We start from the raw sequence: 45,941 nt of genomic DNA, 5'->3' as shown, positions 1-45,941 counted from the left end.
CGATCATCGAGGGCGCGGGCGGTATCGTCACCCCCTGGAACGGCGGCTCAGCCGCCAATGGCGGGCGCATCGTCGCGGCGGGCGACCGCCGGGTCCACACCGCCGCCGTCGAGCTGCTCAGCCGATAAACCTCGAGCATCGGCCCCAAACGTAGATTCCACTTTTGGGATCGATCCAATGCTCTCCTTTTCAAGCGGCGCATCGCTGGGCGCGGCAAACCGGGGCCACTTTTCGCTGGCGCGGCCCCTCGGGTCCGCACGATGCGCCAGCGCGACCAAGCCGGCCTGCTGCTCAAATACCGGATCGGGCGTTCCCGGAATGAAGGCATCGAACGCGGCCCAGAACTGCTCGCGGATCTCGTCGCGCTCCATCAGGATCTCATGTCGCGCGCCGGGGATGACGATGGCGTGTCCGGCCTTGAGGCGGGCGGCGAAGCGCTCCGTCGCAGGCGTCGCGCAGACCGGATCTTCGCCTGCTGCAATGATGAGCGTGGGCAGGCGGATCTTCAGCGCATAATTCGGCGCGGTGAAGCACCTCATGAAGCGGAAAGCGGAATCGAGCCAGGCCACCGTCGGCGCGCCGATGGCACCGGGCCCGATAGCCGTGGCGGCATCGGCATTGCGAGAGTAGCGCGCCGGATCGCTCGTGAGGCGATTACCCTTGAACGGCATGGTGGAGATTGATGTTTCACCACCACCGGGAACGAACATCTTGCCGAGCCCGAGGCACCGCAAGACCGCTGCAAGGAAGGCCACCGAGCGCGTATTCTTGATGATGGAAAGCGCGATCATCGGTGTCGTGGTCACGAGCCGGCGGAAGGGGAGCCAGCCCTCATGGGCCTCGTTGAGCGCAATGGCCCCTCCCATGGAATGGGCGAGCGCGAAATGGGGCTGCGGCATATGCGGGATCAGGATCTGGTCGCGCACGGCCTCGAGGTCGAGCCGGTAATCGGCAAAGCGCCGCACGTGGCCCTTGCGGGGGTTCTTCACCTGACGGCCCGAGAGCCCCTGCCCGCGCCAGTCGAACGTCACCACCGCAAAGCCGCGCTTCAGAAGATCGCTCACCGTCTCGAAATACTTCTCGATGAACTCCGCCCGGCCGTGCAGCACGCAGACCGTGCCCTTGGGCTGGTCTGTTTCGGCCATCCAATAGGCAACACGGAGGGAAACGCCGTCGGCGGTGGTGATGCTGGTGAGCACCGGCGCGCCGGGAACAGGATTATCGGGGGTGGGGAAGAATTCCACGGCAGGTCTCATGGCAAGGCTGTCATCTTCTTTATAGGGCGCTTTCCCCTCAGAGGGCGAGCCTCTTGAAAGCAGCCGCATCTATTCCCACATGGAGGTCGTGGCGGCCAGTTGGCGTCACGAACCCTGGATCCAGCCTCATGAAGGTGGATCTTCAACAAATGCATGTTGCTTCTGATGGAGGATATGCCATGCGACAGTTCGATCTTGCTCCCCTGTACCGCAATACGGTCGGTTTCGACCGCCTGTTCTCGATGCTCGATCAGATGGTTGGCGTCGACGCGGCTCCGAGCTACCCGCCCTACAACATTGAGCGCACCGGCGAGAATGCCTATCGCATCTCGATCGCGGTTGCCGGCTTTACCGACAAGGACCTCACCATCGAGGTGAAGGAAAACACCCTCTCCGTGCGCGGCGATCGCAAGCCCAACGAGGAGCGCAAGGCCGCCGTGCTCCATCAGGGCATCGCGGCGCGCAGCTTCGACCGGCGCTTCCAGCTGGCCGACGGCGTCCAGGTGACGGGTGCTGCCCTCGAGAACGGTCTTCTCCACATCGATCTCGTGCGCGAGACGCCCGAGGCCAAGAAGCCGAAGCTCATTCCGATTTCTTCCAATGGCGCCCAGGCCGTTCAGACCAAGCAGGCCGCCTAAGCCCTTCTTGAGACCCTGAAATGAAAGAGCGCCCCGGTTGGCCCGGGGCGCTTTTCTTGTTTTTGAAACCTGGTCCTGGTTGTCCCGCCGGGGCTGGAGGTGCACCCCGTTGGCGAGGTCTCGTGGGGCGAGACATCGCGGGTGAATGCGGCAGGGTTAGGGCAATCTCACTCCGCCGCCTGCCGGGACGCCACCGAGCGGGCGATATCGAGCACCTTGTGCACATCCTCCTCCCTTGTCGCGAAGGACACCACAAGGCGGATCAATGCCTCATCCGGGCCGACCTTCTCAGCCTCAGGCAGGCTCAGCTCCGTCCAGGGATGGTAGAGAACGCCAGCATTCCTCAAGGCCTTGTCCATGGCAGCCGGAATGATGGGAAAGACCTCGTTGGCTTGCGTCTCCCAGGCGAGGCGCACGCCGGGAAGCTGGGTGAGCCCGTCCGAGAGGAGCTTTGCCAGCCTGTTGGCGTGGCGGGCATTGGCGCACCAGTGATCGTCCGCGAAATAGCCTTCGAACTGCGCGGAGATCAGGCGGCCCTTGGAGATGATCTGGCCCGCGCGCTTAGCCCGATAGTCGAGCGCCTCGGCAAGTTCCGGCTTGAACACCACGATAGCCTCGGCCATGAGGCAGCCGTTCTTCGTGCCGCCGAAGGAGAGGATGTCCACGCCCTGCTTCCAGGTCATCTCGGCGGGGGTGCAGCCGAGCGACACAAGGGCATTGGCAAAGCGCGCTCCGTCCATGTGGAAGGCCAAGCCATGCTCGCGGCACATCTGGCCGAGCGCTTTGAGTTCGTCGAGACCGTAGACCAAGCCGCATTCGGACACTTGCGAGATCGACAGGGCCTTGGGCGGCATCTGCTTCACGGCCTTCGGCAGGCTCTCGAGATAAGCCGAGACGCCCTCGGCCGTGAGTTTGGCCCCGACACCCGGGAGACCTGCCAGCTTTGCCCCATGCATGAAGAATTCCGGCGCGCCGCATTCATCGTCGATGATATGCGCCTCCCGATGACAGACGCACAGGCCGTAGGGCGGCACGGCGGACGAGAGCGCCAAAGCATTGGCGGCGGTGCCCGTGGTGACGAAGAACACCGAGACCTCCCGCTCGAAGATCTCGGTGAAGCGCGCTTTCACCCGCTTGGTGATCTCGTCGCCCCCATAGGCCGCCATGGCCCCGGCATTGGCACTGCTAAGGGCTTGGAGCACCGGAGCACTGGCGCCCACGATGTTGTCGCTTGCGAAATTCATAAACATCTCCTCGAAGGGGCCCAGCCTCCCTACAGGAGCAGACATGTCAAGATGGTTGACCCATCGGAGAAGACTTTCGTTTCGGGCTTGGGAAGAATTGCTTTTGTTACATTCCGAGTCGGCGACTTGTAACTTTTGTCTAAAATTTTTCTAAACCCTCTTGTGCGGTGCCATGAACTCTGGCACTTTGCCCACATTAGGACAGTGATGCTGTCCCTTTTAGGGTGCCTGCACCCTTTCTTCGCCCTGAGGTTTTCTTGATGCTTCGCCAGACGCGAACGAAACGAGATACCACGAAAGCCGCCCGCAAAACGTGGGCGGAACGGGCGACTCTGGGCTGAAGACAGCCCAAAGGTGCCCGCGAGGTGCGGGCTCCCCTGCCGGACCCAACCCTCGACAACCCTGAAGCGGCGGGCACTCCGGACGATCCCCTCATCCGGCGGCCCGAAAACCGCCTCGAAAAGTCTTAGACGTGTTCGGATGTGAGGATCTGATATGAGCGACGTGCCGATGAAGAGCCCTGGAGTGAAAGTCTCGAGCCGCACGGCCGCCAAAACGGATGTGAGGTCTGTGCGCGATCCGGGCCTGCCCCCGGCTCAAGGCCTCTACGATCCCTCCAACGAGCAGGATTCCTGCGGCGTTGGCTTCATCGCCGACATGAAGAACCGCAAGTCGCACGACATCGTCGAGCAGGGCCTGTCGATCCTGCACAACCTCGACCATCGCGGCGCAGTGGGCGCGGACCCGAAGATGGGCGACGGCTGCGGCATCCTGGTTCAGATCCCGCACAAGTTCTTTGCGGCCGAATGCGCCAAGGTCGGCATCTGGCTGCCTGAGGAAGGCCAGTACGGCGTCGGCCATCTGTTCATGCCGCGCAACCCCGAAGGCTTCAAGCTCGTCGAAGAGATCGTCTCCAAGGCGATCGCCGATGAGGGTCTGCAGGTGCTGGGCTGGCGCGAGGTGCCGGTCGACTCGAGCGATCTCGGCGAGAGCGTGAAGGCCACCGAGCCCCTGCACCGCCAGATATTCATCGGCAAGGGCAAGGGCATGGACGACCAGGAGACCTTCGAGCGTCGCCTGTTCCTCGCCCGCAAGGTGATCTCCAACGCCGTCTACGACATGAAGGACGAGCGCACCGCCGGCTACTACCCGGTGAGCCTGTCCTCGCGCACCATCGTCTACAAGGGCATGGTGCTCGTCACGCAGCTGCGCGACTACTACCTCGACCTACAGGATCCGCGCTTCGAGAGCGCCATCGCTCTTGTGCACCAGCGCTTCGCCACCAACACCTTCCCCACCTGGCAGCTCGCGCACCCCTATCGCATGGTCGCGCATAACGGCGAGATCAACACGCTGCGCGGCAATGTGAACTGGATGGCGGCGCGTCAGGCGTCCGTCGATTCCGAGCTCTTCGGCAACGACATCTCGAAGCTCTGGCCCATCTCCTACGAAGGCCAGTCCGACACCGCCTGCTTCGACAACGCGCTCGAGTTCCTGGTGCGCGGCGGCTACTCGCTGTCGCACGCCATGATGATGCTGATCCCGGAAGCATGGGCCGGCAACCCGCTCATGAACGACGATCGCCGCGCGTTCTATGAATATCACGCTGCCCTCATGGAGCCGTGGGACGGCCCCGCCGCCGTATGCTTCACCGACGGCAAGCAGATCGGCGCGACGCTCGACCGCAACGGCCTTCGCCCCGCGCGCTATCTCGTGACCGATGACGGCCTCGTGGTGCTCGCCTCCGAGATGGGCGTGCTGCCGATTCCGGAAGAGAAGATCGTCGAGAAGTGGCGTCTGCAGCCAGGCAAGATGCTCCTCATCGATCTCGAGGAAGGCCGCATCATCTCCGACGACGAGATCAAGCGGCAGCTCTCCAATGCACATCCCTACAAGGAGTGGCTGAAGCGCACGCAGATCGTGCTGGAAGATCTGAAGCCCGTGCAGGCTCGTGAATCGCGCACCGACGTGTCGCTGCTCGATCGCCAGCAGGCCTTCGGCTACACCGCCGAAGACCTGAAGCTTCTCATGCAGCCGATGGCCGTGACGGGCCAGGAAGCGGTCGGCTCCATGGGCACCGACACGCCGATCTCCGCGCTCTCCGACAAGCCGAAGCTGCTCTACACTTACTTCAAGCAGAACTTTGCGCAGGTGACGAACCCGCCGATCGATCCGATCCGCGAGGAGCTCGTCATGAGCCTTGTGTCGTTCATCGGTCCGCGTCCGAACATCCTCGACCTCGAAGGCACCTCGCGCCGCAAGCGATTGGAAGTTCGCCAGCCGATCCTCACCAACGAGGATCTGGAGAAGATCCGCTGCATCGGCCATTTCGAGGATCGCTTCGACACGAAGACGCTCGACATCACCTATCCGTCGGAGCTCGGCGCTTCCGCTCTCGACGGTGCGCTCGACCGTCTCTGCGACCGTGCGGAAGCAGCGGTCCATGGCGGCTACAACATCATCATCCTGTCCGACCGCATGGTGGGTCCGGACCGCATTCCGATTCCGACGCTCCTCGCGACGGCTGCGGTGCACAACTACCTGATCCGCAAGGGCCTGCGGACTTCGGTCGGCCTCGTGGTCGAGTCCGGCGAGCCGCGCGAGATCCATCACTTCGCTTGCTTGGCCGGCTATGGTGCGGAGGCGATCAATCCTTATCTTGCCTTCGACACCATCGCCGACATGCTTGCCAAGGGCGAACTGCCGGAAGAGGTGGACGCGGACGAGGCGATCAAGCGCTATATCAAGTCCATCGGCAAGGGCCTTCTGAAGGTGATGTCCAAGATGGGCATCTCCACTTATCAATCCTATTGCGGCGCGCAGATCTTCGACGCGGTTGGCCTGCGCTCCGACTTCGTGGCGCGCGACTTCTTCGGCACCGCGACCTCCATCGAGGGCGTCGGGATGAACGAGATCGCGGAAGAGAACGTGCGTCGTCACCGCGACGCCTTCGGCGATGCGCCGATCTACCGCAACGCGCTCGATGTCGGCGGCGAATACGCCTTCCGTCAGCGTGGCGAAGTGCATGCCTGGAACCCGGACACGGTGGCCACGCTCCAGCACGCCGTTCGCCTCAACGCGCAGGAGCGTTATCGCGAATTTGCGCGCCTCGTGAACGAGCAGGACAACGAGTTCAAGACCATCCGTGGTCTCTTCCGCATCAAGAAAGCAGAGGAGACGGGCCGCGCGCCGGTGCCGCTGAGCGACGTCGAGCCTGCACAGGAGATCGTGAAGCGCTTCTCCACGGGCGCCATGTCCTTCGGTTCAATCTCGAAGGAAGCGCACGAGACTCTCGCGCTTGCCATGAATGCCATCGGCGGCAAGTCCAACACTGGTGAAGGTGGCGAGGAGCCGGAACGCTTCAAGCTGCTGCCCGATGGACGTTCCAAGCGTTCCGCGATCAAGCAGGTGGCGTCCGGCCGCTTCGGCGTAACGACGGAATATCTCGTCAACGCGGACATGATGCAGATCAAGGTCGCGCAGGGCGCGAAGCCCGGCGAAGGCGGTCAGCTCCCCGGTCACAAGGTCGACGTGAAGATCGCCCGCGTGCGTCACTCGACTCCGGGCGTGGGCCTCATCTCCCCGCCGCCGCACCATGACATCTACTCGATCGAGGATCTCGCTCAGCTGATCTTCGACCTGAAGAACGTGAACCCGGCAGCGGATGTCTCCGTGAAGCTCGTCGCGGAAGTCGGCGTCGGTACCGTGGCAGCGGGCGTTGCCAAGGCTCGCGCCGATCACATCACGATCTCGGGCTTCGAGGGCGGCACGGGTGCGTCCCCGCTCACCTCGCTCAAGCATGCGGGCTCGCCGTGGGAAATCGGCTTGGCCGAGACGCAGCAGACCCTCGTGCTCAACCGTCTGCGCGGCCGCGTGGCCCTGCAGGCCGATGGCGGCCTGCGCACCGGCCGTGACGTGGTGATCGCGGCGCTGCTTGGTGCCGACGAGTACGGCTTCTCGACCGCGCCGCTGATCGCTGCTGGCTGCATCATGATGCGCAAGTGCCACCTGAACACCTGCCCGGTCGGCGTCGCCACGCAGGATCCGGTGCTGCGCAAGCGCTTCAAGGGTCTCCCCGAGCACGTCATCAACTATTTCTTCTTCGTTGCCGAGGAAGTGCGCGAGCTGATGGCGGAGATGGGCTTCACCACGCTTGACGAGATGATCGGCCAGTCCGACCTGCTCGACAAGAACGCGGCCATCAACCACTGGAAGGCGAAGGGCCTCGACTTCACGAAGCTCTTCCACAAGCCGGAGGTGCCAGCATCCGTCGCAATCCGTCACCAGGAGCGTCAGGTTCATCCCATCGCGAACGTGCTCGACCGCGAGTTCATCGCGCAGGCTGGTCCTGCTCTCGAAAAGGGCGAGGCCGTCGCGATCGAGGCGATTATCCGCAGCTCCGACCGTTCGGCGGGCGCGATGCTCTCCGGCGAAGTCGCCAAGCGCTACGGCCACGAGGGCCTTCCCGACGACACGATCACCGTGAACCTGAAGGGCACGGCAGGCCAGAGCTTCGGTGCATGGCTGGCGGCCGGCGTGACGCTGAACCTGGAAGGCGTTGCAAACGACTATGTCGGCAAGGGCCTGTCCGGCGGCAAGCTGATCATCAAGCCGTCGCCCGACACCAAGGCCGTGCCTGAGCGCTCGATCATCGTCGGCAACACCGTGATGTATGGTGCGATCGCCGGCGAGGCCTACTTCCGCGGCGTGGCAGGCGAGCGTTTCGCCGTGCGCAACTCCGGCGCCATCGCGGTGGTGGAGGGCACGGGCGATCATGGCTGCGAATACATGACCGGCGGCCTCGTGGTCGTGCTCGGTCAGACGGGCCGCAACTTCGCCGCGGGCATGTCGGGCGGTATCGCCTATGTGCTCGATGAGGACGGCACGTTCTCCAAGCGCTGCAATCTCTCCATGGTCGATCTCGAACCCGTCGAGGAGGAGGAGGACCTGATGCGTCGTCTCCACCATCACGGCGGCGACCTGGAGACGAAGGGCCGCATCGACATCATGGCCAACATGTCCGGCCCTGACGAAGAGCGTCTGATGCAGCTGATTACCAATCACCACACCTATACGGGCTCGGCCCGTGCGAAGGAGATCCTCGACAACTGGACGACCTTCCGCACCAGGTTCGTGAAGGTGATGCCGGTTGAATACCGTCGCGCGCTCCAGGAGATGGATCGTCTCCGGAACCTGCAGGCAGCGGAATAAGGATTAAGGGGCAAACCGATGGGTAAGGTCACAGGCTTTCTCGAATACGATCGGCAGGAGCAGAAGTATCAGCTCGCCGGTGAGCGCGTGCGACACTTTCGCGAGTTCACGCTGCCGCTCGACGACAACGATCTGAAGAAGCAGGCGGGGCGCTGCATGGATTGCGGCATTCCCTTCTGCCACGGTCCGACGGGCTGTCCGGTGCACAACCAGATTCCCGATTGGAACGATCTGGTCTGGCAGAACGATTGGGAGGAGGCTGCGCGCAACCTCCACACCACCAACAACTTTCCCGAGTTCACGGGCCGCATCTGCCCTGCTCCCTGCGAGGAGGCATGCACGCTCAACCTCGAAAACCAGCCGGTCGCCATCAAGACGATCGAGCAGGCCATCGCCGACAAGGCATGGGAGATGGGCTTCATCAAGCCCGAGCCTGCCGAGATCTCGACGGGCAAGCGTGTTGCCATCATCGGCTCCGGCCCTGCGGGTCTCGCGGCTGCACAGCAGCTCGCGCGCGCAGGCCATGAGGTGCATGTATTCGAGCGCCAAGCAAAGCCCGGCGGACTGTTGCGCTACGGCATTCCGGACTTCAAGATGGAGAAGTACCACATCGACCGTCGCGTGAAGCAGATGGAGGCCGAAGGCGTCATCTTCCATTGCGGCGTCAACATCGGCGTGGATCGCAGCTTCGCCTCGCTCCACAATGAGTATGATGCGGTGCTTTTCGCCGGTGGCGCGGAAGATCCGCGCAATCCGAAACTGCCGGGCCAGGACCTGAGGGGCGTGCATTATGCGATGCCGTATCTCACTCAGTCGAACCAGCGCGTCGGCGGTGAAGAGGTGACGGCAGAACCGGTCCTTGCGAATGGCAAGCACGTCGTCGTCATCGGCGGCGGCGACACGGCGTCCGACTGCGTCGGCACCGCGTTCCGTCAGGGCGCGCTCTCCGTGACGCAGCTCGACATTCGCCCCAAGCCTCCGGAGCGTGAGGACAAGCTGACTGTGTGGCCCTATTGGCCGACGAAGATGCGCACCTCCTCTAGCCAAGCCGAAGGCGCCGAGCGCGAGTTCCAGGCAGCAACCCTCGGCATCCAAGGCAAGAAGGGTCAGGTGACCGGCGTGCAATGCGCGCGCGTCGACGAGAAGCGCCAGCCCATTCCGGGCACCGAGTTCGTGCTCAAGGCCGATCTCGTCTTCATCGCCATTGGCTTTGCAGGCTCCGTGAAGGAAGGCCTGCTCGAGCAGTCCGGCGTCACGATCGATCGGCGCGGCAACGTGGTCGCCGACGACAAGAGCTACAGGACCTCGAACGACAAGGTCTTTGTGGCTGGCGACATGCGCCGCGGTCAGTCCCTCGTAGTGTGGGCGATCCGCGAAGGCCGCCAAGCAGCGCGTGCGATCGACACCTACCTGACGGGCGAGAGCAACCTGCCGGTCTGATCGCCCGGCTTTGGCAAATAGAAAGGCGGCCGATCCACCGGATCAGGCTGCCTTCTTCATTCTGATGACGAGTAACTTCGCGGCCAGCGGAAATCGTCCGCGCGTCCGGGGCGGGAGCTTGGCGCGATACCGGTGCGCAGGGCGCGCTGCACGGGATAAGCGTTGTCACCGTTGAGCTTCGGTGCGCCGGAGACCAACTTTCCGCCAGGCGCCACATCCTGACGCGTCAGCGGCAGCACGGGACCGACGAGCGGCTTGGCGGGAAGCGCAACTGGAACGGCAGGATCAGGCGGTGCGGGAATGGCCGCTTCGATGTTCGTGACAGGTTGGCCATCCGCGGGGGCTGCCGCAACCGGCGCGCCGATGCGGATCGATTCCAGGATCTTTTTGATCTCCACATCGGCGAAGTGGGCGACCTTGCGCGCGCCTGTCTTGGTGAAGGATACGCCGTCATCGGTGCGAAGCCGCGCGGGCTCGCCATCGACGTCGGGGCCGAAGGAGGTGTAGCGGTTCTCGTCGTCCACGAAGCCGGGGAAGATATCCACGTAAGCTCCGCCATGACGCTGCACGCTTTCGCGGTAGATCTCGTTCATGGCCATGAGATCCTCGGAGAGCCTGCTGCTCTTCATCGGTGGCAGGCCGATCCAGACCACGGGGATGTTGCGTTCCTTGAAGGTATCCAGAATGGCATCGACACGCTTCGTGTAGATCTCCTTCCAGCGGTCGGAGAGAAGATCGATCCTGTCCTCGCCCTCCTGCAGGGCTTGGCGGTCGCTCAAGCCCAGCATGACGACGGCGAGTGTCGCTTTCTGTCCGGAATCGAGGGTCGACTTGATGTAATTTGGCCATTCCGCCGAGTCGCTGCGCACGAGATTACTGCCACCCCGGATCTTACCCGCGATGGCCACATCCTGGTTTTCGGCATAGACCGTGTCGAGACCTTGGCGTGCGAACTCGGCGAGCGAGTCGCCGAAGACCACCACATGGTTGGTGGGGTTGATTTTAGGCTTTTCAGGGCGTGCGACAGCAGCTGGCGGGGGAGCCGCCTTGCGCGGCTTGGCGACGGGCTGGCGCGCAGGCGGAGGCGGATCATCCGGAACGCCGAAGAAACGGCGCAGGCTGAAGCCTTGCTGAGGCTGGGCCGGTTGCACGAGTTTGCCGGGATAATAGCCGGGTGGGTAGGCGCGAGGATCACGATAACCCGGCTGCGCCGGCGGCTGCTGATAGTAGTAGCCCTGCGCCATGACCGAAGCCCCGCTCCCCAAGGCGAGAAGCAGGCTTAAAGTCATGAGGCGAAGGATCGTCAGCAAACGCATGGGTGGTTCCACTTCGGTCCGGTCCACCCTGTTATAGAGCCTTCCCCGGACCTGTCAGCGGGCAGTGCGCAATTCGCGCAAGACCGCGTAATCGGCATAGCCGTCGGGAATCAAGCCACGCCGGAGCTGGAAGTTCCGCACGGCCTCCCGGGTCTTGGACCCGAATTTGCCGTCCGGATCGCCCTCGTAGAAGCCGAGCCGGGCCAAGCGTTGCTGCAATTCCTGGCGCTCATCCTTGCCGAGCATGGGCTGGTCCTTGGGCCATGCCCCCTGGATCGGCAGGCCGCCCATGATCCGGTCGCCCAAATGCGCCACGCCCATGGCGTAGGCATCGGACGAGTTGTAGGTCTTGATCACGTCGTAATTGCTGGTGACCAGGAAGGCCGGGCCGTTCGCCCCACCCGGCAGGAACAGAGTCGCCTCGCCTGATCGCGGCATGGCCTTGCCATCGAGCCGGCGAACTCCCAGGGCCTGCCAATGGGCGAAGTTCTGCCTCAGATGACGGAAGTCGAAGCCCTGCGGCAGCTTGACTTCGAAGCCCCAGGGCAGCCCCGGCTCCCAGCCTTGCTCGCGTAGGTAATTGGCGGTGGAGGCCATAGCATCGGGCACCGATGACCAGATGTCGCGCACCCCGTCCCGGTTGCCGTCCACGGCATATTTCATGAAGCTCGAAGGCATGAACTGTGTCTGGCCCATGGCGCCGGCCCAGGAGCCCAGCATCTTGTCCCGGCCGATATGCTCCCGGTTCAGGATCTGGAGCGCAATAAGCAGCTCCTCCTTGAAGAAGTCGCCCCGATAGCCGGTATAGGCCAGCGTCGCGAGCGCCCGCACCGCATAGATCGAGCCGGTGAAGCTACCGAAATTGGTCTCCATGCCCCAGACGCCGAGCACCACGGAGCGCGGGACCCCGTAGGCCTTCTCGATAGCCGCCAGGGTCTTCGACCATTCGGCATTCATCTCACGGCCTCGCTGCAGGCGCTGAGCCGAGATGGAGCCGTTGATATAATCCCAGATCGGGCGGACGAACTCGGATTGCTTCTTGGTGAGCGCAATGATCTTGGGGTCGGGCTGAACGCCCCGGAAGGCCTCGTCGAAGGTAGCGCGCGAGATGCCGCGCGCCTTGGCCGCCGGCCACAGGCTCTGCACGAAGCGCTGGAACCCATCCTCGGAGACCTCCTGCGCCTGTGCGGGGCGAGTCCATCCCTCCATACCACTGGTGACGCTCAGACCGAGAAGGAGGGCTCCGCAGAAGCGGCGCACCGAGAAAAGCGGCAAGGGCATGAAGGTCGCTCACGGAGACAGGGCGGAAGGAACCCTGCCATTGCGACACTAAGAGAGTTAACAGCCGGTTGATAGCTAGCCTTATAGGTAGTCCTTATGCGACCTTCCGCTCCGCCAGAGTGCGCTCCCAGCGCAGGGCCTGATCGACTATTTCCTGTAGGTTATCATGCTGTGGCTGCCAGCCGAGACCGCGGATCTTGTCGACCTTGGCCACGAGCTGAGCCGGATCGCCTGGGCGCCGCGGGCTCAAGCGCACCTCGAAATCGACGCCGGAAACTCGTTTGACCACGTCCACAACTTCCAGAACAGAAGCGCCGTGGCCATAGCCGCAATTCAGAACCGCGCAGTCGCCACCCTCGCGCAGGGACTTCAGGGCCACGAGGTGGGCACGGGCGAGATCGTTCACCTGGATGTAGTCGCGTACGCAGGTGCCGTCGGGCGTCGCGTAATCCGTGCCGAACACGTCGAGACAGGGGCGTTGGCCGAGGGCCGCCTGAGCCGCCACCTTGATGAGGTGGGTGGCCTGAGGTGTCGATTGGCCCGAGCGGCTCTTGGGGTCTGCGCCGGCGACGTTGAAATAGCGCAGAATGGCATAGCGAAGGCCATGGGCCGCGTGGGCGTCCTGGAGCATCCACTCGCTCATGAGCTTGCTGCGTCCGTAAGGATTGATTGGGACTAAGGGCATGTCCTCGGTCAAAAGCGGAGCTTCGGCATTGCCGTAGACGGCGGCCGTCGAGGAGAAGACGAAGTTCTTGATCCCCGTCTGGACGGCCGTCTCGATGAGCGCGCGCGTCTTGACGGTGTTGTTGAAGTAATAGCCCAGCGGGTCGGTGACCGATTCCGGCACCACGATCCGGGCTGCGAAATGCATGACGCTGTCGATTCCGTGCTCCTCGATGACCCTGGTCACCAAGGCCTGATCGCCCACGTCGCCCACGACGAGAGTGGCCTCGGAAGGGACGGCCCAGCGGAAACCGGTGGACAGGTTATCGAGAACCACCACCTGCTCGCCCGCATCCAGAAGCTCGAGCACCATGTGGCTTCCGATATAACCTGCTCCGCCCGTGACCAGTACCGCCATTTTCATCCTCCAATGCCCCAATGGGCAGCTTAACCCAAACGCTTCAGCTTCAATTCAGGTCCAGGGCTCCATAACGATGCGACACCGGTGCAGAGATTAGGCCATTCGGTGTTATAGGTACCTCAAGCTTGACAGTGAGCGGTTTTCTTTTCCTTGTCCTGCCTTAGATTGTCCCCCTCTTCCTGCTCAACCATGGCTCAATCGATGAAGCGCATTCGCAAAGCAGTTCTTCCTGTTGCCGGTCTCGGCACCCGTTTCCTTCCTGCAACCAAGGCAGTGCCGAAGGAGATGCTGTGCGTGGTGGACCGCCCCGTGGTGCAGCATGTGGTGGATGAGGCCCGGGCCGCCGGAATCGAGCATTTCATCTTCGTCACAGGCCGCAACAAGGCCGTGATCGAGGATCATTTCGACATCGCCTATGAGCTGAATCGGACCCTTGAGGCGCGCGGCAAGACGAAGGAGCTGGAGCTTCTGGCCAAGGACCAGCCTCAGGCCGGCCAAACGAGCTTTACCCGCCAGCAGGAGCCGCTGGGCCTGGGCCATGCGCTGTGGTGCGCCCGTGAGCTCGTGGGCGACGAGCCCTTCGCGGTCATTCTGCCGGATATGCTCAGCCGCGGTTCCATGGAGCAGATGATCGCGGCCTACGAAAAGCATGGCGGCAACATCATCGCCGTGGAACAGGTGCCGGACGACCAGACCCATCAATACGGCATCGTCTCGGTGGGTCAGGAATTCGGCCAGACCTTCGAGATCACAGGCATGGTGGAAAAGCCCCCGAAGGGCACGGCTCCCTCGAACTACATCATCTCCGGCCGTTACATCCTGCAGCCTGAGATCTTCGACCTGCTCTCCACTCAGGAGCGCGGCGCAGGCAACGAGATCCAGCTGACCGACTCGATGATCCGCCTGATGAAGGAGCAGAGGTTCTTCGGCATGAAGTACGAGGGCAAGACCTACGATACGGGTTCGAAGATCGGCTTCCTCATGGCCAACGTGGCCTATGCCCTTGAGCGCGAGGATCTGGGCTCCGCCTTCCGCGAGGAGCTGGAAGCCTTCCTGCGCCAAAAGTAATCAGGTTTCAGGGTTACCTATGGCCGCCCCGATATGCTAGACGGGCGGCCATGGCACTTGCACAGACCCAATCCGCTTCGCCCGACCAGGCCGTTACCTCGGCCCTCCGCACGCTCGAAACCGAGCGCGAGGGCCTGACCATCCTGATGAACGCCATCGGCAACGGGCTCGGCCCCCTCTTCACTGGTGCCGTCGAGACGATTGCCGCCGCCAAGGGCCGGGTGATCGTGACCGGCATGGGCAAGTCCGGCCATGTGGGCCGCAAGATCGCCGCCACCTTCGCATCCACCGGCACTCCCGCCCATTACGTTCACCCCGCCGAAGCCAGCCACGGCGATCTCGGCATGGTGCAGGCGGAGGACGTGATTCTGGCGCTGTCCTGGTCCGGCGAGACGACGGAACTGGCCGACATCATTGGTTACGCCAAGCGTTTCCGGGTGCCGTTGATCGCCTTTACCTCGAATGCAGGCTCGACCCTGGGGCAGGCCGCCGACATCTGCCTGGCGCTGCCCAAGGCCAAGGAAGCCTGCCCCAATGGGCTCGCGCCGACCACCTCGACGACCATTCAGCTCGCTTTGGGCGATGCGCTCGCCATTGCGTTGCTCGAAAAACGTGGCTTCACGGCGGAGCATTTCCGCGTGTTCCATCCGGGCGGCAAGCTCGGCGCGCGCCTCAAACTGGTGCGCGACATCATGCACAAGGACGAGCGACTGCCGACCGTCGGCGTTGATGCGCGGATGGATCAGGCCATCGAGGAGATTGGCCGCAAGGGCTTCGGCTCGGTGATCGTGGTGAATGCGGACGGCACGCTCGCCGGCATCGTCACCGACGGCGATTTGCGTCGCAATCTGCGTCCCGATCTCGGCACCTTGCCGGTCACCGCGATCATGACCCGCACGCCGCGCACCATCGCACCGGATGCGCTCCTGGCCACTGCGCTCGAGATCGAAGAGACCGCGCGCATCACGGCGCTGATTGTGGTCGAGAACAACAAGCCCATCGGTCTTGTGCATTATCTCGACCTGCTGCGCGCGGGCGCTGCTTAAGTCTCTTGGCGTCAGTCGCGACCGGGATCCCCGAGCGGAAAGAGCTGACGATAAGGCCGAGCCTCGTCGACCGCTCTCGCAAATGACGGACGGGCGAGCAGTCGTTTGCGATAGGCATGCACGTTGGCATGCTCTGCGCCTATGGGGTGAGCCCAATCCGCATAGAACAACGATGGGGCGGCCGCACAATCCGCCATGCTGAAGGCATCACCTGCCGCCCACTTACGATCAGTCATCGCAAAATCGAGCCATGCATAGGCCGTGTCGAGCATACGCCTTGCTTCGGTAACGCCGTGAGAATCGCGATCCGTCTCCGCCCGGATGCAATCGAGCACGATCTTCTGCATCGGCGTCATGACGTAATTATCGAAAAAGCGGTCCATCATCCGCACGTCGAGAGCCGCGCGCGAATCGTCGGGAACGAGCTTCACGGGTCCGGCATAAGAGAGCCCGAGATGTTCGATGATGATGCTTGCCTCGACCACTGTGTGCTTGCCATCAACCAGAACCGGAAACCGCCTGATGGGCCAGAGAGACGCCAGTTCGGCATTCGCCGGCTCATCGCCGAGCATACGGAATTCGAAGGGAATGTGGTTCTCATAGAGCGCGATGAGAACCTTCTGGCAGTAGGACGAGAAGGGATGCGCATAGAGCTTCAAGGTCATGCCTGCTTTGCCTCCAAGGCTTTTAAGGATCGTCCACGACAAGCGTCGAGCCTTCGATGCGCACGACGCGGACCTTGGCCCCCCTGAAGCGGTCGGCACCCGTGACGCGCCATGAGCTGTCGCCGACCCGAATGCGCCCTTCCCCATCCTTGATCGACGTTTCCAACGTGAACACTTGGCCAACGAGGGCTTGCCCACGCTGATTGAGGTAAGGCTCCGCCTGCTGGGACTGCCCCTTCGAGCGGGTCACAAACCGTCCCAGCACCACCGCCGCGACGGCAAGCAAAGCAAAAACGATAAAGCCTGTCTGCCAGGAGAGATCGAGCGCCGCATCGAGCAGGCCCGTCGCAATGGCGGCGAGCCCGAGCCATAGAAAGAAAATGCCGGGCGCCAGCAACTCGATGCCGATCAGCACGAGGCCGAGAATGATCCAGCTCCAGGCTCCAAGGCTGACGAATGCATCGCGGATCATGAGCGCTCCGCTCCCTTCGTGACGGCCGGCACGCTGCGTATAGCCTTCGAAGCAGCCGCGTTGCCATCGCCACCGAATACGGATTTTGTAAGCTCCGCGATGCCGCCGAGCGTGCCGGCAAGGCCCGCTGCTTCGATGGGCACGATCACGACCTTCTGGTTAGGAGCCGTCGCGAGGCTGCGGATGGCATCGATGTATTTTTCCGCCACGATAAAGTTGGCGGCGGCAAGATCGCCGCGCGTGATTGCATCGCTTACCATGGCGGTAGCCTTCGCTTCGGCTTCGGCCAAGCGCTCCCGCGCTTCGGCATCGCGGAAGGCTGCTTCCTTGCGCCCCTCGGCCGACAGGATCTGCGATTGCTTTTCGCCTTCGGCGCGCAAGATTTCCGCCTGCCGCAAGCCTTCGGCCTCGAGCACGGCGGCACGCTTCTCGCGCTCAGCCTTCATCTGCCGCGCCATGGCGCCGGCAAGATCCTGCGGCGGGAGAATATCCTTGATCTCGACACGGGTGACCTTCGCGCCCCAAGGCGAAGCCGCTGCATCCATCACGCGCAGAAGACGTTCGTTGATCTCGTCGCGATGTGAGAGAAGCTGATCGAGATCCATGGAACCGACCACCGTGCGGATATTGGTCATGGTCAAAACCAGGAGTGCTTGGCTGAGGTCCGAGACCTCGTAGGAGGCACGAGCCGGATCGAGCACCTGGTAAAAAGCAGCGGCATCGATGGTGACGCCAGCATTGTCACGGGTAAAGGCCTCCTGGCTCGGGATGTCGAGCACCTGCTCCATGACATTCACTTTCTTCCCGATCTGGTCAATGTAAGGAACGATCAAAGCAAGGCCGGGAGTCAGCGTGCGCGAATAGCGCCCGAAGCGCTCAACCGTATAGGCATAGCCCTGCGGCACCGTTCTCACCCCCATTGCGATCGTCACCACGACGACGAGAACAAGAACGATCACGAAGATATCGAAACCACCAAACAGCATTCAGACCCCCAGCAACGGAGTTGCAGGGGCCTAAGCTAGCCGAAAGCGAAGAGGCCGCCTAGTAGGACCGAAGTCATCCCAAAAACCCGGCCTGTGTCCCAAAAGACCTCATCTTGAGGAGCAGCCGCAGGCTGCGTCTCGAAAGAGGATCCAGTGCACTCTGGACTCTCCTGCGAGACGGTCGCTGCGCGACCGTCTCAGGATGCAGGGTTGGTGCGCAGCTGTCGGCTTCAGATCCAACCCTGAAGCTCGCGCTCCACGATGTGGTTGATCACGCGCATGCCCTCCGGACTATCGTTGAGGCACGGCAGATAGGCGAATTCCTCGCCGCCATTGTGCATGAAGATATCGCGATTCTCGCCGTTGAGCTCTTCCAGCGTCTCCAGACAATCGGCGGAGAAGCCGGGGGCGACGATCGCCATACGCTTCACGCCGCTTTTCGCCAGTGCTTCGACAGTCTTGTCCGTATAGGGCTGCAGCCATTCCGCCGTGCCGAAGCGCGACTGAAAGCTCATGCGGAACCTGTCCTCAGGCCAGCCGAAGGCTTCGCGCATCAGGCGCCAGGTCTTCACGCATTGGCAGTGATAGGGATCGCCTTTGAGCAGGTATTCTTTCGGCACGCCATGGAAGGAGACGAGGATCACCTCCGGCTCGAAGGTGAGCTTGGCGAGTTCCTGCTTCATCGAAGCGACAACGGATTCGATATAGACCGGGTCGTCGTGATAGGGCGGCGAGACGCGCACCGTCGGCTGCCAGCGCATATCCATCAGCGCGCGGAAGGCCTGATCGCAAGCGGTCGCAGAAGTCGCCGCCGCATATTGCGGATAGAGCGGTACGAGCAGAATGCGGTCGCAGCCCTGATCGAGCAGTGCCTGGATGCGCTCGCGCACCTCGGGCTTGCCGTAGCGCATCGCCCAGTCGACGGTGATCTTGTCGCCGGCGATGCTCTTCAGGTGCGCCGTCACCTTCTCCGCCTGGTTGCGGGTGATGGTCTTGAGCGGACCCTCGTCGAGCTCGTTGTTCCAGATCGAGGCGTAATCGCGGCCCTTGGGCCCGGGGCGCTTGGTGAGAATGATCAGATTGAGGATCGGCCACCACAGGAGGCGCGGCGTCTCGATCACGCGCCGGTCGGAGAGAAACTCCTTCAGGTAGCGCCGCATGGGCCAGTAGGTGGTTCCTTCCGGCGTTCCGAGGTTCATCAAAAGCACGCCGATCCGACCCGCCCTCACGGGCGGGTGGTCCACCGGGCGCATGACCTGGCTCGTTCCGGTCACGTTGACACGTTCGTTCATCGACAAAAGCCCTTGACAGCGGGGTCCGACGTGGAGCCCGCTCGTTGATGGCGCTCTAGATAGTGGCTTTTTGTCTGTTACGCCAATGTGTTCGTGTTTCACATTGATGTAGGTCTAACCCTGACCGTCAGATCGGCGGGCTCAAGTTCGCAGTGGGCTTGAGCGGCGCGTCGATGGCAACACGCAGGCCTGCCGGATCATAATCGACCTCAACCTTGGCATTGAGCTGTGTCGTCAATACCCGGTGCAGCAGACGCGAGCCGAAGCCCTGCCGATCCGGCTGGGACACACTGGGCCCGCCCTGCTCCTGCCAAGCCATCGTGAGACGCTTCTCATCGCCCTCGCCATGCACATCCCACGCCACGGAAACTTTGCCGTTGCGCATGGAGAGAGCGCCGTATTTTGCGGCATTCGTCGTCAGTTCGTGAATGGCCATGCCGATAGGCACAGCGATCTCGGAGGGCAGCTCCACGGTCGGGCCTTCGAGCGTGATCCGTTCACCGCGCGCATCGTTGTAGGGTTTGAGTTCCTTCTCCAGGATCTCGCGAAGCGGCGCGGTCTGCCATAGCGCTTCGGTGAGCAGTGAATGCGTGTTCGCGAGCGAAACGATGCGCCCCACGAAGGCTTTGTAGAACTCGTCGATGTTCGAGGTGGAGCGTGCAGTCGCACCAACCACGGCCTGCACGGTCGCAAGCGTGTTCTTCACCCGGTGATGCAGCTCGCGGATGAGGAACGACTGCTGATTCTGCGCCTGCCTGCGCTCTTCGATCTCGTACTGGGCTTCCTGATAGAGGCGTCCGTTTTCAAGCGCGACGGCCGCCTGGGCGGCGAGGCCTGTCACGAGGCGTTCGGCGCGCTCCGTGAAAGCTCCTGCCCGCTCATGGGCGAAGAGCAGAAGACCCTGGATCTGTCCGTTGCGCGAGGAGACGGGAATCGCCATGACACTGTGCGCCCTGGCGCGATCATGAGAGTGGAGATCGGCGGATGCTGCGCCGAATTCAGGATCGTCAGCGATGTCGTCAAGCCGGATGATCCGGTCCTGCTCGAAGACAGCCGTGCAGATCTGGTCGATGGGGAGTTTTGCAAAGGCCGAGCGGGAGCCTCCGGAAGTGTAGAGGCCATACTCCTCCGCGCGCGTGCCGGCTACCGAGGCATCACCTCGGTTGGAGAAATAGGCACCGGCCTGCGCACCGGTGAGAAGCACCGCCGCCTCGACCACGTTCTCGATCAGTCGGTCCACATCGAGCTCGGCCGCAAGAGCCCGACCCGTCCGGTTCAGCACCTCGAGAGCCGCCGTTTCCGCCTGCAATTCGCTGGTGCGAAGCGCCACCTCCTTCTGCAGGAAAGCCTCCGTGGCGGCCTGCTCCCGGAACTGCTGCGATGCCAGAGCCGTGAGGGCCGCCAGTGCCAGGAACGCGATCAGCGCGAAGGCGCCGTAGAGCTTCATCTGGATGGTCCAGGGACCCCAATAGGCATTATCCGGAATGCTGACATTGATATAGAGCGGCATCTCGCCGACCCGGTGGTAGGCTCCGGTTCGCTCTTGGCCATTGCTGAGGAAGGAATAGATGCCCGCCACGGCATTGCCAGCGATCGCTCTGTCGAGGGCAGCCTTGTCGATGGGAAAGAAAGACAACCCGTCGGAGGATAACGGAAGCTGCGCGACGATCGCCGCATCGGCAGCACGCACCAAGGTAACCCGGCTGCCCTTCGGCAGGCGAAGCTTGCCCCAGTAGGTTTCGAAATAGGACGGAACCACGGTGGCCGAGACGATGCCATGGAAGGCGTTGTCCTGGCCATTGAGGCGACGGCTGATCATGAAAGTCGGCCGCTTCGTGACCCGCCCGATAATCGGCTCCCCGACGAACAACCCCTGATCCGACTTGGCCTGAGCCTTGAAAGCCTCCCGGTCCCCCGCATTCGAGGGTGGTGTCGGAAACCCCGCAGTCGTCAGGCGCAGGCGACCTGTAGCATCGTTGAGCCAGAGATTGTCGAAATACGGAAGTGTTTCCCTGATGGTGACCAGGTGCTGCCAATGGGGCTTGGAAGCCTCGATCAGGTCCCAGTTGTCCCCTTCGACCAGAACCGCTACCTGCTTCAGGGTGAGGTCGGCGACTTCGAGAAGGCGAGCCGTATGATCTGCCAGGAAATAGGCGTTGCTGGCAATCTCCCGCTCGTTGCGCTGGATCAGGCGGTTACGCTGTTCCCAGGCAATGTAGCCGAAGGTGATGAGAATGAAGAAAACGCCGAACCAGCCCATGATCAGGGTCAGGCGGCCGCGTGCCAGCAATTGACGGCGGCGCTTGAAGGATGAGCTGGAATGTTTGGTATGGGGTGAAAACTGCAATGAATAAAGTCGCTTTGATGCTGCGATTCGTTTGAATGGCCGCCAAACATGGCATAGCAGGGGCGAGAGATGGAGAGGGTAAATTATGGCCCCTCCCCTTGAAAAATAAAACGCCGAGACCCGCAGCAGGCCTCGGCGAGTGAGTGATCGGCCGCCGGATCAGCGCAGGACGATGCGTCCCTCAACCTTCGGCGCGATCTTTCCGGCTTTCGCCACATAATTGATCACCTGGCTCGCCATGAGCTGGCTGGCCGAGACGTCGATGAGGGACTTGGCTTCCGTGAACATGCGATAGCCGTCGCCGCCGCGGGCCATGAAGTCGTTGGTGGCGAGCTTGTAGGTCTTGGACGCATCGAGCGGCTCACCGTTGATCTTCAGCGATTTCACGCGGCTGCCTACCGGCTCCTTCAGGTCGACCTCGGCTACGATGCCGGAGACCTGCGGGAAGCGGCCGCCGAGCTCGCGCACTTGGCTCACGCCGTTCTCGAGCGCGGCCTTGATCTGCTCGCCCTTCACGGCCAGCAGAACCGTGGTGTTGCCGAAGGGCATCTCCGCCAGGATATCGCGGCGGGTCAGCTTCTGGCCGGCCTCGTACTGCTTGTCCGCACGGATGCCGCCGCCATTGGTGATGGCCACATCGGCACCGACGGAGCTTTTGAGCGCATCGGCGATCAGGTTGCCCATGGCTGCCTCGCCGCCACGAACAGTGGCGCGACGGCTGTCGAGGGGCGTTTCCGTCACGCCGATATCGATATCGAGCTCCTTGGAGAGCTTGTCCTCATAGCCCTTCACCACGGCCTCGATCTCCGGATCGGGCTTCACCGTCGCGCTGTCGACAATGCGGAAGTTCGGCGCCCAGGTGACGGTGACCTTGCCGTCCTTCTCAGCCTTCTTCACGGCGAGCTCCGTGACGGTGATGTAGTTACCCTGGGACTCGGATTCGGTCAGCGTCACCTTGCCGTCGTAGAAGGCGAGCAGGTGCTCGTCGTGACCGCCGATGATCACATCGACACCGGCGGAGCGGGCGATAATCATATCGACCTCAAGCGGCGTATGCGCGATGGCGACCACGATGTCCGCCCCCTTGCCGCGCAGTTCCTTCGCCTTGGCGCGCGCCGTGTCGATGGTGGAGGAGAACTTGATGTTGCCTGGGCTCGAGGCGATGGGCGTGTCCTCGGTGGTGAGGCCGAAGAAGCCGATCTTGACGCCCTGCACCTCGATCATCTTGTCGGGCTTCGTGTTCTCAGGGAGTCCGTTGCCGTCGATGATGTTGGTGGCCAGCACGTCGAACTTGGCCTCCTTCATGCGAGCGCGGAAGGCGTCGGGACCGAGATCGAACTCGTGGTTGCCCGGCGTCATGGCATCGACGCCCATCCGGTTCAGAATGTCGATGACATGCGCGCCCTTGTCGAAGCCCGACAGGAGCGAGGGGGAGATGGTGTCGCCCGCATGAATGAAGAAGGCATTGCCCTTCGCCTTCTCCTCCTTGATCACTGTGGCCAGCCTAGCGAAACCGCCGCGGCCCTTCTCGGGGCTCATGCGGTCGATATCGTTGGTCTGGACGAAGCGGATGGTCACGGCTTCCTGCGCCAGGGCGGTGCCGGACAAGAGCAGGGACAATCCAAGGAAACCGGCGCGCAGGGCAGCGGAAGATCGGCTAGTCAACATCATCACAAGTCCTCATTTCGGGCGGCGCCCACAGCGAGAGGCGTGGAGCCTAGGCCGGAAACGTGTCACAGAAGTAATATCCTGTCGATGTCCTCCGCGCCGAGATGCTCGGCATGAGGTGATGCCATTTTCATCCATTTGGTCTAGAGACCTTGCAGCGCATCAATGCTGCATCTTTCCATGAGGCGTCGCTTCCCATGTCCGGCCCCATTGCCCAAGCCCTTGCAAAGTTTAGCCGCAACAAGCAGGCCGCCGGTTGGCTCAAGCTGCCCTTCTTCCGGGACGGTAGTGCTGATCGCGTAGCCGAGAGAGTCGATGCGGTTATTGCTGCGGGCGGCCATGTCCTGCCGCCGCCTGATCTCGTCTTTTCAAGTCTGACACTCACTCCTCTCGACAAGGTGAAGGTTGTCATCCTCGGTCAGGACCCCTACCCGACGCCCGGCGATGCCCATGGACTCGCCTTCTCCTATCGCGGCTCGCGACGGCTGCCCGCATCGCTGCGCACGATCCTCGCCGAGATGGCGGCGGATCTGGATGTGCCCATGCCGAAATCCGGCGACCTGACGAAATGGGCCGAGCAAGGCGTGCTGCTTCTCAACACGGCGCTGACCGTGGAGAAGGGCAAGTCCGGCGCGCATATGAAGTTCGGATGGTCGGAACTGGTCGATCAGGCCATTACCGCAATCTCCGAGCAGCAGTCTGCCGTGGTCTTCCTGCTGTGGGGCGGGCCTGCCCGGAAACGTGCCGCACTCGTCGACCGGAAGAAGCATCTCGTCATCGAAGCGGGACATCCCTCCCCGCTCAACCGCCTCAACGATTTCAAAGGCACCCGTCCCTTCAGCCGCGCCAATGCCTGGCTCGTCGAGAAGAGCCTGGAGCCGGTGGATTGGCGGCTCGACACCTGAACGACCTTGCCGGGGGCCTGCCTAAGGGGTTAGGTCTCTCGCGGAACAATGACGCTCTCGCGAGGCACGCGGCCCGCGACGAGCCTGGAGGTCATCATGGTGGAATCACTGTTTGGACGCGTCGAAGCCTTCGCGGGCGATCCGATCCTGTCGCTCAACGACAGCTTCAAGTCCGATCCACGAAGTGAGAAGGTCAATCTCAGCATCGGCGTCTACACGGACGAAAAGGGCCGCATTCCGGTGCTGGGATCGGTGAAAGCTGCTTATGAGCGCATCGGCTTTGCGGAGCGGCCTTATCTTCCGATGGAAGGTCACCCCGGCTATCGTGAGGGCGTGCAGAAGCTGATCTTCGGCGACACGCATCCTGCCCGTGAGACCAAGCGCATCGCCACGATCCAAACCATCGGCGGCACGGGCGCGGTCGGCATCGCAGCCGACTTCCTCGCCAAGCATTGCCCCGGCCGCACCGTTCTCGTCAGCGACCCGACGTGGGAGAACCATCACGGCCTGTTCCAACGCGCAGGCTTCAAGACGACGACCTATCCTTATTGGGACCGCTCAACCAAGTCCGTTGATTTCGACGGTATGGTCAAGGCGCTGGAAGCAGCCGATTCCGGTTCGATCGTGATTCTTCAACCCGTCTGCCACAACCCGACCGGCGTCGATCTCGACGATAAGCAGCAAGTCGCCGTGACCGATGTGCTGGTCGCCAAGCGCCACATCGTCGTATTCGACATGGCCTATCAGGGCTTCGGCACGAGCCTCGAGGCGGATGCCGCTTTCGTGCGCCGCTACGCGGAGCGCGCCAGCTGCCTCGTTGCCAACTCCTTCTCGAAGAACTTCTCGCTCTACGGCGAGCGCTGCGGCGGATTGAGCATCGTCTGCCAGGACAGCGACGAGGCCGAACGCGTGCTGGGCCAGCTGAAGCTCGCCGTGCGCCGCAGCTATTCGAGCCCGCCGATGTTGGGCGGCCTTCTCGTCGCCACCGTTCTCGGCAACGACGATCTTCGCGCTCAATGGACTCGCGAGGTCGATGAGATGCGCACCCGCATGGATTCCGTGCGCAAGCTTCTCGCCGAGCACATCCGCGCCCTGTCCAACGAGGTCGATGTGGGCTTCCTGCTCAATCAGCGCGGCATGTTCAGCTTCACCGGCCTCACCGAGCAGCAAGTCACCGCCATGCGCGAGCGGGACGGTGTCTATCTCGTGGGGTCGGGCCGCATGTGCGTGGCCGGTCTCAATGAGGAGAACGTGCCGAAAGTCGCGAAGAGCTTCGTGGAAGTGAGCTAGGCGCGGGGATAAAGAGCACCCATCCACACTGTCATCACCGGCCTTATGCCGGTGATCCCGATTGTGTGAAACGCGGCGCTTTTCCGAAACGAGATGGCCGGGACGAGCCCGGCCATGACGTGTCTTAAGTCTTACTCCGCCGCAATCGGCAATGGCTGCTGAGGCTCGGCGCGGAATTTGGCAAGCAGTTCCGCCTCTTCCTCCTTCGCCGTTTTCAGGTTCCGCTCCTTGATGTGGCCGAAGCCGCGGATCTTCTGCGGGATGGTGGCGAGGCCAACGGCAATCGCGTGATTGTCCGCGTTGAGCTTCGACACGATCTCGCCGATGCGCCCTTCGAACTCGCGGATGAGCTCACGCTCGGTGCGACGCTCGTGCGTGTAGCCGAAGACATCGAGCGGCGTGCCGCGTAAGCTCTTGAACTTCGCCAGAACCCGCAGGGCCTTCATCATCCACGGGCCGAAGCTCATCTTTTTGGGCAGACCGGTGGTCGGATCCTTCTTTGCCAGAATGGGCGGAGCCATGTGGAACTCGTAGCGCAGGTTCTCGCCCTCGAAGGTCGAGGCGACTTGGCGCTCGAAGTGACCATCCGTGTAGAGCCGGGCCACCTCGTACTCGTCCTTGTAGGCCATGAGCTTGAAGAGCGAGCGCGCCGCCGCATCGGTCAGCGCGGTCGAGTCCGGAACGGCCTTTCCTTCAGCCTCGCGCACACGCTGAACTTGTGTGCGATAACGCTTGCCATAGCGCTTGTTCTGATACTCGCTGAGGAACTTCACGCGCCGCTCGATCACCTCGTCAAGGGTCTCGGAGATCTTCAGCTCGTCGTTCGGTGCCTTCAGCTCGCTCATCATGGTCGCGACCAGCTCAGGCTCTGCGGCCGCGCGGCGGCCCCAGTTGAAGGCGGAAAGATTCATCTTCACCGCTTCGCCGTTGAGTTCGATCGCCTTCTCAATGGCTTGAGCCGACAGCGGCACATGGCCGGTCTGATAGGCATAGCCCAGCATGAACATGTTGGCCGCAATCGAATTGCCGAGAAGCGCAGTGGCAATCGCCGTCGCGTCCACGAACGCTGCACCGCTCTCGCCGGCAGCTCCCATGATCGCGCGCTTCAGGCGCTGGGTCGGCAGCGAGAAGTCGGCATTGCGCGTGAACTCGCCTGGCATCACCTCGGCGGTGTTCACGACAAGCGCCGTTTGCCCCTGCTTCACGGAAGCGAGCACCTTCTTGGTACCCGTCACCACGAGATCGCAACCGAGGACGAGGTGCGCCGATTCCGCGCTGACGCGGATCGCGTGGATGTCTTCCTGTTTATTGGCAAGGCGCACATGGCTGTAGACCGCGCCGCCCTTCTGCGCGAGGCCGGCCATGTCGATCATGCCCATGCCCTTGCCCTCGAGATGCGCCGCCATGCCAAGGATCGCGCCGATGGTCACGACGCCCGTGCCACCCACACCGGTCACGATGACGTTGAAGGTGCGATCAATGGCGGGGATCGCCGGATCGGGCAGCGATGTGAGCGTCACGCCATCCGTCGAGAGCGTCTCCGGCACCGCCTTCTTCACCTTGGCGCCATGCACCGTCACGAAGGACGGGCAGAAGCCCTTCACGCAGGAGAAGTCCTTGTTGCAGTTCGACTGATCGATCTGGCGCTTGCGGCCGAACTCCGTCTGCACCGGCTGCACGGCCACGCAGTTCGACTGCACGGAGCAATCGCCGCAGGCCTCGCAGACGAGATCGTTGATGATCACGCGCTTGTCCGGATCCGGGAACTCGCCGCGCTTGCGGCGGCGGCGCTTCTCGGAAGCGCAGGTCTGATCGTAGATCATCACCGTGACGCCCGTAATCTGCGCCAGCTCGCGCTGCACGGCGTCCAACTCGTCGCGGTGATGGATCGTCATGCCGGCAGGCCAACGGATGTCTTTAGGATATTTGTGCGGCTCGTCGGTGACGAGAGCGATCCGCTCGACACCTTCCTCGCGCACCTGACGAGCGATCATGTCGACGGTCAGGCTGCCCTCATGCTTCTGACCGCCGGTCATGGCAACCGCGTCATTGAAGAGAATCTTGTAGGTGACATTGGTCTTGGTCGCGATCGACCAGCGCAGAGCCAGAATGCCGGAATGGTTGTAAGTGCCATCGCCGAGATTCTGGAACACGTGACCGCGCTTGGAGAACGGCGCTTCGCCGATCCAGTTCGCGCCCTCGCCGCCCATCTGCGTGAAGCCATCGGTGGAGCGGTCCATCCACTGCACCATGTAATGGCAGCCGATGCCCGCATAGGCGCGCATGCCCTCGGGCACCTTGGTCGAGGTGTTGTGCGGGCAGCCGGAGCAGAAATGCGGCACGCGGGTTGCCACGTCATTGGTGGCTTTCAGCACTTCCTGCGCATGGCGAAGACGCGCCACGCGACCGCGCAGGTCGTCGTTGTTGTGGTACTGGAGAAGACGCTCACCGATGACGATGGCGATGTCGTTCGGATCGAGCGCACCCTTCACGGGGAAGAGCCAGTTGCCGTCCTCGTCCTTCTTGCCGATGCAGAGCGGCTGGTTGGCGGTGCCGTAAAGCTCCTCGCGCACCTGCACCTCGATGAGAGAGCGCTTCTCCTCCACCACGATGATCTTGTCGAGGCCGTGCGCGAACTCCAGAAGCTCGCGCTGCGAAAGCGGCCAGGGACACGCGACCTTGTAGAGGCGAAGGCCCATGTCGTTCGCCTTCACCTCGTCGAGGCCGAGTTCGTCGAGCGCCTGGCGCACGTCGAGATAGGACTTGCCGACCGTGATCACGCCGATCTTCGCGTTGCGACCACCCGACAGGATGATGCGGTTGAGGTTGTTCGCGCGCACGAACGCCATCATCGCATCGCGCTTGAAGTCCTGGAGGCGCGCCTCCTGATCGAGCACGCCGTCGCGGCTGCGGATGTTGAGCCCGCCAGGCGGCATGATGAAGTCATCGGGCAGGATGATCTTCACCCGGTCGAGGGAGCCGTCCACGGAGGCGGTGGACTCGATGTTGTCCTTCACGCATTTGAATGCCACCCACGTGCCGCAGAAGCGGCTCATGGCGTAGCCGTAGAGGCCATAATCGAGAATCTCCTGAACGCCCGCAGGATTCAGAATCGGGATCATCACGTCGACGAAGTGGAATTCGGACTGATGCGCGACGGTTGACGACTCGGCCGTGTGGTCGTCGCCCATCAGGGCGAGCACGCCGCCGTGTTTCGAGGAGCCGGCCATGTTGGCGTGGCGAAACACGTCGCCGGAGCGGTCGACACCCGGGCCCTTGCCGTACCAGAGGCCGAACACGCCGTCATACTTGCCGTCGCCACGGATCTCGGCCTGCTGGGAGCCCCAGACGGCGGTGGCAGCCAGTTCCTCGTTGAGGCCAGGCTGGAAAACGATGTTCGAGGCCTCAAGCCACTTCCGGGCCCGCCAGAGGTTCTGGTCCAGGCCACCGATGGGCGAGCCACGATAGCCGGAGACGAAGCCGGCAGTGCTGAGGCCCGACAGCCTGTCCCGCTCGCGCTGCATCAGCAGCATGCGAATCACGGCCTGAGTGCCTGTGATGAACACATGATCCTTGGTGAGATCGTACTTGTCGTCGAGCGTAACGCTACGAAGCGCCACATGACCTTCGGCCATGCCGTTCCTCCTTGGAGCCCTCTCGCCCCGTTCGCCGGTTATCCGGCTCTTGTTGGTTTTTGAATTTATGTCAGTAATGCTGACATAATTGTTGGGTTGCGTCAATCGAGCGGGCTGGCCCTTGGCCTTCGTTTCGCCTCCATTAACCATAAAGCCTCTAGATCTTGGTTCTCTTAGCTTCCACACCCCGGAAGCGCTGCTTTTATAGTTGACGCATGAAACGCCGCCTCGGTCTCACGCTCTGCCTCGCCACCTTGCTGACGGGCTCCAGCCTGCCTGCCTTCGCACATCCCCATGTGTGGATCACCGCCAGGGCGGAGGTGGTCTTCGCCCCCGACGGCAAGGTCACGGGCATCCGCCACCACTGGACCTTCGACGAGGCCTATACGGCCTACGTGACGCAGGGGCTTGACAAGAACAACGACGGCAAGCTCTCCTCGGAGGAGTTGCAGGATCTGGCGAACGAGAACGCCGCCGGACTCACTGAATTCGACTACTTCACGACTCTGAAGGTGAAGGGAAAGCCTCAAGGTTTCGGCGAGCCGCGGGAAGCCCGCATGACCATGGAAAAGCCCCAGCAGGTCGCCCTCTCGTTCCTGCTGCCCTTGAAGGCCCCGGCCTCGGCCTCCGGCAACCTAGCCATCGAGATCGATGACCCGACCTTCTTCGTCTATTTCAGCCTTACGGACCAATCCGCCGTGACGCTAGCCAATGCGCCTCAAGGCTGCCTGACCAGCATCGCCAAGGCCAAGGCGCTCGACGCGACCATGCAGAAAATCCTGCAGGATGAGGGTGCGATCCAAGCCACACCGCCCAGCGCGAATTTCAGCGTCGAGTATTCCAACAAGGCCATCATCGCATGTCCGTGAGCTCGGCTCCCCTGACCTCTCCGGCCGCCGGCCAAGCACGGTTCTGGCAGCGGCTTGGCCTGATGGTTGCGGCGGTCGCTATCATGGCCGCCGCCATGGCGTTGCTCGCACTCTGGATCGGTCCTGTCAGTACGCCCGCACCACGCAGCCCCTTCGGCATGGGAATCCGGGAGGCCGCTCCATCCGGCAATTTCGGTGCCTGGATCCTCTCCATCCAATCCGGCTTCTATGCGAGCCTCCAGGCGAGCGTACGCGCCTTGAAGGAAAGCGGGGCGGCCCTGGGTCCCCTTCTCTTCGTCGGTTTTGCCTATGGCGTCTTCCATGCGGCGGGTCCGGGACACGGCAAGAGCGTGATCTCGGCCTATCTGGTGGCCGATGAGAAGGCGTTGCGCAAAGGCCTGATCTTGAGCTTTGCCGCCGCCCTGGTGCAGGCACTGGTCGCAATTTCCATCGTCGGCACGGTGAGCCTGGTGCTGCGCGCCACGGCTTCCACCATGAACAAGCTCGCCATGAACGTGGAATTGATGAGCTTCATCGCCGTTGCCCTGCTCGGCCTCGCGATCACCTGGCGCAAGAGCGGCAAGGTGCTGGGCGTGCTCGCGCTCGCGCGCAATCCTCTGGCCTCGGCGCAGGACGAGAGCTGCGATCACGTGCACATGCCGCCACCCGAGGAGCTTAAGCGTTTCACCCGCTGGCGCGACATGGCGGGCGTAGCGGTTGCCGCCGGCGTTCGCCCCTGCGCCGGGGCGCTCATCGTGCTCGTCTTCTCACTGGCGCAGGGCCTCTTCGCAGCCGGCATCGCCGCCACCTTCGCCATGGCACTCGGGACGGCGCTCACCACCAGCGCCATCGCGGCGGTTGCGGTCTTTGCCAAGACGGTGGCGCTGAAATTGGCGGGTGGACGTGGAGCGACGGGTGCCATGGCGATTGCGGGCATCGAGCTTCTGGCCGCCGCCTTCGTGCTGGTTCTGGGCGCGAGCCTGCTGATCGGCCTCTGGAGCCAGGGGCTCTAGCTCCCGGAAGGTTGCGCGGGGCGCAAAGCTCTTCGCGCAATCCTTCATCTCCATGCGTTGCGACATCAGGGAGGGATCGTTATAGCTCCGCCGATCAGGCACAGGGGCAAGAGCGTGTCCAATCCTTCCTCACCAAGCGCGCATCGACTTCATGAAGACATCTCGGCCGGACTCACCGGCACTTTGATGGTCGCGCTCGGCGTGACGCTCTACACGAAAGCAACGCTCCTTACCGGCGGCACGGCGGGCCTCGCGCTGCTCCTGCAATACGCCACGCAGCTCGACTTCGGCACCCTGTTCTTTGCCATCAACCTGCCCTTCTATGCGCTCTCCATTCTGCGCATGGGCTGGAAGCTCACTTTGCGCACGTTTCTCGCCGTGTTCCTCGTGTCCTATCTCTCGAAGTTCACGCCCGGCTGGCTTGGGGTCGAGCATCTCGACCCGATCTACGCGGCGGTCATGGGCGGCGTGCTGATGGGTGTGGGCCTCCTCGTTCTCTTCCGGCACCGCACGAGCCTCGGCGGCGTCAACATCCTCGCGCTCTATGCGCAGGAGCGCTACAACATCCGCGCGGGCTATGTGCAGCTCGGCATCGATGCGGTGATCCTGCTCTCGTCGCTCTTCGTGATCGAGTACGACAAGGTCGCGCTCTCGCTCGTCGGTACGGCGGTGCTCAACCTGATCCTCGCGACCAATCACCGGCCTGGTCGCTACATGGGCGTGAGCTGATCGGCTTGAGGCGCGATATCCACGATTACGCCCTCACCAATCATTCCCGCAGTCCAGAAATGAACTACTTTTCCGATTGAGAGCTTGGGTAGCACGTCCGCTGGATAAAGAAACCAAGCCTGAACGCGTCGCTGTTCGCCAGGCTTCATCGGTATATCGCCGATCTCCAGACGACAATCGTGATACGCTTCGTCGATCACAGCTGGGCAACTGAAGATCCCTCTGGGTTGCACTTGCGTCGGATGCCCTTCTCGTGTGCGCCAGAGAGTGAAGTCAATGACAGCCTGCGCTGGTGATTTCATGTGCTGAGTTCCGTGGATAATGACCGTCCTATAGCCCCAGCGAACCGCCATCCGAGCGTGGATCGTGCACGGCTTCGACGCGGCCGTTGCGCGGATGTTTCACCAGCATGCCCGCATGGCCCATCATATCCGCATAAGGCTTGGCCAGCTCCTCGACCGGATGGCCGTAGCCCGAGAGCGCACGCAGCAGGCTCGGATCGAAGCGGCCCTCGACCTTCAGCGTTGCGGAGGGCTCTTTCCATCTCTTGCCGAACAGCCAGCGCGGCGCATCGATGGCATCCGCGAGGGCCATGCCGAAATCCGCATAGCGCGTGAAGATTTGCCCTAAGATCTGCGGCTGTCCCTCGCCGCCCATGGTGCCGTAGGAGAGCACGCGGCCATCGTTGAACACGGCGAGACCGGGCGCCAGCGTGTGGAAAGGTTTCTTCCCGGGCTCCAGGGCTTTCAGGCTCTTCGGATCGAGCGAGAAGCTGAAGCCCCTGTTGTGCCAATGAATGCCCGTCGCCGGCAGCACGCAGCCGGAGCCGAAGGCCCAGAACACCGACTGGATGTAGGAGACGGCCAAGCCATCCTTGTCGATGCAGCCCATCCAGATCGTGTCGCCGTCCGCCGGACGCGGCGGATGGGGCGCGGCGCGACGCGCCTCGATCATCGCCGCCTCTTTCTCGAACACGGCTGGCGTGAGGAACGAGGCCGGATCGAGGGTGAGCTCGTGCGGATCGGTCACGACCTTGTCGCGGATGGCGAAGGCGCGCTTCGCCGCTTCGATCAGCCCATGATGGTGCTCGGGCGTTTCGCCCTGTTTCACATCGAGCCGATGGAACAGGCCGAGCATCAGCAACGTGGCGAGGCCCTGGCTCGGAGGCGGCATGTTGTAGACTGTCGAATGCTTCAGCTCCACGGAGAGCGGCTTCACAACGCGGGCCTGATAGGTCTCGATGTCCTTGCGCGTGATCGGGCTTCCGATGCGCTCAAGATCGGCTGCGATCTCCCGCCCCACATCGCCACGGTAGAAGTCGGCAAGGCCTGTATGGGCGAGCTGTTCGAGGGTGTCGGCCAGCTTGAGCGAGCGGCGCGTCTCGCCTGCAGGCGGGAGCTTGTCCTCTTTCAGAAAAGCTTCGGCGAAGCCGGGAGCGGCAAAGAGCGCCGCCTCCTCCAGCAAGGGATTGCGCCCTTCGGCGGCGCCGATCCTGTAGCCCTCGCGGGCAAGGCGGATGGAATCGGCCAGCAGCATGTCGCGCGGCAGCTGCCCGCCGAGCGCCTTGGCGAGCTCCAGCGCCAAGCCCCAACCGCTCACGGCTCCGGCGACGGTGAGCGCGGCATCGGGCCCGCGTGGGGGAATGCTGTCATAGCCCTTGTCCCGGTAGCGCTTGATGGTGGCGAGCGATCCGGCAGGGCCCGAGGCGTCGAGGGCGTGCACCCGCCCCTTCGGCTCCCGCACCAGCCAGAACCCATCGCCGCCAAGGCCGTTCATGTGCGGATAGACGACGGCGATGGTGGCCGCCATGGCGACCATGGCCTCCACGGCGTTGCCGCCCGCGGCCAGGATGGTCTGGCCGGTCTCGGCGGCAAGCATATGGGGAGCGGCGACGGCGGCGGTCGAGAATACGGGGGTCTCGGACATGTCTCTTCGATGGAGGCGACAGAAGGGATCTTCAGGCAAAACTTGCACCGGAGGGGGCGTTTAGGGTAGTCCCTTCCGGCAAAGAATGGAGTACGTAACCGTGGCTCAGGCGAAAAGCACCAACTGGCGCAACCTCATCACCGTGATCAGCATCATGATTCTGGTCGGTGCGGAGGTGTTCGGCGTGGCGATCTCCGCCGGCTGGGCCATCGCGGGCCTCTTCGAGCTGGGCAATATCGTGGGCTACGCCCTCATGGGCCTTTTCAGCCTGTTCGCCCTCTACATTCTCGTGAACCTCTGGCGCCGCTGCGTCGCCGTCGAGCCCCTGGCCGAGTAAGTTCAAGGGCACGCCCTCATCACGATCGGATCGGCCTGAGGCGGGACATAGGCCTCCATGGGGCGGCATTGCCCCTCGATGCAAATCCGCCAATCCGCCGTCGCGCCCGAGCGGCGCATGACCACCTCCGCCTGAGGTGGCAGGTTCGGCTTCCACGCATAAGATCCATTGACGAGCCGCGCATCCGACGGCGGCTCCATCCCGGCACCCGAGCCTTTCACCCGCGCCTCAACGAGCTCGAGCCCTGCGGACGATGCGCGCCAATCCTCCTCCCAGGCGATCTTTTCGACCGAATGCGTCCAGGCAAGGGTCATCGCGCCTGCCATGAGCGGCGCGACGACCTTGCCTGCGACCAGGCAGATCATGAATGGGCAGCCGTGAGCGATGCCGACGCCTTGCGGGTTTTCCAGATGTGGAAGCCAACGAAGAGTGCCGCCAGCACGAAGCCGATTTCATCGGTGAATGGGATTGCCGCAACGAGGAAGGCGGCTGCGGCAGCTGCCCAGATCCGCTCCCACCAAGCCAGAGGCTTCAGGAAGTAGCCGACAGCGGCAACACCCCACAGAACCATCGCAAGCGACGCCTTGATCACGATGTAGGCCACCGCGAGCCAGTAGCCCGCTCCCTCAAGTCCAGGCACGGGCTGCAGCATCAGGGTGGGATCGTAGACTGCCATGTAGGGTACGATGAAGCCCGGCAATGCGATCTTGACTGCCTGCACGCCGATCTTGAGGCCCGACTCCTTTGCCATCGGCGCTGCCGCGAAGGCTGCGAGCGCCACCGGCGGCGTGAGATCCGCCATGATGCCGAAGTAGAACACGAACATGTGCGAGACGATGAGCGGCACATCAAGCTGCAGCAGAATAGGAGCCGCCAGCGACGAGGTGATGATGTAGTTCGGAATCGTCGGGATGCCCATGCCGAGGATCAGGCTGAAGATCATGGTGAGCACGAGGGCGGTGAAGATGTTGTCCTTGCCAATCGAGATCATCCAGGTGCCGACGATGGTGCCGAGCCCGGTGAGCGTCATGGTGCCGATCACGATGCCGACAACCGCGCAGGCAAGGCCGACAGGCAGTGCCTGACGCGCGCCGTCGGCCATGGCGTCGACGCAGGCCTGAAGCGTCGTGCGGCCGCGTCCCGAGAAAGCGTTCCACAGCGACAGCAGGGCGACGACCGCCACGACGAGCGTCACGCTCGATGCGAGCGAGTAAGCGGAGACGAGCGCGAGACCGACCCAGAACGCAACGCGCAGAGCCGGAACCGCAAGACCAGCCGCGATGGCCGTGCCGAGGATCAGCGCCACGGTGAGCGACAGACCGACGGCACCCGCGAAGAGCGGCGTGTAGCCTGCGAAGAGCAGATAGACGAGAACGCCGAGCGGCGCGATGAGGAACCACTTCGTCTTCAGCTCGGTCCAGGCATTCGGCAGCTCAGACCTCGGAAGTCCCCGCAAGTGGCGCTTGCCGGCTTCGAGATGCACCGCGAGATAGCAGGATGCGAAGTAGAGCAACGCCGGAATGATCGCGGCCTCCACGATCTTCGAGTAAGGCACGTCGATGGTCTCGGCCATGATGAAGGCCACTGCACCCATGACCGGCGGCATGATCTGTCCACCCATCGATGACGTCGCTTCCACGCCGCCTGCGAAGGCCGCCGGAAAACCGAAGCGCTTCATCAGCGGAATCGTGAACTGTCCCGAAGCCACCACGTTGGCGACGCCCGAACCGGAAACGGTGCCCATCAGCGCGGAGGAGGCCACGCAGACCTTGCCGGGGCCGCCCTGCTTGTCGCCGAACACGGCCATCGAGATGTCGTTGAAGAAATCGATGACACCCGCCTTCTCCATGAAGGCGCCGAACAGGATGAAGAGGAAGATGTAGGTCGCCGAAACCAGAGTGGGCGTTGCGTAGATGCCTTCCGTGCCGAACGACATGTGCTCGATCACCTGCTCGAGCGAATATCCGCGATGATCGAGAGGCGCAGGCAGGTAATTGCCGAACAGGCAGTAGGCCAGGAACAAGGCTGCGACGATGGGCAGTGCTGGCCCCATCACGCGCCAGACGAGATAAATGAGGATGGCGAGCGCCGCGATGCCGGTGACGAGATCGCCTGTCGTCAGCTCGCCCGAGCGGATCACCAGTTCATTGTAAAGCGCCCATTGATAGAGACCGACGCCGAAGCCAACGAGGCCGACGATCCAGCCGAATGCATGCGATGCCGACGAGCCCGAGCGGTGATTGGCGATCATCGCGCCGGCGACAAGGCACAGGAAGCCGACATGCAGCGCGCGCACCACCTGGCTTGGAATACTGCCTCCGAACCAGAGAACAAGGCCGAAGGCGACCGCAACGGCAAGCCAGCCGAGAATGCCCTCGACGACGGTGCGCCGACGCGCAGCGAGCACAATAAGCCATGCGGCCCAGGCCACCATCACGACGCCAACGATGTGGAAGAGGCTCGCACCGGCGATGAAGGACTGGTCGAGAGGAATGCCGAAGGATGTGATGATCTGGAACGTGGAGAACGAGACCGCGATCCAGAACAGAAGCCTGCCCCAGAAACCCTCACCGAAACTCTCCGGCAGGCCGTGCTCCGGATTGATGGTCTCGGCAGGAGCCTCCATCTGGGCGAGTTCGGATGTATCAGTGCTCTGGCTCATCGCGCGGTGCCTCCTAAACGACTTCTTGTTCTTGTCATGCAAAAAGCCGGAGCAGTTCACCTGCCCCGGCTTGTTTGTAAATCGGCCGAAGGGTTTAGGAGCCCTGCTTCTTCACGCCCTTCTCATCGAAGTAGCGCTGCGCACCGGGATGCACAGGGACCGGCATGCCGGAAAGCGCATTCTCGAGCTTGATGTCCTTTGCCGCGGCATGCGCTGCCGTCAGATCCGGCAGGCTCTCATAGAGGGCCTTTGTCATCTGGTAGACGGTCTCGTCCTTCATGCCGGAATGCGTAACGAGGTAGTTCACGACAGCAGCCGTCTGCACCGGAGCCGTCTGACCCTCATAGGTGTTCGCCGGGATCGTGGCTTTGATGTAGGGCGTGCCAACCTTGTCCACGATAGCGGCGGGGACCTCCACGACGACGATCGGTACGGAGGTGGCGAGATCGCGGATCGAGGACACGCCGAGGCCCGCCGATTGCAGCGTGGCATCGAGCTGGCGGTTTTTCATGAGCTCGACGGACTCGCCGAAGGGCAGATACTCGACCTTGCCGAGATCCTTGTAGGTCAGGCCCGCACCCTGCAGGATCGCGCGGGCATTGAGCTCGGTGCCGGATTTCGGCGCGCCGACGGAAAGGCGCTTTCCTTTAAGATCCGCCAGCGACTTGATGCCGGATTCCTGGGTGGCGACGATCTGGATGTAGTTGGGGTAGATGGCGGTGATGCCGCGCAGCTTGTCGAGCTTGGACTTGAAACCGGCCTCCTCGTCGCCGGCCCAGCCCATGGCGAGGCTGTCGCCGAGAGTGAAGCCGATCTCGCCCTTGCCCTGCTGCAGCAGGGTCAGGTTTTCAACAGAAGCCTTGGTGGCCTGAACGGAAGGCCGCGAGCCCTGGACCTTTTCCGTGAACACCTTGGAGAGGGCGACCCCCAGCGGATAATAGACGCCGGAGGTGCCGCCGGTCAGGATATTGATGAAGTCCTGCGCCTGGGCCGGAAGGCTTGCTCCTGCAATGGCAATGGCTGCCGCTGCGCCGGCGAGGCGGCGCGTGAATGTTTGACGCATGGCGTACTCCCTGTTTTGTGGCGCTGTGACGTTACGGCGCTTGTGTATGGGGCTAGTTTTGACGGCTGACGAAGTTTTCTCAAGAGGCTAAGAGGGACTTAATCCTGCCACCTTGGTCGGTAGGGGTCCGTCTCTCCACAACTAATCAATGCGTCGAACCATGCTCAACCGCCGCCAGTTTCTCCAAACAGCCACCGCCACGGCCGCTCTGGCCGCCCAGGGCTTCTCAAGCCAGGCCATGGCGCAGCAGGGTTTGAAGATGGGAGCACCGTCCCCCTTTTCGTTCGACGACCTGAAGAAGCAGGCAGAGGCGATGGCCCGCACGGCCTATGTGGCCCCGCCGAGCCCCTCGCCGGACATTCTCTACCAGATCGACTACGACGCCCACGGCAAGATCAAGTTCAAGACCGATCTGGCGCTGTGGGCCAACGGCCCCGGCGAGTTCCCGGTCACCTTCTTCCACATGGGCCGCTTCTTCCAGAAGCCGGTGCGCATGCATGTGGTGGAGAACGGCCAGGCTCGGGAGATCATCTACGACACCGAGTATTTCGACATGCCGGCGGACTCGCCTGCCAGGAAACTCCCCGACAACACGGGCTTTGCCGGTTTCCGCTTCCAGGAGCCCCGCAACGGCAAGCTCGACTGGAAGAAGAATGATTGGGTGGCCTTCCTCGGCGCGTCCTATTTCCGCGCCATCGGCGAGCTTTATCAGTATGGCCTCTCCGCTCGCGGCCTCGCTGTCGACGTGGCGGTGCATGGGAAGGCCGAGGAATTCCCTGACTTCACCCATGTCTACTTCGAGACGCCTAGCCCTAACTCCGACACGGTCACGGTCTATGCCCTCCTCGATGGGCCGAGCGTGGCGGGCGCCTATCGTTTCGTGATGAAGCGCGCCGCCGCCGTGATCATGGATCTCGACAGCGCCCTCTTCCTGCGCAGGGACATCCAGCGCCTCGGGATCGCGCCGCTCACCTCTATGTACTGGTACTCGGAGAAGGCGAAGGCCACCGCCATCGACTGGCGCCCGGAAATCCACGATTCCGATGGTCTTGCCATGTGGACCGGCACCGGCGAGCATATCTGGCGCCCCCTCAACAACCCGCCGCGCATCATCACCTCGGCCTTCTCCGACGAGAACCCGAAAGGTTTCGGCCTGCTCCAGCGCGACCGGACCTTCGACCATTATCTCGATGGCGTCTATTACGACCGCCGCCCCTCGCTCTGGATCGAGCCGCAGGGCTCCTGGGGCAAGGGCACCATCCAGCTCGTGGAAATCCCCACCGACGACGAGATTCACGACAACATCGTCGCCATGTGGGTGCCCGCGCACCCGGCCCGTGCAGGTCAGGCGCTCAACTTCCGCTATCGCATGCACTGGTCGGCGGACGAGCCTTATCCGACCCCGCTCGCCCGTGTCATCGCCACCCGCTTCGGCAATGGCGGGCAGGCCGGCACTAACCGGCCCAAGGGTGCGCGCAAGTTCATGGTCGAGTTCATCGGCGAGCCTCTGACGAGGCTGCCGAGCGGCATGATTCCGAAGCCCGTGCTCTCCGCCTCCCGCGGCGAGTTCTCGAACGTCCTCACCGAGGCGGTGCCCAACAACGTGCCCGGACACTGGCGCACCCAGTTCGACCTGACGGCGACCGGCACCGAGCCGGTGGAGATGCGCTGCTATCTCCGCAATGGGGATGAGGTGCTGAGCGAAACCTGGCTCTACCAGTACCATCCGACGTTCTAAGATTTCGCTTGCAAACCATGATATTAACAGGGGAGTATAAAATACTATACGCCCCTGGAAACGGCGACCGATCCGGTCTATGTGTGGAGGCATGTCGCACAGCCACCACCACGGCCATCATCATGGCCATGAGCACCGGGTCCTTGCCGCAGAACCAACCTTTTCGCTGCTTCGCCTCTCGGTCTGGCAGCGACTGGCGGGCGCTGCCGTGCTCTTAGGCGTCCTGTGGCTGATGGTTCTCCAGGTAATGGGGTAAGTCATGCCGAAGCCCTCCACCGCCATCGGTTTCGACGAAGTGACCCTCGGCTATGGCCGCAGGCCCGCCGTGCATCACCTCGACGGGGACATCCCGGCCGGAAGCCTCATGGCCGTGGTCGGCCCCAACGGGGCCGGCAAGTCGACCTTGCTCAAGGGTATCATTGGGACCCTGAAGCCGCTCGAGGGCCATATCCGACTCAACGGCCCCTCCTCCGAGATCGCCTATCTGCCGCAGGCGGCGGAGATCGACCGGTCCTTCCCGCTCTCGGTCTACGATCTCGTCGCCATGGGGCTCTGGTCCCGCTCGGGGCTGTTCGGCGGCATCGCGGCGAAGGATCGCACCAAGGTCGAGGAGGCCCTGGCGGCCGTTGGCCTCATCGGGTTCGAGCGTCGTCCCATCTCCACCCTGTCCGGCGGGCAGATGCAGCGCGCCCTCTTCGCGCGCCTGCTGCTGCAGGATGCACCGGTGATCCTGCTCGACGAGCCGTTCACCGCCATCGATGCCAAGACGACCGCAGACCTGCTCGATCTCGTGCGCCGCTGGCATGACGAATCCCGCACCGTCGTGGCGGTTCTGCACGATCTCGACATGGTCCGGCGTGTGTTCCCCGAGACGCTGCTCATTGCCCGCGAGCCTGTGGCCTGGGGCGAGACGCTCGATGTGTTGAGCGCCGAGAACCTCCTGAAGGCCCGCCGCATGGTCGAGGCGCATGATCCGCATGCGCATGTCTGCCAGCGCGGCGCTGCATAAGGGATCATCCGTGCTCGACCTCCTTTACACCCCCTTCTCCGAATTCGAGTTCATACAGCGCGCCCTCGTGGGCGTGATCGCCATCGCACTCGGCGGCGGCCCCATCGGCGTGTTTCTGATGCTGCGCCGCATGAGTCTCACGGGTGATGCCATGGCGCATGCCATCCTGCCTGGTGCGGCGATCGGCTATCTGCTCGCAGGCCTGTCTCTTCCGGCCATGACCATCGGCGGATTGGCGGCGGGCGTCGTCGTTGCCATGGCGGCAGGCCTCGTCTCACGCTTCACATCTCTGAAGGAAGATGCGTCGCTCGCAGCCTTCTACCTGCTCTCGTTGGCGCTCGGCGTCACCATCGTGTCGCTTCGCGGCTCGAACGTCGATCTGCTGCACGTGCTCTTCGGCACGGTGCTGGCCCTCGACGACAACACGCTGCTGCTGCTCGCTTCCATTTCGACGCTGACGGTTTTGGCGCTCGCCGTGCTCTACCGCCCGCTCGTACTTGAATGCGTGGACCCGATATTTCTGCGCTCCGTGAGTCGTGCCGGAACGCCGACGCATCTCATCTTTCTCGGACTCGTGGTGATGAACCTCGTTGGCGGTTTCCATGCCCTCGGCACGCTGCTGGCAGTCGGCATGATGATGCTGCCCGCCACTGCGGCGCGCTTCTGGACCAGCGACATCACCATGATGATGATCGTCTCCATCCTCATCGGCATCGTTTCAGGCATCGCGGGCCTTCTGCTCTCGTTCCATGCGGAGCTGCCCGCAGGCCCCGCCATCATTCTCTCGGCCGGTGTCGTCTATGTCGCGTCTCTGCTGATTGGCCGCGAAGGCGGCGTGCTGTGGCTCGCATGGCCCGGCAGGCACCTGGAAGCTTAAAACTCAAGTAAGGATCTCATCATGCTGACGAGAAGAATTGCTCTGTCTTGGCTTGCAGGCTCTCTGGCGCTCGCCGGTTCGCTCATGCCGGCCGCGGCGCAGACCTCTGAGAAGCTCAAGGTCGTGGCGACCTTCTCGATCCTCGGCGATCTCGTGCGTCATGTCGGCGGCGAACGCGTGGATCTGACGACCTTCGTCGGCCCAAACGGCGATGCCCATGTCTATTCGCCCACACCCGCCGACGGGCGGCGTCTGACGGAAGCGAAGATCGTCTTCACCAACGGCCTCAAGTTCGAAGGCTGGATCGACCGTCTCGTGAAGTCCTCCGGCACCAAGGCGGCGACGATCGAAGTGTCCAGGGGCCTCAAGCCTCTCGAGGGAGAGGAGGAACACGGCCATAACCACGGACACGATCATGGCCACGAGGGCGTCGATCCTCATGCCTGGCAAAACATCGGCAACGCGAAAATCTACGTGGCCAATATCCGCGACGCCCTGATTGCAGCGGATACCGCCGGCAGTGCCGCTTACGAGGCCAATGCCGCCGACTACCTCGCCAAGCTCGAGGTCCTCGAGGCAGAACTGAAGGATCTCGTCGCCAAGATCCCTGCAGACCGGCGCAAGATCATCACCTCTCACGATGCCTTCCGCTATTTCGAGGACGCCTATGGGATCGACTTCGTCTCCCCGCAGGGCGTCTCGACGGAAGCCGAAGCCTCTGCCAAGGACGTGGCCAGGATCATCCAGCAGATCAAGCGGGAGAAGATCAGCGCTGTTTTCGTGGAGAACGTCTCGGACGCCCGCCTCATGGAGCGGATCGCCAAGGAGACCGGGGCCAAGATCGGCGAGAGGGTCTATTCCGATGCGCTTTCCGACTCGAACGGTCCCGCTGGCACTTACATTGACATGATGAGACACAATATAAGGGCTTTCAGCGCGGCCCTGTCGAGCTGAAAGCCCCTGCTGTCCCTGACCTTTGAGGGACAGCCTTCAAAGAGTTTCCTGGAACCGTCCGATGACCGACAAGATCCCCGTTACCGTCCTCACAGGCTATCTTGGCGCCGGTAAGACCACCCTCCTCAACCGCATCCTCACCGAACCCCACGGCAAGAAATATGCCGTGATCGTCAATGAGTTTGGCGAGATCGGCATCGATAACGAGCTCGTCGTCGGCGCCGACGAGGAAGTGTTCGAGATGAACAACGGGTGCATCTGCTGCACCGTGCGCGGCGACCTGATCCGCATTCTCGACGGCCTGATGAAGCGCAAGGGCAAGTTCGACGCGATCATCGTCGAGACCACGGGCCTTGCAGACCCCGCTCCCGTCGCCCAGACCTTCTTCATGGACCAGGACGTGTCCGACACCGCGCGCCTGGATGCCGTGGTGACGGTGGCTGACGCCAAGTGGCTGTCCGACCGCCTCAAGGACGCGCCCGAGGCCAAGAACCAGATCGCCTTCGCGGATGTGATCATCCTCAACAAGATCGATCTCGTGACGCCGGAAGAGCTCGATGCCGTCGAGGCGCGCATCCGCGCCATCAATCCTTACGCGAAGGTCCATCGCACGCAGAACTGCGCCATCCCTATCGGCGAGGTGCTCGACCGCAAGGCCTTTGATCTCGACCGCATCATCGAGCTCGAGCCTGACTTCCTTGAGGAAGGCCACCACCATCATCATGACGAGGAGATGCAGTCCGTCTCCGTCGCCATCGATGGCGAGGTGGACCCTGAAAAGTTCATGCCGTGGATCTCAAACCTGACCCAGGTCGAGGGTCCGAACATCCTGCGCTGCAAGGGCATCGTGGCCTTCCCGAACGAGCCGAAGCGCTTCGTTTTCCAGGGCGTGCACATGATCCTGGACGGCGATGTGCAGGGCGAGTGGAAGCCCGGCGAGAAGCACACCTCCAAGGTGGTCTTCATCGGCCGCGACCTGAACGAGAAGGCGATCCGCGAGGGCTTCCTCGCCTGCGCGGCCTGAACACGTTTCACTCCAGGGGCAGAACACCTGCCCCTGGAATCACATACGGCTCATGGCGCAAAACCGGCTTTCGTCATGCATTCCTGGACATAGGCCCTGCGGGTCGTCCTGACCTGCTGGAGCCATTGCTCGGAGATGTCTCTGCCGTTCCGGTAAATCAACCGGGCATCCCTCTCGCAGGATGCCTTCTGGGCCGCCCTTTGAGCCGAGGTCTCACCTCCTCCTTGAGCAGGAATCCCGCCCATGGTCTGAGCAGAGGCTCCCATCGAACCGAGCGCCGTCATGACAAAAGCAATCAAGCTCAGAATTCGCATGCCGCAGCTCCCGATCATCAAAAATCCTATGATGGGTCTGCCGCATGGTAATGGCCATGTCTCAAAAGGCGTACCGCCAAGGTGCACGGCAACCCATTGACCGCCTGAACCCTGCCTTGCCTTCCATCCCTGCAACCGTGCTATGGGGAACCCACCTGAAGGGAATGTTTCGATGAGTGCTGGAGCTGCTCCGTCCTTGACCCAAAGCGTGGCGCCTGTTGCTGCAGGCGCGCATGTGACCGCCATCGGCTGGCTGAAGGGCACCGCCGCCTTTGGCCTTGGCGATGGCGGCGTGCTGCTGGTGAAGGATGGCGAGACCCATCGCGTGGATGCCCATCCCGATGCGGGCGTTCTGGTGGGCGCGAGCGACGGCGAGCGCTTCGTCACCGGTGGCGACGACGGTCGCGTAGCCGTGACCGGCGCCGACGGTTCCACGAAGACCCTGGCCGAGGCCAAAGGCGCGTGGGTCGACTCGCTGGCGCTGAGCGCAGGCGGCGCCTTCGCCTATGCTGCGGGCAAGCGCGTCTTCGCTCGCGACAACAAGGGCCGCGAGAAGATGCTGGAAGTGCCCTCCACCGCGCGCGGCCTTGCCTTCGCTCCCAAGGGCTATCGCCTCGCGATCTCGCATTACAACGGCGCGACATTGTGGTTCCCCAATGTGGACGCGAAGCCCGAAGTGCTCGAGTGGAAGGGCTCGCATCTCGACGTGACCTGGTCGCCCGATGCCCGCTTCGTGGTGACCTCCATGCAGGAGAATGCGCTTCACGGCTGGCGGCTCATTCCCGATAAGGGCCACATGCGCATGAGCGGCTATCCGTCCAAGACGCGCTCCTTCTCCTGGTCGCATGACGGCAAATGGCTTGCCACCTCCGGCGCGGAAGCGGCGATCATCTGGCCTTTCGAGTCGAAGGAAGGGCCGATGGGCAAGGCTCCGCGCGAGTGCGGCGTGCGGCCCGCGAAAGTGAGCCGCGTGGCCTTCCACCCCAACACCTATGTGCTGGCGGTCGCTTACGAGGACGGCTGCATCCTGCTTATCCGCCTGAACGATGCTTCCGAGCTTCTCGTGCGCCCTGCCGTCAAGGGCAGCGGCGTCACGGCAATGGCTTGGGACAAGGGCGGCAAGCGCCTGGCCTTCGGCTGCGAGGACGGCCAGGCCGGCATCCTGACCCTGCCCACATGAGATCGCCCGTGGCTTTGTTCGGCGCTTTCTTGAGAGGAACGTTCGGCCTGCCGAAACCGGATCGGGAGGCCATCGAGCGCGTGAAGGAGCTGGCGCGCACGGCGCTCCGGGCCTCACCTGAGACGGCCTTCGCCGTCAACGAGATCGCCTGCAACGATCCCGGCTGTCCCGGCATCGAAACCGTCATTCTGGTGATGGAGCCGGGAAAGAAGACCAGGGCGCTCAAGGTGCAGAAGACCCTCGACGAAGTGACGGAACAAGACATCCGCGCCGCGTTTGACGTTTAGCGAATCGTTCGGAAAAGTGGATCCGGTTTTCCGCACGATGCGCTCCCTGCGGAAGAGAGCATCGGATGGATCCCAAAAGTGGCTTCCATTTTTAGGTCCGATGCTCCAGAGGGTTCGAAACGTGTCACGCATCGTTCGCATCATCGCTTTTGGCCTCGGTCTGCTCGGCGGTGTTGCTGCGTCGCAGGGGCCGGAATATGCCCAGCAATATCGCCAGCGCCTCGGCGGTGCGATCGACGAACTCAAGCGCGTGATCGCACAGTTCGATGCGGATGCGCAGGCCAATGGCGAAACGCAGGACAGCGCCATCGCACGACTGCGCTCGAACCCGGACACTCTCGTCAGCCGACAGGGTGCGGCCGTGCAGGCCAATGTCGAGCGCCTCGAACGGCTTCAGTCGCATCGTGAAGTCATGATGCAGGCAGGCCCCTTCGCGCGCATTGCGCTGATGGTGCGCGAGGGCGACGGGGATGTGATGGAAGCAACCTATCGCGATTTCGAGCCCGCCATGCCCGTGACGGAAGAAGGCGTCATCTCCACCGTCATCGGCTTCATCGTCGTGTGGGGCGGGATTCTCCTCATTGCAGGATTTCTGCGCAGTCTCTTCAGACGACCGCGCCAGCAGGTGAGAGCCTGATCAAATCCCTCCACAGCGATCTCCGACCTCCTCGGGATGAGTTCCGGTGTTAACCCAATCGGTCAGCTTTCTCGTTCCGGCTTTCCGGCGAGCACCACGTAGAAGCCCAAGCCGTCGCTGGCGGGCAGTGTCTGCAACCGGTCGATCCAGCCGCGTTTTTTGGCTTCCAGCAGTGCCTTGCCGATAGGCTGGAAGAGCGTTTCGCCGCCGCCTTCCGGTGGCGGGTCGAGGCGCACGGCGACGGATTTGGCATGCGCGAAGCGGCTGCGCTCCAACATGTCCTGAAGGGAGGCCGAAGCCTGCTCGCGGGATGCACCGCGCAAGTCGAGCACGGCTTCGGCATCCACGACGCCAAGACCACCGCGCAGCTTGTTGGCGTAGAATTCCTCGAAATGAGGCATGGCAATGACTCCATGAATCCTGCACAAACCTACAAACGAACATGGCCGGCTTGAAGGCCGGCCATGCTGTAGAGCGT

General features: G+C 62.9%; 37 protein-coding genes and 2 pseudogenes. 20 read left to right on the top strand and 19 right to left on the bottom strand.

Annotated elements, in window-relative coordinates; all coding sequences use genetic code 11:
* Window positions 1-128, top strand: a pseudogene (locus AA309_RS36890) (histidinol-phosphatase); the annotation flags it as partial.
* A 183-nt stretch (window positions 129-311) separates the two neighbouring features.
* Here the strand turns inward: AA309_RS36890 and AA309_RS26075 are convergent.
* A pseudogene (locus AA309_RS26075) lies at window positions 312-1,256 on the bottom strand (alpha/beta fold hydrolase); the annotation flags it as partial.
* 179 nt (window positions 1,257-1,435) lie between these two features.
* Here AA309_RS26075 and AA309_RS26070 point away from each other — a divergent pair.
* Window positions 1,436-1,894, top strand: a complete 459-nt coding sequence (locus AA309_RS26070) for an Hsp20 family protein (RefSeq protein ID WP_047191944.1) — start codon at window positions 1,436-1,438, stop codon at window positions 1,892-1,894.
* A 167-nt stretch (window positions 1,895-2,061) separates the two neighbouring features.
* Here AA309_RS26070 and AA309_RS26065 read toward each other — a convergent pair whose 3' ends face one another.
* On the bottom strand, window positions 2,062-3,138 hold the full coding sequence (locus tag AA309_RS26065) for a threonine aldolase family protein (protein WP_047191931.1): 1,077 nt from the start codon (window positions 3,136-3,138) through the stop codon (window positions 2,062-2,064).
* A gap of 510 nt (window positions 3,139-3,648) precedes the next feature.
* Between AA309_RS26065 and gltB the strand changes: the two genes are divergently transcribed.
* Window positions 3,649-8,349, top strand: a complete 4,701-nt coding sequence (gene gltB, locus AA309_RS26060) for a glutamate synthase large subunit (protein ID WP_084731672.1) — start codon at window positions 3,649-3,651, stop codon at window positions 8,347-8,349.
* Window positions 8,350-8,367: 18 nt separating this feature from the next.
* Window positions 8,368-9,789 carry a glutamate synthase subunit beta gene (locus AA309_RS26055; RefSeq protein WP_047191929.1) on the top strand — a complete coding sequence of 474 codons (1,422 nt, stop codon included), beginning with the start codon at window positions 8,368-8,370 and terminating at the stop codon, window positions 9,787-9,789.
* Between the two features lie 56 nt (window positions 9,790-9,845).
* Here AA309_RS26055 and AA309_RS26050 read toward each other — a convergent pair whose 3' ends face one another.
* The 3 genes from AA309_RS26050 to galE form a co-directional block, all read right to left on the bottom strand.
* On the bottom strand, window positions 9,846-11,105 hold the full coding sequence (locus AA309_RS26050) for an SGNH/GDSL hydrolase family protein (RefSeq protein WP_052955015.1): 1,260 nt from the start codon (window positions 11,103-11,105) through the stop codon (window positions 9,846-9,848).
* 54 nt (window positions 11,106-11,159) lie between these two features.
* Entirely contained in the window at window positions 11,160-12,386 is a 1,227-nt protein-coding gene (locus AA309_RS26045) for a lytic murein transglycosylase (protein ID WP_084731670.1), read from the bottom strand.
* 94 nt (window positions 12,387-12,480) lie between these two features.
* Window positions 12,481-13,467, bottom strand: coding sequence for a UDP-glucose 4-epimerase GalE (galE, locus tag AA309_RS26040; RefSeq protein ID WP_047191928.1), 987 nt, complete (start codon window positions 13,465-13,467; stop codon window positions 12,481-12,483).
* Window positions 13,468-13,671: 204 nt separating this feature from the next.
* Between galE and AA309_RS26035 the strand changes: the two genes are divergently transcribed.
* Window positions 13,672-14,538: a UTP--glucose-1-phosphate uridylyltransferase gene (locus AA309_RS26035; RefSeq protein WP_047191927.1), complete on the top strand. Its 867-nt coding sequence runs from the start codon at window positions 13,672-13,674 to the stop codon at window positions 14,536-14,538.
* Window positions 14,539-14,588: 50 nt separating this feature from the next.
* Window positions 14,589-15,584, top strand: a complete 996-nt coding sequence (locus tag AA309_RS26030) for a KpsF/GutQ family sugar-phosphate isomerase (RefSeq protein ID WP_047191926.1) — start codon at window positions 14,589-14,591, stop codon at window positions 15,582-15,584.
* Window positions 15,585-15,595: 11 nt separating this feature from the next.
* On the opposite strand, the gene AA309_RS26025 is transcribed toward AA309_RS26030, so the two are convergent.
* From AA309_RS26025 to AA309_RS26000, 6 genes are all read right to left on the bottom strand, one after another.
* Window positions 15,596-16,249 carry a glutathione S-transferase family protein gene (locus AA309_RS26025; protein WP_047191925.1) on the bottom strand — a complete coding sequence of 218 codons (654 nt, stop codon included), beginning with the start codon at window positions 16,247-16,249 and terminating at the stop codon, window positions 15,596-15,598.
* A gap of 22 nt (window positions 16,250-16,271) precedes the next feature.
* Window positions 16,272-16,721 (bottom strand): NfeD family protein, encoded by a 450-nt coding sequence (locus AA309_RS26020; RefSeq protein ID WP_052955014.1) that lies wholly within the window; start codon window positions 16,719-16,721, stop codon window positions 16,272-16,274.
* Entirely contained in the window at window positions 16,718-17,707 is a 990-nt protein-coding gene (locus AA309_RS26015; RefSeq protein ID WP_047191924.1) for an SPFH domain-containing protein, read from the bottom strand. The genes AA309_RS26020 and AA309_RS26015 overlap by 4 nt, the downstream gene beginning before the upstream one ends.
* Window positions 17,708-17,937: 230 nt before the next feature.
* The gene (gene hemH, locus AA309_RS26010; RefSeq protein ID WP_047191923.1) at window positions 17,938-18,999 is read right to left on the bottom strand and encodes a ferrochelatase; all 1,062 of its coding nucleotides are present in this window, start codon (window positions 18,997-18,999) and stop codon (window positions 17,938-17,940) included.
* Between the two features lie 127 nt (window positions 19,000-19,126).
* Entirely contained in the window at window positions 19,127-21,346 is a 2,220-nt protein-coding gene (locus tag AA309_RS36885) for an HWE histidine kinase domain-containing protein (RefSeq protein WP_244470500.1), read from the bottom strand.
* Between the two features lie 159 nt (window positions 21,347-21,505).
* Window positions 21,506-23,017, bottom strand: a complete 1,512-nt coding sequence (locus tag AA309_RS26000) for a bifunctional metallophosphatase/5'-nucleotidase (RefSeq protein ID WP_052955012.1) — start codon at window positions 23,015-23,017, stop codon at window positions 21,506-21,508.
* A 194-nt stretch (window positions 23,018-23,211) separates the two neighbouring features.
* Between AA309_RS26000 and ung the strand changes: the two genes are divergently transcribed.
* Window positions 23,212-23,919 carry a uracil-DNA glycosylase gene (gene ung / locus AA309_RS25995; RefSeq protein WP_047191938.1) on the top strand — a complete coding sequence of 236 codons (708 nt, stop codon included), beginning with the start codon at window positions 23,212-23,214 and terminating at the stop codon, window positions 23,917-23,919.
* A 96-nt stretch (window positions 23,920-24,015) separates the two neighbouring features.
* Window positions 24,016-25,209, top strand: coding sequence for an amino acid aminotransferase (locus AA309_RS25990; RefSeq protein ID WP_244470499.1), 1,194 nt, complete (start codon window positions 24,016-24,018; stop codon window positions 25,207-25,209).
* A 131-nt stretch (window positions 25,210-25,340) separates the two neighbouring features.
* Here the strand turns inward: AA309_RS25990 and AA309_RS25985 are convergent, their stop codons facing one another.
* A complete protein-coding gene (locus tag AA309_RS25985) occupies window positions 25,341-28,844 on the bottom strand; it encodes an indolepyruvate ferredoxin oxidoreductase family protein (RefSeq protein WP_150117768.1) in 3,504 nt (1,167 codons plus the stop codon).
* Window positions 28,845-29,059: 215 nt separating this feature from the next.
* Here AA309_RS25985 and AA309_RS25980 point away from each other — a divergent pair, with 215 nt between their 5' ends.
* The 3 genes from AA309_RS25980 to AA309_RS25970 all read left to right on the top strand — a co-directional run bounded on the left by AA309_RS25980 (window position 29,060) and on the right by AA309_RS25970 (window position 31,455).
* On the top strand, window positions 29,060-29,713 hold the full coding sequence (locus AA309_RS25980; RefSeq protein WP_047191922.1) for a DUF1007 family protein: 654 nt from the start codon (window positions 29,060-29,062) through the stop codon (window positions 29,711-29,713).
* The gene (locus tag AA309_RS25975) at window positions 29,704-30,726 is read left to right on the top strand and encodes a nickel/cobalt transporter (RefSeq protein ID WP_047191921.1); all 1,023 of its coding nucleotides are present in this window, start codon (window positions 29,704-29,706) and stop codon (window positions 30,724-30,726) included. The genes AA309_RS25980 and AA309_RS25975 overlap by 10 nt, the downstream gene beginning before the upstream one ends.
* Before the next feature lie 114 nt (window positions 30,727-30,840).
* Window positions 30,841-31,455, top strand: coding sequence for a YitT family protein (locus AA309_RS25970; protein ID WP_047191920.1), 615 nt, complete (start codon window positions 30,841-30,843; stop codon window positions 31,453-31,455).
* Here the strand turns inward: AA309_RS25970 and AA309_RS25965 are convergent.
* Together AA309_RS25965 and AA309_RS25960 are read right to left on the bottom strand one after the other, a co-directional pair.
* Window positions 31,437-31,757 carry a hypothetical protein gene (locus AA309_RS25965; RefSeq protein ID WP_150117767.1) on the bottom strand — a complete coding sequence of 107 codons (321 nt, stop codon included), beginning with the start codon at window positions 31,755-31,757 and terminating at the stop codon, window positions 31,437-31,439. The two genes, AA309_RS25970 and AA309_RS25965, sit on opposite strands and share 19 nt — an antisense overlap.
* Before the next feature lie 28 nt (window positions 31,758-31,785).
* Entirely contained in the window at window positions 31,786-33,381 is a 1,596-nt protein-coding gene (locus tag AA309_RS25960) for a gamma-glutamyltransferase family protein (protein WP_047191918.1), read from the bottom strand.
* Window positions 33,382-33,481: 100 nt separating this feature from the next.
* Here AA309_RS25960 and AA309_RS25955 point away from each other — a divergent pair, with 100 nt between their 5' ends.
* Window positions 33,482-33,718, top strand: a complete 237-nt coding sequence (locus tag AA309_RS25955; protein WP_425286905.1) for a hypothetical protein — start codon at window positions 33,482-33,484, stop codon at window positions 33,716-33,718.
* 2 nt (window positions 33,719-33,720) lie between these two features.
* Here the strand turns inward: AA309_RS25955 and AA309_RS25950 are convergent, their stop codons facing one another.
* From AA309_RS25950 to AA309_RS25940, 3 genes are all read right to left on the bottom strand, one after another.
* Window positions 33,721-34,083 carry a DUF1850 domain-containing protein gene (locus tag AA309_RS25950; RefSeq protein WP_047191916.1) on the bottom strand — a complete coding sequence of 121 codons (363 nt, stop codon included), beginning with the start codon at window positions 34,081-34,083 and terminating at the stop codon, window positions 33,721-33,723.
* On the bottom strand, window positions 34,080-36,380 hold the full coding sequence (locus AA309_RS25945; protein ID WP_052955011.1) for a TRAP transporter permease: 2,301 nt from the start codon (window positions 36,378-36,380) through the stop codon (window positions 34,080-34,082). The genes AA309_RS25950 and AA309_RS25945 overlap by 4 nt, the downstream gene beginning before the upstream one ends.
* Window positions 36,381-36,474: 94 nt before the next feature.
* A complete protein-coding gene (locus AA309_RS25940; protein WP_047191915.1) occupies window positions 36,475-37,443 on the bottom strand; it encodes a TAXI family TRAP transporter solute-binding subunit in 969 nt (322 codons plus the stop codon).
* A 160-nt stretch (window positions 37,444-37,603) separates the two neighbouring features.
* Between AA309_RS25940 and AA309_RS25935 the strand changes: the two genes are divergently transcribed.
* The 5 genes from AA309_RS25935 to AA309_RS25915 all read left to right on the top strand — a co-directional run bounded on the left by AA309_RS25935 (window position 37,604) and on the right by AA309_RS25915 (window position 43,045).
* A complete protein-coding gene (locus tag AA309_RS25935; RefSeq protein WP_047191914.1) occupies window positions 37,604-39,181 on the top strand; it encodes an OpgD/OpgG family glucan biosynthesis protein in 1,578 nt (525 codons plus the stop codon).
* Window positions 39,182-39,440: 259 nt separating this feature from the next.
* On the top strand, window positions 39,441-40,190 hold the full coding sequence (aztA, locus tag AA309_RS25930; protein ID WP_047191913.1) for a zinc ABC transporter ATP-binding protein AztA: 750 nt from the start codon (window positions 39,441-39,443) through the stop codon (window positions 40,188-40,190).
* Window positions 40,191-40,200: 10 nt separating this feature from the next.
* Complete coding sequence (locus AA309_RS25925) at window positions 40,201-41,067, top strand: metal ABC transporter permease (RefSeq protein WP_244470498.1); 867 nt, start codon at window positions 40,201-40,203, stop codon at window positions 41,065-41,067.
* A 21-nt stretch (window positions 41,068-41,088) separates the two neighbouring features.
* Window positions 41,089-42,021 carry a metal ABC transporter substrate-binding protein gene (locus AA309_RS25920; RefSeq protein WP_047191912.1) on the top strand — a complete coding sequence of 311 codons (933 nt, stop codon included), beginning with the start codon at window positions 41,089-41,091 and terminating at the stop codon, window positions 42,019-42,021.
* A gap of 61 nt (window positions 42,022-42,082) precedes the next feature.
* On the top strand, window positions 42,083-43,045 hold the full coding sequence (locus AA309_RS25915) for a CobW family GTP-binding protein (protein WP_047191911.1): 963 nt from the start codon (window positions 42,083-42,085) through the stop codon (window positions 43,043-43,045).
* A gap of 50 nt (window positions 43,046-43,095) precedes the next feature.
* Here AA309_RS25915 and AA309_RS25910 read toward each other — a convergent pair whose 3' ends face one another.
* Complete coding sequence (locus AA309_RS25910) at window positions 43,096-43,359, bottom strand: hypothetical protein (protein ID WP_047191910.1); 264 nt, start codon at window positions 43,357-43,359, stop codon at window positions 43,096-43,098.
* A gap of 172 nt (window positions 43,360-43,531) precedes the next feature.
* Between AA309_RS25910 and AA309_RS25905 the strand changes: the two genes are divergently transcribed.
* The 3 genes from AA309_RS25905 (at window position 43,532) to AA309_RS25895 (ending at window position 45,463) form a co-directional block, all read left to right on the top strand.
* Window positions 43,532-44,539, top strand: a complete 1,008-nt coding sequence (locus AA309_RS25905; protein ID WP_047191909.1) for a WD40 repeat domain-containing protein — start codon at window positions 43,532-43,534, stop codon at window positions 44,537-44,539.
* Window positions 44,540-44,547: 8 nt separating this feature from the next.
* Window positions 44,548-44,826 carry a hypothetical protein gene (locus AA309_RS25900; protein WP_150117766.1) on the top strand — a complete coding sequence of 93 codons (279 nt, stop codon included), beginning with the start codon at window positions 44,548-44,550 and terminating at the stop codon, window positions 44,824-44,826.
* Between the two features lie 121 nt (window positions 44,827-44,947).
* Window positions 44,948-45,463: a DUF2937 family protein gene (locus tag AA309_RS25895; RefSeq protein WP_047191933.1), complete on the top strand. Its 516-nt coding sequence runs from the start codon at window positions 44,948-44,950 to the stop codon at window positions 45,461-45,463.
* A 62-nt stretch (window positions 45,464-45,525) separates the two neighbouring features.
* On the opposite strand, the gene AA309_RS25890 is transcribed toward AA309_RS25895, so the two are convergent.
* Window positions 45,526-45,864, bottom strand: a complete 339-nt coding sequence (locus AA309_RS25890; protein ID WP_047191907.1) for a hypothetical protein — start codon at window positions 45,862-45,864, stop codon at window positions 45,526-45,528.
* Window positions 45,865-45,941 lie beyond the last annotated feature (77 nt).

The organism is Microvirga vignae (assembly GCF_001017175.1).
GTDB lineage: Bacteria > Pseudomonadota > Alphaproteobacteria > Rhizobiales > Beijerinckiaceae > Microvirga > Microvirga vignae.
This window is presented reverse-complemented; position numbering and strand designations above follow the sequence as displayed.

Bases quoted from the DNA above. Each gene is read 5' to 3' on its own strand.
- AA309_RS25945 (WP_052955011.1), bottom strand. From the start codon at position 36,380: ATGAGCCAGAGCACTGATACATCCGAACTCGCCCAGATGGAGGCTCCT.
- gltB (WP_084731672.1), top strand. From the start codon at position 3,649: ATGAAGAGCCCTGGAGTGAAAGTCTCGAGCCGCACGGCCGCCAAAACG.
- galE (WP_047191928.1), bottom strand. From the start codon at position 13,467: ATGGCGGTACTGGTCACGGGCGGAGCAGGTTATATCGGAAGCCACATG.
- aztA (WP_047191913.1), top strand. From the start codon at position 39,441: ATGCCGAAGCCCTCCACCGCCATCGGTTTCGACGAAGTGACCCTCGGC.
- AA309_RS26015 (WP_047191924.1), bottom strand. From the start codon at position 17,707: ATGCTGTTTGGTGGTTTCGATATCTTCGTGATCGTTCTTGTTCTCGTC.
- AA309_RS25975 (WP_047191921.1), top strand. From the start codon at position 29,704: ATGTCCGTGAGCTCGGCTCCCCTGACCTCTCCGGCCGCCGGCCAAGCA.
- AA309_RS26055 (WP_047191929.1), top strand. From the start codon at position 8,368: ATGGGTAAGGTCACAGGCTTTCTCGAATACGATCGGCAGGAGCAGAAG.
- AA309_RS25985 (WP_150117768.1), bottom strand. From the start codon at position 28,844: ATGGCCGAAGGTCATGTGGCGCTTCGTAGCGTTACGCTCGACGACAAG.
- AA309_RS25935 (WP_047191914.1), top strand. From the start codon at position 37,604: ATGCTCAACCGCCGCCAGTTTCTCCAAACAGCCACCGCCACGGCCGCT.
- AA309_RS26035 (WP_047191927.1), top strand. From the start codon at position 13,672: ATGAAGCGCATTCGCAAAGCAGTTCTTCCTGTTGCCGGTCTCGGCACC.
- AA309_RS25950 (WP_047191916.1), bottom strand. From the start codon at position 34,083: ATGATCTGCCTGGTCGCAGGCAAGGTCGTCGCGCCGCTCATGGCAGGC.
- AA309_RS25980 (WP_047191922.1), top strand. From the start codon at position 29,060: ATGAAACGCCGCCTCGGTCTCACGCTCTGCCTCGCCACCTTGCTGACG.
- AA309_RS25960 (WP_047191918.1), bottom strand. From the start codon at position 33,381: ATGTCCGAGACCCCCGTATTCTCGACCGCCGCCGTCGCCGCTCCCCAT.
- AA309_RS25910 (WP_047191910.1), bottom strand. From the start codon at position 43,359: ATGCGAATTCTGAGCTTGATTGCTTTTGTCATGACGGCGCTCGGTTCG.
- AA309_RS26045 (WP_084731670.1), bottom strand. From the start codon at position 12,386: ATGCCCTTGCCGCTTTTCTCGGTGCGCCGCTTCTGCGGAGCCCTCCTT.
- AA309_RS26000 (WP_052955012.1), bottom strand. From the start codon at position 23,017: ATGATGTTGACTAGCCGATCTTCCGCTGCCCTGCGCGCCGGTTTCCTT.
- AA309_RS25940 (WP_047191915.1), bottom strand. From the start codon at position 37,443: ATGCGTCAAACATTCACGCGCCGCCTCGCCGGCGCAGCGGCAGCCATT.
- AA309_RS25965 (WP_150117767.1), bottom strand. From the start codon at position 31,757: ATGAAATCACCAGCGCAGGCTGTCATTGACTTCACTCTCTGGCGCACA.
- hemH (WP_047191923.1), bottom strand. From the start codon at position 18,999: ATGAACGAACGTGTCAACGTGACCGGAACGAGCCAGGTCATGCGCCCG.
- AA309_RS25920 (WP_047191912.1), top strand. From the start codon at position 41,089: ATGCTGACGAGAAGAATTGCTCTGTCTTGGCTTGCAGGCTCTCTGGCG.
- AA309_RS26070 (WP_047191944.1), top strand. From the start codon at position 1,436: ATGCGACAGTTCGATCTTGCTCCCCTGTACCGCAATACGGTCGGTTTC.
- ung (WP_047191938.1), top strand. From the start codon at position 23,212: ATGTCCGGCCCCATTGCCCAAGCCCTTGCAAAGTTTAGCCGCAACAAG.
- AA309_RS26065 (WP_047191931.1), bottom strand. From the start codon at position 3,138: ATGAATTTCGCAAGCGACAACATCGTGGGCGCCAGTGCTCCGGTGCTC.
- AA309_RS26020 (WP_052955014.1), bottom strand. From the start codon at position 16,721: ATGATCCGCGATGCATTCGTCAGCCTTGGAGCCTGGAGCTGGATCATT.
- AA309_RS25990 (WP_244470499.1), top strand. From the start codon at position 24,016: ATGGTGGAATCACTGTTTGGACGCGTCGAAGCCTTCGCGGGCGATCCG.
- AA309_RS26050 (WP_052955015.1), bottom strand. From the start codon at position 11,105: ATGCGTTTGCTGACGATCCTTCGCCTCATGACTTTAAGCCTGCTTCTC.
- AA309_RS25915 (WP_047191911.1), top strand. From the start codon at position 42,083: ATGACCGACAAGATCCCCGTTACCGTCCTCACAGGCTATCTTGGCGCC.
- AA309_RS25905 (WP_047191909.1), top strand. From the start codon at position 43,532: ATGAGTGCTGGAGCTGCTCCGTCCTTGACCCAAAGCGTGGCGCCTGTT.
- AA309_RS26030 (WP_047191926.1), top strand. From the start codon at position 14,589: ATGGCACTTGCACAGACCCAATCCGCTTCGCCCGACCAGGCCGTTACC.
- AA309_RS25890 (WP_047191907.1), bottom strand. From the start codon at position 45,864: ATGCCTCATTTCGAGGAATTCTACGCCAACAAGCTGCGCGGTGGTCTT.
- AA309_RS26025 (WP_047191925.1), bottom strand. From the start codon at position 16,249: ATGACCTTGAAGCTCTATGCGCATCCCTTCTCGTCCTACTGCCAGAAG.